Below are 57,671 nucleotides of genomic sequence, written 5' to 3' on the forward strand. Positions count from 1 at the left end.
CCTAGCCAACGGCCACGGGCCGGGCGCCAGCCGGATCAGCGCCCTGGGCACGAACAACACCGCGAGCGGTACCGTCACGGGCGGCAGCGGTGGCATAGGTAACGGTGTCGGCAGCGTGGGCGGCAACGGCCTGGACGGCAACCTCATCGCGGCCAGTAACAACCCCGGCGCCGAGTCGCACCTGGATAACCAAACAGTGCACGGCGGTAATGGCGGCAACGGCGGCAACGGCGTTGTGACAGGCACTGGCGGCAACGGCACCGAGGGTGACATCATCGCCGTCGACGGGCTGCTGATCGAAAACGTCCAGGGTACGAACGGCGCAAACAACCCGGCGTGAGCTCAGCGGCCGGTGTTGCCGATCAGCTCCACCGCACTGCCGTTCCACCGGAACTTCACCACGCTGCCGACCCCCAGCGCGTTCGGATACGTCAGCGCCACCGTGTCGCCCGTGCTCTGCGCGGCATCGATGCCGTTGAAGCCGTAGGTGTCCGGCACGCCCTGCGGGATGAAATTGCCGAGGTGGAACAACACCGCCCGGGTCGTCGGATTGTCGCCGTTGGTGTTGGCCTTGATGATCACCGCGGACAGTTGCGCGCACTGGTTGTAGTTGCCGGCCACCGGTTCGGGATTCCACGGCTGTTGGCTGCGCGGATCGCGCGGCAACTCGGAGACCACCCGCGCGATCGTGGGGGAAGCGAGGTTGACGGCGCACGGGTCGGCCGGAACGGCGCTACTGGATGGGGCCACTGAGGCGGTCGGCGGACTCGCCGGCGCACCCGAGGTGACCACCGCCGACGGCTTGGTCGCCTGCGGCGTCTTGGCGACGGTGGAGTCCCCCGATCCGCACCCGGCTAACGTGACGGTCATCGCCATAGCGGCGAGGGCTGCGGTACGACGGGCGAGCGACAACACACCGGGCACCGTACCGTCAGCCGCCCGGCGGGTGCCGCAGGCACGGCCGGACCCTCGACACGCTCTAGACTTCATCTTCTGATGGCAATCCCCGACAGCGCTCCCGCAGCGCCGCACGAGACCTTCGCCGACCTGCAGATTCATCCCGACGTCGTGCGGGCAATCGCCGCCGTCGGCTATGAGTCGCCGACGGCCATCCAGGCTGCGACCATCCCGGCTCTGATGGCGGGATCGGACGTCGTCGGCCTGGCACAGACCGGGACCGGAAAGACAGCGGCCTTCGCCTTGCCGATCCTGTCCAAGATCGATGTCGCCAGCAACGCCACCCAGGCGCTGGTCCTGGCACCCACCCGGGAACTGGCGCTGCAGGTGGCCGAGGCGTTCAGCCGGTACGGCGCGCAGCTGCCGCGACTCAACGTGCTGCCCATCTACGGCGGGGCGTCCTACGGTGTGCAGTTGGCGGGCCTGCGGCGGGGAGCCCAAGTCGTGGTCGGCACGCCCGGTCGGGTCATCGACCACCTGGAACGCGGCACGCTGGACCTGTCGCGGGTGGACTACCTGGTGCTCGACGAGGCCGACGAGATGCTGACCATGGGCTTCGCCGAGGAAGTCGACCGCATCCTTTCCGAAACCCCGGAATACAAGCAGGTGGCGCTGTTCTCAGCGACCATGCCGCCGGCGATCCGCAAGATCACCACCAAGTACCTGCACGATCCGCTGGAAGTCACCTCGAAGGCGAAAACGGCTACGGCAGAGAACATTTCGCAGCGCTACATCCAGGTGGCCGGGCCGCGCAAGATGGACGCGCTGACCCGCGTGCTGGAGGTCGAACCGTTCGAGGCGATGATCGTTTTCGTGCGCACCAAGCAGGCCACCGAAGAGGTGGCCGAAAGGCTGCGTGCCAGAGGGTTTTCCGCAGCCGCCATCAACGGTGACATTCCCCAGGCCGCCCGCGAGCGGACTATCGCCGCACTCAAAGACGGCAGCATCGACATTCTGGTGGCCACTGACGTCGCGGCCCGCGGCCTGGACGTCGAACGCATATCCCACGTGCTCAACTACGACATCCCGCACGACACCGAGTCCTACGTGCACCGCATCGGGCGCACTGGGCGGGCGGGCCGCTCGGGAGCGGCGCTGTTGTTCGTCTCGCCGCGGGAACGGCACCTGCTCAAGGCAATCGAGAAGGCCACCCGCCAATCACTGACCGAAGCCGAGCTGCCTACCGTGGAGGACGTCAACGCCCAACGGGTGGCGAAGTTCGCCGACTCGATCACCGACGCACTCGGCGGTCAGGGCATCGAGCTGTTCCGGCGGCTGGTCGAGGACTACGAACGCGAGCATGACGTCCCGATGGCCGACATCGCCGCGGCCTTGGCATTGCAGTCCCGCGACGGAGAGGCTTTCCTCCTGGCGCCGGACCCACCACCGCAGCGCCGCGACAAGCGGGACCGCGACGATAGTCGGGAACGTCCCGAAAAGCCCAGGCAGACAAGGTCATTCACCACCTATCGCGTCGATGTCGGCAAGCGGCACAAGATCGGCCCGGGCGCGATCGTCGGAGCTATCGCCAACGAGGGCGGCCTGCACCGCAGCGACTTCGGCCACATCGCGATCGGGCCGGACTTCTCACTGGTCGAACTACCGGTCAAGCTGCCCCGGGCGGTACTGAAAAAGCTGGAGAACACCCGCATCTCGGGTGTGCTGATCAATCTGCGACCCGACCGACGGGCACCGCGCAACGACGGCGCCAGACCACGTCGCAAGCACACCAAATGACGCTGTCCGAAGAGCAAGACGCCCAGGGCGGTCTCGAACAGGTCGCGCACGTCGATAGGGTCGCGTCGCTGACCGGTGTCCGTGCCGTCGCCGCCCTGCTGGTGGTCGGTACCCACGCCGCTTACACCACCGGCAAGTACACCCACGGCTACTGGGGTCTGGTCGGTTCCCGGATGGAGATCGGCGTTCCGATCTTCTTCGTGCTGTCCGGCTTTCTGCTGTTCCGGCCCTGGGTCAAGGCAGCCAAGACCGGCGGCCCGCCACCGTCACTGAGTCGCTATGCGCGACACCGGGTTCGGCGCATCATGCCGGCCTACGTGATCACGGTGTTGATCGCCTACGTGCTGTATCACTACCGGGAGGCCGGGCCCAACCCCGGGCACAGCTGGCTGGGATTGGTCCGCAACCTGACGCTGACCCAGATCTACACCGACGGCTACCTCGGCAAATACCTGCACCAGGGACTGACGCAGATGTGGAGTCTGGCGGTCGAGGCGTCGTTCTATGTGCTGCTGCCAGGGCTGGCCTACCTGCTGCTGGTGCTGATGTGCCGGCGGCGCTGGCAGCCCCGGCTACTGGTGGCGACCATCCTGGCGCTGACGCTGATCAGCCCGGGCTGGTTGGTGCTGGTACACACCGACCACCTGTTCCCCGACGGTGCCCGGCTGTGGCTGCCGACCTACCTGGCCTGGTTCTTGGGCGGCATGCTGCTGACCGTGCTGCAGGCGATGGGCGTGCGCGCCTACGCGGCGGTGGCCATACCGCTGGCGGTCGTCTGCTACTTCATCGTCTCTACGCCGATCGCCGGCGCGCCCACCACCTCGCCGGCTTCGCTGCCCGAGGCGTTGTGGAAGACGGTCTTCTACGCGGTGATCGCGACCCTGGCGGTGGCGCCGCTGGCCCTCGGGGACAAGGGCTGGTATTCGCGGTTGCTCGCCAGCCGGCCGATGGTGTGGCTGGGTGAAATCTCCTACGAGATCTTCCTGATCCATCTGGTGACGATGGAGTTCGCGATGGTCTACATCGTGCGAGCGCACGTGTACACCGGCCCGATGCTGTATCTGTTCGTCGCGACGGTGGTGGTGACGATTCCGTTGGCCTGGGGGCTGCACCGGTTGACCCGGGTCAAGAACTGATGTCCACGACGGATCGCACGACCTCGACCCATCCGCGCCTGACGCTGCTCGCGGTGTGTCTGGCGGTCTTCATGCTGTTGCTGGACATGACCATCGTGTCCGCGGCCCTCGCCAACATCCAGGCTGCTCTGGACGCCGAACTCAGCGGCCTGCAATGGGTGGTCGATGCGTATGCACTGCCGATGGCGGGGCTGCTGCTCACCTCCGCCACGTTGGGCGACCGGCTCGGACGGCGGCGTCTCTATGCCGTCGGAATGACAGTGTTCACGCTGGCTTCGGCAGGTTGCGCGCTGGCCGGCAGCATCGAGTCACTGAATTGGAGCCGGGCGTTGCAGGGGGCGGGCGGGGCACTGCTGCTGGGTGTGTCGTTGCCGATGGTGGCCGCGGCTTTCCCCGAACGGCGCAGCAGGGGCATCGCGATCGCGATCTACGGCGCGGTGATGGGTGCCGCTGCCGCGGTCGGACCGCTGCTCGGCGGCGCTCTCGTCGGTGCTTTCGGCTGGGAATCCATCTTCTTGATCAATGTGCCGATCGGGGTCCTCGCACTTGTCATCGCGTTGCGCTTCGTCCCGGAAACCCGTGCCGCACAATCCCGTCCGCTCGACTTGACCGGCACCGCGATCTTGTCGGCCGGTTTGTTCGCCGGCGTATACGTGTTGATCGAGGGCAATCATCGCGGCTGGACCGACACCCTGATCCTGACGCTGGGCGCGGTCTGTGTCGTGGGCTTGGTCGTGTTCTGCTGGTGGGAGTCCCGCGTCGAGGCGCCGATGCTCGACCTGAGTGTGGTCCGGCGCCCAGGCTTCGCCGGGGTGTCGATCGCGGCGTTCGCGGCCGCCGGGACGTTGATCGCGTCCACGAACTACCTGGCGCTGTATCTGATGAACACGTTGGGATACAGCCCCTTCCAGTCCGGTCTGCGGGCACTGCCGCTGACGGTTGCTTGTGTGCTGGGCGCACCGGTGGCCATGATGGCCGCCCGGTACGCGCCGGCCTGGTTGTCGATCCCCGGCGGGGTGGTCCTGATAGCGGCGGGACTGTGGCTGATGACCGGTGTCACCGAGAACACGCAGTGGACGCACTTCATCGCCGGGTCCATCGTCGCCGGCCTCGGCCTGGGTGGCCTGTTCGCGTTGACGTCGGACATCGCGCTGCAGTTCGTCCCGGTCGACGACGCCGGGATGGCCACCGGCGCGGTGAGCACGGTTCGGCAGATCGGCATCCTGGCCGGCGTCGCTGGTTTGGGGGCCTTGTTCAGCCGGCACGCGGCCGACGGTGCTTCCGCCGGGCTGGCCGGCTTGCCACTCGGTCCGGGGCCGACGCACACGCTCGTCGACCGGCTGTCCGCGGGCGCGGGTCTGCGTGTCCTGGACTACCTGCCCGGCGACCTGCGGCCCGTGCTGCCGGCGATCGCCCGGGTCGCCCGTCAGGCCAGCGCCGACGGCATGCAGGCCGCGCTGGTCGCAGCGGCCGTCGCAGCGACGGTATCCGCGGTCGCGGCGTTGGTTCTCGTTGCAGTTGGAGCGAATTCGCATTGCGAACCCGATGACCATTCTGTGTAGTTGGCCTGAGTTACTTATTTGCTCACCGGACATTTGAGTAACCTGGGCTCTACCATGCTTGGCGATTCAATGTTGATTCCCGCTGCCGACGGCGCGCGCTATAGCGTCATGATCTCCACCGATCCCGCCGACGTCGAAGCCGCCCAACGGCTGCGGTATCAGACCTTTGCCGAAGAGATGGGCGCCAGCCTGCCGCGCGCGGTTCGCGGCCCGCTGACCGGAGAGATGATCGACGTCGACCAGTTCGATCCCTACAGCGAGCACCTGCTGGCCAAGGACGAGGCGACCGGGCAGGTCGTCGGCTGCTATCGGCTGCTTCCGCCCGAAGGCGCGGCGGCCGCCGGGGGGATCTTCGCCGACACCATCTTCGACATCGGTGGTTTGAACGAGTTGCGTTCCAGTTTGGTCGAACTCGGCCGCGCCAGCGTACACGTCGAGCACCGCAACGGTGCGGTGATGGGACTGCTGTGGTCGGGGATCCTCAAGTACCAGGAGATAACCGGCCACGAATGGGGGATCGGCTGTCTGTCGGTGCGCATGGAAGGGGGCCTGCCGCGCGGCGCGTTGGTGCGGGGGGTGCGCGACGCGGCCTTCAAGATCCGTCCCGCGCCACCGCAATACCGGGTGACACCGCGGAATCCGGTTCAGGTCAACGGCTTGAGTCTTTCCGAACTACCCGACCCGGGACGGGTGCGTATCCCGCCGATGGTGCAAGGGTCGCTGCGGGTGGGCGGAATGATCTGCGGTGAACCGTCATACGATGCGGACTTCGACATGGCCGACTTCGTCGTCCTGATCAATCGGACGATGATGCATGAACGCTACCTCGAACGGTTGACACGTTCCTATGTCCACGCTTGACCGAACAGGCCTGCTCGGCATCGGGTTCGGGCCGTCGAACCTCGCTCTGGCGATCGCGCTGGCAGAGCGCGGTCTGGGCGCGGTGTTCGTGGACGCGCAGCCGAAGTTCGGTTGGCACCGCGGTATGTTGCTGCCGGGTGCGCGCATGCAGATCCCTTTCCTCAAAGACCTGGTGACGCTGCGAAACACCAAGAGCGAGTTCACTTTTCTGAACTATCTGAGCGAGCGCGATCGGCTCGTCGAGTTCATCGGCCGGCACACGATGTTCCCCAGCCGGATGGAGTTTCACGACTACCTGGAATGGGCCGCGGCCCGCGTCGGCGCGGAGGTCCGGTACGGGCAGCTCGTGGTCGGCGTCGACGCCGACCAGTCCGGTTTCGTGGTGCGGACCGAAGCTGGGTCGGTGCTGCACGCGCAGACCCTCGTCCTGGGCGCCGGACTGTCTCCGGTGCTGCCCGCCGGCACGGTGGAAACCGCTCGGCAGTGGCACAGTCATGCGCTGCTTCATCGACTGGCGACCGGCAATATGTTCACCCCACGACGATTCGCCGTCGTCGGCGCCGGGCAGAGCGCGGCCGAAGTCGCCGGCTACCTCCATCAGACCTATCCTCAGGCGCAGGTACATGCGGTGTTCGCCCGGTACGGATACAGCGTCGCCGACGACAATCCCTACGCCAACCGGATCTTCGATCCGGCCGCGGTCGACGACATCTACTACGCCGATCGACAGGTCCGGCAGCGACTGCTCGACTACCACCGGTCCACTAATTATTCAGCGGTCGATCTGGAGCTGACCGAAGAGCTGTATTCGCGCGAATACGCCGAACGGGTGGCCGGCAGGCGCCGGCTGTTCATCCACAACGCTTCGGAAGTCGTTGACGCGCAGGAACATTCCGACGGTGTGCGGGTGACGGTTGCCAACTTGATCGACCGGTCACAACTCATCTTGGACTGCGATGCGGTGATCTACGCGACGGGGTACGCGCCGTTGGACGTCCGGCGCTTTCTTGGCAAGCTGTCCGGCCACTACGAGTTCGACGCGGACGGGCTCGCGGTGGTCACCCGCGACTACCGCCTGGCGGCCAAGCCGGGGGCGCCCGGCGACATCTATCTCAACGGTGCGGTCGAGCACACCCACGGTCTGGCGTCGTCGTTGCTGTCCAATGTCGCAGTGCGGGCGGGAGATATCGTCGCGTCCGTTGCCGCGGTCGACGAACGGACACGAGGACCGCGGGTGGCGAGCTGACACCGAATCGGTTACCTGCGAGCCGAAATCGGTGTCACCACCGGGACCACGAACTCTTCGATCATCGCCCGTTCGTCGGCCTCGTCTTTGCCGGGGAACATCAGCAGCGAGATGATCACCCGCACCGCCCACCGGGCTCGGCGTTCGAGGGCGGCCGGTTCGTCGGGGTCCAGCGACTCGAGGAATCCGGACACCAGGCCGATGATTACGTCCGACTGGCCGGCCATCTCGCCGCCGATCGGCAGTCGGGTGGACCCGAACCACGCTGCCAGCGCCGGGTTTTCGCGAACCATGCGCAGCGTGGCGACGATGCTTCCGATCAGCCGTTCAGCCGGGTCTTCGACGCGCTCGATGAGTTGCAGGATCTCCCGGCCGAGGCGATGCGTCTCGCGGTGTACGTAGGCGCTGCGCAGCGTCTCCCGGCTGTCGAAGTAGCGGTATAACGTCGCACGCGAACACCCTGCGGCTTTGGCGATTTCGTTCATCCCGACGGTGGCCGCATCCTGCTCGGTGAACAGCCGTTCGGCGGCGTCGAGGATCCGGTCGGCGGCCGCCTCCGAGCGGTGTTCGGCCAGCCAGTCTCCGCGTGGCATCAGGTGTTGACCGTGATCGGAACCGACAGCGGACGCCGGACGTATCCGCCACCGGCCCAGACGATCGCGGATTCATCTACCTCGAACCTCGGGCACCGGCTCAGCAGTTCGTTCAGCGCCACCCGCGACTGCATCCGCGCGGCGGCAGCGCCCAGGCAGTGGTGTGCACCATGGCTGAACGTCAGGATGTTCCGGGGTCGACGGGTGACGTCGAGTTCTGCGGCGTCCTCGCCGTATTGGCGTTCGTCGCGGTTGGCCGACCCGTACACCAGCAGCACCCGCCGCCCGGCCGGAATGGTGGTGTCCTCGATCGTCACGTCGCGGGTGGTCGTGCGGGCCAGATTCTGGACCGGCGAGGTCAGCCGGAGCAGTTCGTCGACGGCATCGGGGATGAGGTCGGGATCGTCTGTCAGCAGGCGGCGCTGGTCGGGTCGCTGGTGCAGCAAAGGCATTGAGCCGCCGAGCATTCCGGTCACCGTGTCGTTCCCGCCGGTGACCATCGTGAACGTGAAACCCAGGATCGACAGCACCCCGGTGATGTCGCCGTCGGCTCCGATCCCGGCCGCCACCAGATGCGAGATGGTGTCGTCCCCGGGTTCGGCGCGGCGGCGTTCGATCAGCCCCGTGAAGTAGCCCATCATCGTGCCCACTGCGTCGCCGACCGTCTCCAGCGCGCTGACGATGCCACCCTCGGCCGTGTTGGCCGTGACGATGGCCTGCGTCCATCCGTCGAACTGAGCCCAGTCCTCTTCGGGCACACCGAGATAATGCGCGACGACCATCGAGGGCAGGGGCTTGAACAGCTCGGTGACGATGTCGCCGCCGCCGTTGGCGCGAATCTTCTCGATCCGCTCGACGACGAACTCGCGCACCTTGGGCTCGACGGCCTCGACCTGCCGTGGCGTGAACCCACGCGACACCAGTTTCCGAAACTGGGTGTGCACTGGCGGGTCCTGCATCACCATCGGCGGATTGTCCTGCAGCCCAATCATTTCCAGATCGCCATAGTTGACCGTGAGGCCCTGCGCTGAGGAGAACGTCCCGTGGTCCCGGGCGGCCGACCACACGTCGGCGTGCCGGGTCAGGACGTAGTAGTCGTGCTCGGGGTGCGCGGGCGGGACGACGTGGTGCACGGGGTCGTGGTCGCGCAGCGCCTTGTACATCGGCCAGCGGTTCGGCCACGTCTCGGGCGTGGCCAGCTCGAACTTGGCGGGAGCTTCGTGAGACACAACTGCGGTCATGTCTTATTGATACGACAGCAATCCCCAATGTGTCAACCGTCCTGGCGGCCGAGCAGACGCAGAATCGCACGATCGACGCCGCTCCCGTGCGATTCTGCGTCTGCTCGCGGTAGAAGCCAGAGCTCAGATCCCGCTTCCGGGGTTCAGAATGCCCAGCGGGTCCAGCGCTTGCTTGATCCGCCGGTTCAGGTCCATCACGTCGGGTCCCAGATAGTCGGCCAGCCAGGGCCGCTTCAACCGACCGACCCCATGTTCGCCGGTGATGGTGCCGCCCAGGCCGACGGCCAGGTCCATGATCTCGCCGTAGGCCACCTGGGCGCGTTCGGCCATCGCAGCATCGGCGGGGTCGAACACCAGCAACGGGTGGGTATTGCCGTCCCCGGCGTGCGCGATCACCGAGATCATCAGGTCGCGCTCCTCGGCGATGCGCGCAATCCCGGTGACCAGTGAGCCCAGCGCGGGCAGCGGCACCCCCACGTCTTCCAGCAACAGCGAACCCTTGGCTTCGACCGCCGGGATGGCGAACCGCCGGGCCGCGATGAACGCCTCGCCCTCTTCCGGGTCGTCGGTCGAAAACACTTCGGTCGCTTCGTTTTCGGCGAACACCGCGGCCATCAGCTCGGCGTCCTCGCTGCCCGCGCGCCCGCGCTCGTCGGACCCGGCCACCAGCATCGCGGCGGCCGAGCGGTCCAGGTCCATTCGCAAGGTGTCCTCGACGGCGTTGATCGCCACCGAATCCATGAACTCCAGCATCGACGGGCGCAACCGCGCGCTGACCCCCAGCACGGCCTCGACGGCCGCCTCCACCGACGCGAAGTTGGCCACCACGACACTGGAGGTGTTAGGAGCGGGCAACAGCCGCAGCGTCACTTCGGTGACCACGCCCAGCGTTCCCTCGCTGCCCACGAATAGCTTCGTAAGTGACAGTCCGGCAACGTCTTTCAAGCGCGGGCCGCCGAGTCGCACCGCGGTGCCGTCGGCCAGCACCACCTGCATGCCCAGCACGTAGTCGCTGGTGACGCCGTACTTCACACAGCACAGTCCGCCGGCGTTGGTGGCGATGTTGCCGCCGATGCTGCAGATCTCGTACGACGACGGATCCGGCGGATACCACAGACCGTGTTCGGCGACCGCCTTCTTCACCTCGGCATTGAACAAACCCGGTTGGCAGACCACGGTCCGGGTCACGGGGTCGACGGTGATGTCGCGCATCTTCTCCGTCGACAGCACGATCCCGTTGTCCACCGCGGTCGCCCCGCCGGACAGGCCGCTGCCGGCGCCCCGCGTCACTACCGGAACCCGATGCGCCGCGGCCCACCGCAGCACGGTCTGCACCTGTTCGGTGGTCCGGGGCCGGACCACGGCCAGCGGCTTGCCCGCCGACGGATCCAGCGCACGGTCCTGCCGGTATCCCTCGGTCACCGAGGGATCGACCACAACCATCCCGTCGGGGAGTTCGCCGATCAGGCCATCCAGCACGTCCACCGGGCCGATCCTACGTCGCGGCTTCGACGGCGAACTCCGGCGCGCGGTCCAGCTCCCGCAACGACGGCAGCCTGGTGCAGATCAAGCCGGCGAGCAGGATCGGCAGCGCCAAAGCCAGAAAGGCCACATGCAGTCCCGCGAAATCGGTCAACGGACCGGCCAGCAGCAGGCCCAGCGGACCGGCGGCGTAGGCCAGCGACGTCATCACCCCGACCACCCGGCCGCGCATGTGTGACGGCGCGCGGGTCTGCACCACGTAGGCATAGATCGGCTGGATCGGCCCGTACACCAAGCCGACCAGCGCCACCAACGCCAGGATCACCGGCAGCGGCGGCAGCAGCGCGATCACCGCCGCCGCGACACCGAGGGATAGCACCGCGGTCAGCATGATCACCCGGCGCGACATCCGCTTGGCCAGTCCCACATATCCCAGCGCGCCCACCAGGCCGCCCAGCGAGAGCGCCATCAACACGCTGCCGAGCTGGCCCGGCTGGTTGCGGTCGCTGAAGTACTTCGGGAACAGCACGCTTTCCATCGGCAGGTACAGCGCCGTGACGGTCAGGTCGATCAGGGCGAGGGTGCGCAGCACCCGCAAACTCCACACGAACCGCAGCCCGTCGGCGATCCCCGACCGCAGCCCCTGCGGCCGGGTGGTGCGCAGCGGTTTGCCGGCGCCTTCCAGCCGCAGCACCGAGATCGCCAGGATGGACATCGCGAACGCCGCGGCGGTGATCCACATCGTGGCGATTCCGCCGACCGTCGCGATCATCAGCCCGCCGATGCCCGGGCCCACCATGAACGCCAGGTTGAGGATCGCCTCGTAGACGCTGTTGACCCGGTCCAGCGACCACCCGGCCCGGGCGGCCGCTTCGGGCAGCATGGACTGCCTGGCGGTGATCCCAGCCGGGTCGAAGGCGGCTGCACATGCCCCCAGGGCGGCCAGCACCCAGACGTTCACCGCCTCGGCGCCGAACGCCCACGCCACCACCGGCACCGCTGCCACCGCGGCCCCGGACAGCAAGTCGGCCACCATCGACACCGGCCGGCGACCGAAGTAGTCCACCGCGGTACCCGCGACCAGCGTGGAGAACAGCAGCGGCAGCGTCGTCGCGCCGGCCACGATCGAGGCCTGCCCCGCGCTGCCCTGGCGCTGCAACACCAGCCACGGAAACGCCACGATCGAAATGCCGTCGCCCGCACACGCCATCAGCGTGGCGAAAAGGACCAGCAATGCCGGGCTCTTGTTGCTCAAAGGCTTTTTGCCGTTCATGGGATATCGCGGCTGAATCTAACCGCAAACCCCAGTCCGGACCACTGAATTTCCGGCCGCCGACACCGGGCAGGATGTAGCTGTGCTCCGTCATCCCCGTACCGGCCAGGCGTTCGACTCGCCCGTCGTGCCCGGGTCCGGCTGGCCGGGCGATCAGGCGACACCGCAGACGCCGGTGGCCACCGACGCGGCCCGGGTCGCCACGCTGGCGAGTGCGGCAACCTCCCTCACCGAGCTGGACGCCGCCAGCAGCGTGTGCCGGGCCTGTCCCCGGCTGGTCACCTGGCGTGAGGATGTCGCCGTGGTCAAACGGCGGTCGTTCGCCGACCAGCCGTACTGGGGCCGTCCGGTGCCGGGGTGGGGTTCGGAGCGGCCGCGGCTGCTGATCGTGGGCCTGGCGCCAGCCGCGAACGGCGCCAACCGGACCGGCCGCATGTTCACCGGCGACCGGTCCGGCGATCAGCTGTACGCGGCCCTGCACCGCGCCGGGCTGGTGAACCAACCGACCAGTGTGGATGCCGCGGACGGGTTGCGGGCCAAGCAGATTCGTCTCGTCGCGCCGGTGCGGTGCGCGCCGCCGGCCAACGCGCCGACGCCGGCCGAGCGCGACACCTGCGCGCCGTGGCTGCAGGCCGAGTGGCGGTTGGTCGCCACCCACGTCCGGGTGCTGGTCGCGCTCGGCGGCTTCGCCTGGCAGATCGCCCTGGCTATGACGGGCGCAACCGGCAAACCCAAACCGAAGTTCGGCCACCGCGTCGTCGCCGAGCTGCCGTCCGACAAGCGCCTTCTCGGCTGCTACCACCCGAGCCAGCAGAACATGTTCACCGGTAGGTTGACTCCGGCAATGCTCGACGACGTCTTCGCTGACGCAAAGAAGCTGGCAGGGATCAAGTAATGGTGGAATCGGTGCTGGTCTCCGGGGCCAGCGTAGCGGGACTCACCGCGGCGTATTGGCTTGAGCGCAACGGCTATTCGGTCACTGTGGTCGAGCGCTACCCGGGACTGCGGCCGGGTGGTCAGGCAATCGATGTGCGCGGCCCCGCGCTGGAGGTCTTGGACCGGATGGGGTTGCGGGCTCCCGCTGAGGAGCTTAAAACGCGTATCCGGGGATCGTCGGTGGTCGACCGCGACGGCAACGAGTTGTCCCGCGACACCGAATCGACGCCGACGGGCGGGCCGATCAACAATCCAGACATCGAACTGCTGCGCGACGATCTGGTCGGATTGCTTTACGACGAAACGAAATTGAAGACCGAGTTCCTGTTCGACGACAGCATCGTCACGTTGGAGAATCTCGGCCCGGCCGTGGAAGTCACCTTCGAACAGGCGGATCCGCGCAGCTTCGATCTGGTGATCGGGGCTGACGGCCTGCATTCCAATGTGCGCAGGCTGGTCTTCGGGCCCGAGGAGCGGTTCATCAAGAGGCTGGGAACGTTCGCCGCGATCTTCACGGTGCCCAATTTTCTGGACCTGGACTACTGGCAGATGTGGCACTACGGCGACACCAGCATGGCCGGCGTCTACAGCGCGCGCAACAACTCCGAGGCCCGTGCCATGCTCGGATTCATGGACTCCGAACTGCGAATCGACTACCGCGACACCGAAGCTCAGTTCGCCGAACTGGAACGGCGGATGGCCGACGACGGCTGGGTCCGGCCGCAGCTGCTGCAGATGATGCGGTCCGCGCCGGATTTCTATTTCGACGAGATGGCGCAGATCGTGATGGATCACTGGTCGATCGGACGGGTGGCGCTGGTGGGTGACGCCGCGCACTGCGCGTCGCCGTTGTCCGGTCAGGGGACCAGCCTCGCGCTGCTGGGCGCCACCGTCCTGGCCGGTGAACTCAAACTGGGCCGCGTGGACCATGGCCTCGGATTTGCCAACTACTTCAAGCGTTTTCACGCCTACACCGAGCGCACCCAGTTCCTGGCCACCGACAGCATCCCGGGTGGCGCGCCGATCTCGCAGGAGCAGTTCGAACTGATCGTGAACTCGATCACCCTGATGAACTACTGACCCCTGCCGAGCAGACGCAAAAGCCCCGATTTCGTGCCGAAATCAGGGGCTTTTGCGTCTGCTCGCCACACCCCGCCACACCCCCGGCACCCCCGCCACACCCCGGGCCACGGGCCGGGAAGCTTCCGGCGCCCGAACGCGTTGCACCCAGCGTGCGTCTTTCCGTTCTCGATCTCGTTCCGGTGCGTACCGACCAGTCCACCGGCAACGCGCTGGCGGCCACCGTCAAGCTGGCGCAGACCGCCGACCGGTTGGGCTTCACCCGCTACTGGGTCGCCGAACACCACAACATGCCCTCGGTGGGCGCTACCAGCCCGCCGGTGCTGCTGGCCTACCTCGCCGCGCAGACCCAGCAACTGCGGCTGGGCTCGGGCGGGGTGATGCTGCCCAATCACGCGCCGCTGGCCGTCGCCGAACAGTTCGCGCTGCTGGAGGCCGCCGCGCCGGGCCGCATCGACCTCGGCATCGGCCGCGCCCCCGGCTCCGACCCCGTCACCTCCTACATGCTGCGCGGCAGCAACGACGAACGTGACATCCAGAACTTCCCGCAGTACCTCGACGACGTGGCCGCGCTGATGAGCTCCCGCGGTGTGCGGGTGCCGCTGCGATCCGGGGATTACACGCTCAAAGCGACGCCGGCGGCAACCAGCGAACCACGGCTGTGGCTGCTGGGCTCGTCGATGTATTCCGCGCGGCTGGCAGCCGCCAAGGGGTTGCCGTACGTGTTCGCTCATCACTTCTCCGGTCAGGGCACCGAAGAGGCGCTGGCCTACTACCGCTCGCATTTCCGGCCCAGTGACCTTGTCCAAGAGCCCGTGACGTTCCTGACGGTGAATGCGGTGGTGGCCGAAACACGGGATGAGGCAACGGCTTTGATGTTGCCCAACCTGCAGATGATGGCCCGGTTGCGGACCGGCCAGCCACTGGGTCCGGTGCAACTGGTCGAAGAGGCGCGCCAAGCCGAGCTGACGTCGCCGCAGCAGCGCATTGTCGACAGTGGGCTGCGACGGGCCGTGGTCGGCGCTCCCGCCGAGGCCGCCGACCAGCTGCGCGCACTGGCCGAACAATTCGACGTCGACGAGGTGATGGTGCACCCGGTCGCCTCGGCGCATCGCGGCACCGACCCCGACACCGCGCCCGCCCGGGTCGCGACGCTGGAACTGCTGGCCAAGGAGCTTTTCTAGTCGGGCACGCCCGCTTGCGGATTGGCCGCGGCGGGGTTGGCGACGTGGGTGCTTATCCACTCCTGCAGGTCGGCTGCCGGCAACGGCGGACTGTGCACGAACCCCTGGGTGATGGTGCACCCGTACTGCCGCAGCGCGCGCAACGTCGCCTCGTCCTCGACTCCCTCGGCAACGAGGTCGGCGCCCAGGCTTTCGGCCAGCGCGACCGTGGATCGCACGATGGCCACCGACCGCGGGTCCTGGGCAAGCCGCGCCACGAACACCCGGTCCAGCTTGAGTTCGTCGACCGAAACATCTTGCAGCCGCGCCAGTGACGACCATCCGGTGCCGTAGTCGTCCAACGAGATGCGAACGCCCAATTGCTGCAACGCCGCGACGGTGCTGCGTGAACGCGCCGAGTCGACCAGCGTGCTCTCGGTGATCTCGATGATCAGCGCGTCGGCCGGCAGGCCATGGGTGTGCAGCAGTCGCTCGATGGTGCCGACGAGGTCGAGGTCGAGCAGATTCGTCGTGGACAGGTTCACCGCCACGGTCAGCGACAACCCTTGCTCGCGCCAGGAGCGGACCTGTTGGAGGGCGAGGTTGACGGTGAGGTTGGCGACCTTGCGCATCAGGCCGGCCCGTTCGGCGGCGGGCAGGAACTCCTCCGGTAGCAGCAGTCCGCGACTGGGATGGTGCCAGCGCAACAGCGCCTCGACACTGTGCACGCTGCCGTCGTCCGCGTTGATCTTGGGTTGGTAGTGGCAGGTCAACTCGGAGCCGTCGATCAGCGCGGCGCGCAGTTCCTCGATCAGGTTGGGGTCGTTCTCGCGATAGAACTCGAAAGCCGCGTCGTACACCGCGATCTTGCCCCTGGCCGACATCGCGTGCGGCAGTGCCATTTCGGCGCGGTTGAGCAACTCCTGCGGATGGTCGCAGTGGTCGGGATAGAGCGCGATGGCGATGCGGGCATCCACCTGCACGGTCATCGGATCCAGCTTGAACGGCTCAGTCAACGCTTCCAGCAAACGGCCCGCCTGGGCGCGTGCGGCGATCAGGTCGGCGCCCTCGGCAAGCAGGATCGCGAATTGGTCGTCGCCGGCGCGGGTGAGCAGGTCTTCGCGACGGACGTTGTGGGACAGTCGATTCGCGATCTGGCACAGCAACTCGTCGACGAAGTGGGGACCGACGGAGTCGGTGATCTCCTGGAATTCGTGCAGTTGCAGCAACAGCAGGGCGCGACGAGCCGGAGCCTTGGTGGCCGGCTGGGGTCCGAGCACGATCGCCGGCGGCGCGAAGGTGGGCACCTCGGTCAGCACCGTGGCCAGCGACCGGCGGTTGGGCAGCGTGGTCAATTCGTCGGTCATGGCCTGTTTGTGGTTCTCGGCCATGATGCTGACTTCGCGGAACGTCACCGAGAATCGGGCCGCCACCGCGATCAGACTCAACGCTGCCAGCACCTGAGCCGCGCGAGTCTCCGGACCCACCGCGGTGACGGCGAGCGCGACGACGGTGCATGCCACCGGGGCCGCGTAAGAGCCGAGTCCACGCCTTGGCATCGGCGGCGCCGACGACCAGGCGGCCCAACTGGCCAGCGCAATCAACAGCGACGACGCAGGCCAGCCCGCGTCGAGCAGCGTGCCGACCCGGTAACCGCTGCCGGATGTCTCGAAAAGGTAGGCGGTGTCGGCGACCGCGATCAGCACGAACCCCGCCACCAGCAATCCCCAGCGAAACTCGTGTCGCCACCCCAGTATCGGCAGCATTCCGGCGGCCAGCGCCAGCAGGACGAGGTCAGACCACGGGTAGATCAACCCCACCAGCACGGTGGCCGGCGCTCGGGTAGCGGCCGCATGAATGGGTCCTGCCATCAAGCCGGCGGCCACCGCGGCCATGGCCAACCCGCACACCAGGGAGTCGAGTCGGATCGAGGCGGGCACCCGCTTCAAGCGCGACCGCATCAGCAGCAACAGGCCGATGTAGGCGAACGGATAGAACGCCAGATAGGCCGGGTCGGCGATCGACGGGGACTGACCATCCGGGACCCAGCGTGCGTAGATCACGTCACCCAGCGCCGAGCTGAGCATGCCGATCGCGATGAGCGACCAGGCGGCCCGGTCGGCGGTGACGCGATAGGCACGGATGGCGATGAGGATCGCGGCGAACGCGTTCAAGGCCGGGTACAGAACGTCGGCAAAGAAGGGCGTGTGATCGGCGCGCGGGTCGGGCCAGCACGAGGCCGCGAACACGATGACGCCAATTGCCAACGCCACGAACGACATTCGGATGTAGGTCGGTGGCCACCGCACGCTGGACGGTAGGTCGTGCGAACCGTCGGGCCTCGGCTTGGTCGCAGCAACGAGCGGTTGGATGGTGCGCGTCAGTGCCGTCGCGCCGGCGGAGCCGCCCGTTGGGCCGAACGCGCTCGGCGCCCCCCGCGGCAGCCGGCCGTCCTGGAGACCTTCCAGGCCGTTGTCGAACGCCGAGATCGCCGTGTCGGCGAGTTCGGGCAACGCGTAGGGCAGCGGCAGGTCCGGTACGAAGCTGCGAATGCATTGGCCGCCTTCGCGTTTGGCGGCATACATGGCCAAGTCGGCATGGCGCAGCAGTTCGTCGACGGTGACGTTCGACTCGGGGGCGGCCGCGGTGAAACCGATGCTGGGACGCACGGCCAGCGGAACGCCGTCGATCACGATCGCCGCATTGAAAGCTTCCAGGACTCGTTGGGCGACCGCGTGCGACTCCGCGATCGGACCCTCGACGAGTACGGCGAATTCGTCACCGCCCAGGCGGGCTACGGTGCCCGTCTGCCCCAGTACGGTGGTCAGCCGTCCGGCGACCCGGACCAACAGTTCGTCGCCGGCCGGATGGCCCAGGGCGTCGTTCACCGACTTGAAGTTGTCCAGATCCAGGCACATCACCGCGATCGGCGCAGCGTCCTGACGACGACGGGCGATGGCCAGTTCCAACGTGTGCAGGAAGTTGGCGCGGTTGGCGAGTCCGGTCAGACTGTCCCGGAATGCTTCTTGGGACACCTCGACCAGCAGGCCCTGGTTTTCCATCAGCACCAGCAACTGGCGTATCAGCACCGTCGCGACCAGGATTCCGAGCGCGGCCAGCAGCGGCCCGTGCCGCATCATGTGCAACGCGTGGCCCAGCCCCACCGCGGCCGCCAGCAGCAACGGGAGGTAGGGCAACCACAGGCGCACCCGCGAGGTGATCTCGTCCCGGGCGGTGTCGGTGGCGGCTTCGTGCATGCTCACCAGTCCCGCCAGCGCGGCAAGGCCCAAGCCCGCCACTCGGCTCACGTCGACCAGGTCGCCGGTGTGGTAGCTGCCCACGCCGGTCTGGAACAACACCAGCAGGTCGGTCAGGCCGATCGTCGCGATGCCGCCGGCCAGCAGGGTCATGCTGCGCCGCCCGCCGGGGCGTCCGCGTGACAACACCAGAATCGCCATCGTCATGAGCGCGACGTCGGCGAAAACGTGGACCACCGTGGTGGGTCGCGAACTGCTGCGCGTACGCAGCAAGTCGTCCAGGACGAACACCCACGCGGCGACGAAAAGCGAAGTCGCCACGATGATTCCGTCGAGCACGAGCCGCCAGAAATTGTGGCCCGCGGGGTTGAACAGCAGCAGCAAGGCGGTCAAGACGCCGATCGGGTAGAGCAGCAGCACGAACTCCGCCGCGGCCGGATGACTGGCGTGGTCGAGTTCGGGACGCACGTCCAGAACCGCCCAGATGACCTCGCCGACCGCCCAGCCGCTTAGCGCCACCATCATCGCCAGCCAGCCGAACTTGCGCCGCCCGATCGCGTGCCGAGTCGCCTGGGCAGCGCACACGGTTGCGAACGCGATGCACACGAAGGTGACGACCTGGACCACCGGCCGGGTCGCATCTGCACCCTGCCAGCCGCTGAGCGAGGCGATCACGACCAGGAGTCCGGCGACGCCGTAACCGCCGAGGATGGCACAGCTGACGCCCATGGTCAGTCCGGAGAGCGGGCACATCCGTCCCGTCCAGCGCATCATTCCCAGCTCCAGCTCGCACGCGCGCGCATGCAGGCGAAGCGCGCATCCACAGGATAAACCGCCGCACCTACTCCGGCTGTACTACCGGTCTGTTTTAGCGCGAAATCACCGTCTCCGAGTATGAAACGGCGATTTACTGATCCGCCTCGATCTGTAACACTGCGTCGCGCAGGATGCGTCCGGTCGCTTCCCGGTCCGGATCGCGGCGCAACACCATCCCTTTGACCAGCGACAGCTTGTCGCCGCTGCGGCGGGGCAACACGTGCAGGTGAATGTGCAGGACGGTCTGAAAAGCCGCGCGCCCGTCGTTGATCGCGATGTTGGTGGCGTCGGCCAGTTCGGTCGCTTTGGCCGCCTGCGCGATGCGCTGGCCCATCCTGACCATCCCGGCCAGCGTCTCCGGCGGGGTGTCGGCCAGGTCCGCGCTGTGTTTCTTGGGAATGACCAAGGTGTGGCCACGGCTGAACGGCCGGATGTCGAGGATCGCCAGCAAGTCGTCGTCTTCGCAGATCCGGATGGCCGGAGCTTGGCCGGCCACGATCGCACAGAACACGCAGGACATGCCGTCACCGTACTGGGTGCGAAGAGGCCAGCGATACGCTGCGGCTGTGGACCCCAGCGATCTCGCTTTTGCCGGTGCCGCCGAGCAGTCCCGCATGCTGGCCGACGGCGAAATCACGGCGCCGGAACTCCTCGAGGTCTACCTCGAGCGCATCGAGCGGCTGGACAGCGAACTGCGCAGCTACCGGGTGGTCCGCTACGACGCCGCCCGCGCGGAAGCCGAGAACGCTCAGCGGCGCCTCGACGCCGGGGAGCGCCGACCGCTGCTCGGCGTGCCGATCGCGATCAAGGACGACGTCGACGTCGCCGGCGAGGTCACCACCTACGGCAGCGGCGCGCACGGCCCGGCGGTGACCGATGACGCCGAGGTGGTTCGCCGGCTGCGGGCGGCGGGCGCGGTGATCATCGGCAAGACCGCGGTGCCGGAGCTGATGATCATGCCGTTCACCGAGTCGCTGACATTCGGGGCGACGCGCAATCCGTGGAACCCGCGACGCACGCCGGGCGGCAGCAGTGGGGGCAGCGCGGCGGCGGTCGCGGCCGGGCTGGCCGCGGTGGCGTTGGGATCTGACGGTGGCGGATCCATTCGCATCCCGGCCACCTGGTGCGGCCTGTTCGGGCTCAAACCGCAACGCGAGCGGATCTCGCTGGAGCCGCATGACGACGCCTGGTGGGGACTGAGCGTCAACGGTCCGATCACACGCTCGGTGCTGGACGCGGCGCTGGTCCTGGACGCGACGACGACGGTGCCCGGACCCGAAGCCGAATTCGTCGCCGCGGCGCAGCGCCGGCCCGGGCCGTTGCGAATTGCGTTGAGCACCAAGGTGCCTACGCCGATGCCGGTCCGGGTGGGTAGGGCGCAGTTGACCGCGGTCGAACAGGCCGGTGCCTTACTGCGCGACCTGGGCCATGACGTGATCGTCCGGGATCCGCACTATCCGGCGTCGCTGTACGCCAACTACCTGCCCCGGATGTTGCGCGGCATCAGTGACGACGCGGATGCTCAGACCCATCCCGAGCGACTGGAGCCGCGAACGCGCAACATCGCGCGGCTGGGTTCGTTCTTCTCCGACCGGCGGATGGCCGCGTTGCGCGAGGCCGAGATCGGGTTGAACGGTCGGATCCAGGCGATCTTCGAAGACGTCGATGTCGTCGTCACCCCGGGTACCGCGGCGGGCCCGTCACGCATCGGCGCCTACCGACGCCGCGGCGGGGTGTCTACGTTGCTGCTGGTCGGACAGCGGGTGCCGTTTCAGCAGGTGTGGAATCTGACCGGTCAGCCTGCCGCCGTCGTGCCCTGGGACTTCGACGACGAGGGCTTGCCGATGTCGGTGCAGTTGGTCGGGCGGCCCTTCGACGAGGCAACGCTGTTGTCGTTGTCGGCGCAGATCGAAGCGGCGCGGCCGTGGGCGCAACGACGACCGCCGGTGTCATGACGGGTCGATCACCCGCCAGGCGGGCGGTTTCACGCCCGGTTTGACCGCGTGGGCCGGGCTGGATCGCAGACCTTCGTTATACGTTGGCCCCATGGCCGACCCGGTGGACGATGACCTGCTCGCCGGGTTGGAGGGCGCGCAGCGCGCGGAGCGGGCCGAGTTGATCGAATGGTTGCTCGAGCAGGACATCAGCGCCGAGGAGATCCGGTCGACCACCCCGCCGCTGTTGCTGGCCAGCCGGCACCTAATCGGCGACGACGGCACCTACGTGTCCAGCCGGGAGGTCAGCGAAAGCCACGGCATCGATCTCGAACTGCTGCAACGCGTCCAACGCGCCATCGGCCTGGCCCGGGTGGACGACCCGGACGCCGTCGTGCACATGCGAGCCGACGTCGAGGCCGCCGCCTCCGCGCAGCGATTCATCGAATTCGGGTTACCGCCCGATCAAGTGGTAGCCGTGGTGCGCGTACTCGCCGAAGGTCTGTCGCACGCCGCCGAGGTGATGCGCTACACCGCGCTGTCGGCCATCATGCGTCCCGGGCTCAGCGAAGTGCAGATCGCAATGGCTTCCAAGGCGCTGATCAGCCAGATCGCGCCGCTGCTCGGACCGATGATCGAAGACATGCTGTTCATGCAGTTGCGGCACATGATGGAGACCGAAGCCGTCAACGCAGGGGAGCGGGCCGCCGGTCAGCCGCTGCCAGGCGCGCGTTCGGTCACCGTCGCCTTTGCCGACCTGGTCGGGTTCACCAAGCTGGGGGAGGTGGTCTCGGCCGAGGAGCTGGGCCACCTCGCCGGAAGGCTGGCCGAACGGGCGCGCGATCTGACCGCTCCGCCCGTGCGATTCATCAAGACGATCGGCGACGCGGTGATGCTGGTCTGCCCCGAGCCGGCGCCGCTGCTGAGCACCATGCTGGAGCTGGTCGAGATCATCGACACCGACGACGAATTTCCGCGCCTGCGCGCCGGGGCGGCCGCCGGTATGGCGGTGAGCCGGGCCGGCGACTGGTTCGGCAGTCCCGTCAACACCGCAAGCCGCGTCACCGGGGCTGCGCGGCCAGGTACGGTCCTGGTCGCCGAGTCGGTGCGCGACGCGCTGGCAGCCACGTCCGATGAGGTGGGGTTCGAGTGGTCTTTTGCCGGGGCGCGACGCCTCAAGGGCATCAAGAACGAGACAAAGCTGTATCGGGTTCGGCGAACGTCATAACGCATTGGGCAGGCCCGGCGTGACTCTGGGGGCGTGCTGACTCCGTCTTACGCGGGTCGGCCGCGGCCGGGATTTCCCCTCTTCCGGCTCTTGCGATTCGGTCACTTCCGGGCCTGCTTCGGTATCAAAAATACAACTGCAAATGCCTGATAGCAACGGTTTTCGCCGGTCCAGCGTCGGCTATGGCCGGTGCGGTTGAGTTCGCCCGCGGCGAAACCGGCTGGCGTAACGGTGCAAAGGTGTAATCATGTAATCATGAATCTTCATCATCATGGGCGGCGGCACGGTCGCCCCGGCGGCTGGCAACAGGCCGACCAACCCGACGCCACCGGTGCGGCCGAATGGTTCGCCGGGCGCGTCCCCGAGACCTGGTTCGACGGGGATCCCTCGGTGGTGGTCGACCGAGAGGAAATCACGGTGGTCGGAAAGCTCGCCGGAGTCGACGAGAGCGCCGCGCGGGCCGAAGGCCGCGCTTCGCGGTTCCGCGAAGAGACCCGCTCGGAACGAATGGCCATCGCCGAGGAGGCCCAGGCCCGCTACGGGCGCAAGGTGTCGTGGGGCGTGGAGGTGAACGGTGAACGAAAGCTGTTCACCCACATCGCCGTTCCGGTCATGACGCGCCTTCGGCAACCCGAACGCCAGGTGCTCGACACCCTGGTCGATGCCGGCGTGGCACGCTCTCGTGCCGACGCCCTGGCATGGTCGGTCAGACTGGTCGGCGAGCACACCGAGGAATGGTTGGCCAAGCTGCGCTCGGCCATGTCGGCCGTCGACGATCTCCGTGCGCAGGGACCAGACCTGCGCTGATACGTTCCCGGCTTACTTCTCTTTCTCGACCTTCGCGACGATCCTGTCGGTGATCTCGCCGCCCTGGTCGGTGATCCGGAAGCCGCAGGCGTTCACGTCGACGATCACATTGTTCTCCACGGCCATCGCGCGCTGGCATTCCCAGCCGTTGGCGCCCTCCTGGGTGTTGAGCACCGTGATCTTGGGCACGGCGCCCAGCACGTCGGCGAAGGTCCACCGGTAGGTCTTGCCTTTGTTGGTGACCGTGACTGTCTTGTCTGCGCACGCCTTCCACTTGGTCAGCTGCGCCTGCAGGATCGAGCGCGCCTTGTCGGCGGTCGGAAACGCGATCACAGCCTGGTTGACCCAGTGGTCGTTGTTGTCACCCGGTTCGGACAGGATCAGCCCGTTGAGTCCCGTGTAGCCGGATCCGGCGTAGACCGGCCCCTGGCTGGTGTACATCGCACCCTGGCAGTCAGGGTCGGACAGGGTCACCGCTGAGCTGTCCATCGTGGTGATCGCCTTACCCGGTTGCATGGTCGAAGAACTCATTATCGAGTTGATCTCCGAAGAGCTCAGCAACAGAGAACTCAGCCGTTCTTCGGAGATGGGCGGTTTCGGCTTGGGCTTTGACGAATCCGGGATGACCAAGATGATCAGGCCGACGACCAGGACGACCAGCACGATCGCGGCGGCCGCCACGATGGGCCACGGGTTGCGCTTGCGGGGTGCCGGCGGGTGCTGCCCCTGGTGCCAGCCGGGGACGGGGCCGGAGGGGACGGGGCCGGAGGGGACGGGGCCGGAGGGGACGGGGCCGGCGGGGACGGGGCCGGAGGGTTGCTGCGGTATCGGCGTGCTCGGTGGACCACCGGACCAGCCGCCGCCCTGGTAGTGCTGAGGTTTCTGCAACGACGGGGTCGGCGCGGAGATCGGGCCGCTCGCCGGTGTCCACCCGGGCGAGGCCGGTCGCTGCTGCGGTATCGGCCCCGACGGGCCGGAACCGCCTGCGTATTGCGGGTTCGGCGGCTGTGGGCGGGGCCCCGGCGGCGGGGTGGTCGGGGGTGGGGTCGACCGCGGCGGCGGGGTCTTGGGCGGGGACCCCACGGCACCGGCCGGCATGGTCGGGGGGACCACAGTCGGGGGACCGGGCAGGGTGGCTTCCTGGCTGCGGCGCACGATCTTGTCGGCGTGGTCCTGGTCGGGGTTGCTGAGCGCTTCGTGGGCGGCCAGTGCCAGGTCGCCGGCGCTGGCGTAGCGGTCCTCGGGCCTCTTGGCCATCCCGCGCGCGATGACGGCGTCGAAGGCTTTCGGGATACCCGCGCGAATGGTGCTGACCTGCGGGATCGGATCCATCAGGTGCGCGGTGACCAGCATGCCGGCGCTGTCGGCACGATATGGCGCACCACCGGTCAGGCATTCGAACAGCACGCAGGCCAGCGCGTAGATGTCGGCGCGGTAGGTGACCTCGTCGTTGGAGAAGCGTTCGGGCGCCATGTATTTCCAGGTGCCCACCGCGGTGCCCAGTTGGGTGAGTTTTTCGTCGGTGGTGGCACTGGCGATGCCGAAGTCCACCAGGTAGGCGAAGTCGTCGCGGGTGACCAGCACGTTGGGCGGCTTAATGTCGCGGTGCATGACTCCCGCGGCGTGTGCGGCATCGAGCGCCGAGGCGATCTGGGTGATGATGGCCACCGCGCGCGGCGGGGTCAGCGGTCCGAAGCGCTTGAGGATGTTGTCCAGGTCGGTGCCCTCGATCATGCGCATCTCGAGGTACATCTGGCCGTCGATCTCGCCGTAGTCGTGGATGGGCACCACGTGGGGTTCTTGTAATCGGCCGGCGATGCGCGCCTCGCGTTTCATCCGCTCGCGAAAGATCGGATCCTTGCTGAACTCCGCGGTCATCAACTTGACGGCGACGGTCCACTCTTTGACGGTGTGTTCGGCCTCGTAGACCTCACCCATCCCGCCTTTGCCCAGCAACCGCTTGAGGCGGTAGGGCCCGAACATCGAACCCACCCGTGAGCCCTGCGCGTCGCTCATCGCTGATCCTCCCAATCAAGCCCAATGCCGCCGACACTATCAACAACTCTCAGGCGAAACGCCAAACAAATTCCCTTGGGACGCGACTGTCGTCTTCTCAGCCGTCGGCGGGGTTCCATTCGTGCTCAAGCACATCTGACTCACTTGCGGGTGCGACGCTGCGGGCCCAGACGGCGCAGCCGCCATGCTGTGCAGGTCACCAACACCACCGCCTGCACGGCGCATACCGCCGCGGCGATCGACCAGCTGCTGACGCTGTAAGTCCACAACGGATCCCGGTCGCCGCCGACGGTGCGGCGCAGGTCGTTCAGATCCACCGTGGCCGCGGCCATCGCGTAGGCCCACCGCGACGGTGACAGCCAGGACAGCTGTTCCAGCAAGACGTGGTCCTTGACCGCGAACATGCCGCCGCACAGCACCAATTGGGCCATCACCACCAGCACCAGCAGCGGCATACCACGGTCGGCGTGTCCGATCAGCGCCGATATCAGCAGACCCAGCATCATCGACACAACCGTCACGGCCAGCACCGCGACCGCCACTTCCAGTCGCGGCCACGGCAAGACCACCGACTGGTCCGGCGGCGGCAGCAGAGCGACCCCGCACAACCCCAGCAGCAGACCCTGCGTGCCGGTTATCGCACCGAGGACAGTGAGTTTGGAAGCCAGGTAGGCGCCGGCGGACAGGCCGATGCCGTGCTCGCGCCGATAAATCGCTTCTTCCTTGACGATTTCGCGGATCGAGGAGCCACAACCCATCAGCGCGCCGCCGATGATCAGCAACACCAGAAGCTGGCCGGGTTGAGAGGACGACTTCTCGATTGCTTTGGTCAGTGACAGTCCGGCGCCGCCGGGGACGGCATAGGCGAACAGGCTGAGCAGCACCGGCAGGGCGAGCAGGAAGAGGGCGTACTGGCGGTCGGCGGTGATCACCGCCAAGTAGCGGCGGCACAGGATGGCGAATTGCGCCACCGGGTTCTGTTGCGCCCTGGGTTTGCCGGTACTGACGGCGGGGGCACCGGGTTGCTCGGGAGTTTGGGGAGCGGAGGCGCCGTACAGCGGCGACTTTCGGTAGCGGGCGGTCCAATCGGTGTCTTTGTCGTTTTCCAGCAGGATGAACAGGTCGGTGAAGTCGGTGCAGTCGAAGTAGGCCAGCGCTTGCTGGGGCGGGCCGAAATAGGCCAGACGGCCGCCGGGCGCCAGCACCAGCAGCCGGTCGCACATGTTCAGGTGCGCGATGTTGTGGGTGACCACCACCACTGACTGTCCGTCGTCGGCCAGCGTGCGCAGGGTTTGCATGACCGATTTCTCGTAGCCCGGATCCAGCCCGGAGGTGGGTTCGTCCAGGAACAGCAGCGACGGTTTGGTCAGCAGTTCCAGGGCCACGCTGGTGCGTTTGCGTTGGCCGCCCGAGAGGCTGTCAATGCGTTGGTCGGCGTGGCTCGTCAAACCCAGTTCGGCCAGCACCTCGTCGATACGGTCCTGACGTTCCCGGGCGTCGACATCCTGCGGAAAGCGCAGCCGCGCAGCGTAATCCAGCGCGCGGCGCACGGTCAGCGCGGTGTGCAGGATGTCGTCCTGGGGGACGAAACCGATGCGGTGGCGCAGCTCTTCGTAGTTGTCGTACAGGTCGCGGCCGTTGTACCGAACGGTGCCGCCGGTGGCGGGACGAAATCCGGTCAGCGCCCCGAGCAGAGTGGATTTTCCCGCCCCCGATGGTCCGACCACGGCCAGCAGGCTGCGTTGCGGCAGCACGAAGCTGACATCGTCGAGCAGGATTCGGTTCTTGGTGGCCACACGCAGGTTGACTGCTTCGTAGCAGATGTCGCCGGTGTCGACGTATTCGACGAGGCGGTCGCCGGACAGCCGCAGCCGTTGGTGGCCGATGCCGACGATGTCGTCGGGTCCGATGACCGCGCGGGTGATGCGGTTGCCGTTGACGTAGGTGCCGTTGGCGCTGTGGCTGTCGACCAGCTCCCATTGGCTACCCGAACGGCGTAGCTGGGCGTGGCGCCGCGAGACCAGCAAGTCGTGCAGCACGACGGTGTTGTCCGGAGCGCGCCCGATGGTGACCGCGACCTGATCGATGGCGTGCACGGCCGTCGGCGTGCGCTCGGTCGACGTGCCCGACGGCTGCGGCGCTGGCGGAACCGGGGTCACGGTGCTGGTGGCATCTTCGATCCGTGACCCGTCGCCGGCAGAACCCGGCGGCCGGCTCATATGTCAGCCCGTTCCGATCAGCCGTACTTGGCCCACCAGTTGTGCAGGTCCTCCAGAGTGGCCGGGTCCCCGAACACGTCGCTGAGCATGAGCTTGCTCTCGTTGCTCCAGATCAGGTTGGGGTGGTTCTTGTACGTGCCGCACGCGATCATCCCGGCGGTCACCGACGGATCCCGGTCGTAGTGCCAGCCATCCGGAGAGGGTCCCTCACCTGGGCAGTTGGCCAACTGCACCGCGGAGACGTCGTCATTGAAAGCCTGCTTGAGCGCGTCCACGGTCGGGAACAGCCCGTAGATCGCCCGGCTCGGACCGCCGGAGTTGCTGTTCTGCCCACAGTCGACCATCGCCACCGTGCCGGTCCATACGCTGTTCGGCTTGGGCGTGGTCGCTTTGCAGACCCCGGACGGGTAGCCGGGTGGCAGCATCGAGAGCAGCTTGGCCTGCGGGGTATTGGTCGCGGACGACGGTTGGCTGATGGAGGTGGACTGGGCTGCGGAGCTGGATGTCAGCGACGTCGTGGTGTCATCAGCCTTTCGGGTGTCGTCGGAACCCAAGGCCATCCAGAGGCCGACAGCGGCGAGGACCAGGACGACGACCAGGGCGGCGGCGCCGGCCACGTACGGCCAGGGGCTGCGCTTCTTGCCCGGTGGCGGACCGCCTTGATTCCAGGGGGTTGGTCCACTCGGAGGGGGTGTGCCGCCGGTGCCGCCCCAGCCTCCGCTCTGGAAATACGCCGGGGTGGGGGTGGGACCGCTCGGACCCGAAATGGGACCGCTCGGCGCCTGGCTGGGGCCGACGCCCGGGGTCCAGCTCGGCCCACTGGCGACCGGCTGACCCTGCGGTTCGCTGTAGCCGGGCGGCGGTTGATACTGCGCCGGGGCACCCGGCGGCGGGCTGCCGGTGAGGGCTTGCGGAGCCGAAACCGCGGCGGTGCCCGGCAGCGTGGATTCCCGGCTCTTGCGCAGGATGTTCTCGGCGTGGTCCTGGTCGGGGTCGCTGAGCGCGTCGTGGGCGGCACGGGCGAAGTCGCCGGCGCTGGCGTAGCGGTCCTCGGGCCTCTTGGCCATCCCGCGCGCAATGACGGCGTCGAAGGCTTTCGGGATACCCGCCCGCGCGGCGCTGACCTGCGGGATCGGGTCCATCAGGTGGGCCGTCACCAACGTGGTCGCGCTGTCGGCGCGATACGGCGGGGCGCCGGTCATGCATTCGAACAGCACGCAGGCCAGCGCGTAGATGTCGGCGCGGTAGGTGACCTCGTCGTTGGAGAAGCGTTCGGGCGCCATGTATTTCCAGGTGCCCACCGCGGTGCCCAGTTGGGTGAGTTTCTCGTCGGTGGTGGCACTGGCGATGCCGAAGTCCACCAGGTAGGCGAAGTCGTCGCGGGTGACCAGCACGTTGGGCGGCTTGACGTCACGGTGCATGACGCCCGCGGCGTGCGCGGCATCGAGTGCCGAGGCGATCTGGGTGATGATGGCCACCGCGCGCGGCGGGGTCAGCGGGCCGAAGCGCTTGAGGATGTTGTCCAGGTCGGTGCCCTCGATCATGCGCATCTCGAGGTACATCTGCCCGTCGATCTCGCCGTAGTCGTGGATGGGCACCACGTGCGGTTCCTGCAGGCGGCCGGCGATGCGCGCCTCGCGCTTCATCCGTTCGCGAAAGACCGGGTCCTTGCTGAACTCGGCCGTCATCAACTTGACGGCGACAGTCCACTCTTTGACGGTGTGTTCGGCCTCGTAGACCTCACCCATCCCGCCTTTGCCCAGCAACCGCTTGAGGTGGTAGGGCCCGAACATCGAACCCACCCGCGAGTCTGGTGCCTCGCTCATCGCTGATCCTCCTCAGAAAGCCCGAATCCCGCCGACACTACCAACAGCTTCCAGGTATCGCATCGAGCGCGAACACCGAGTCCAGCAGCCGTGAGCCCGGGCGTTGCCGACCAGCAGACCGACGGGATCGTCGCAGCAACGACACGCCTGGCCGCCCGGGTAGTCCTTTGTCGACAACGCTTGCCAATCCCGTTGCCCGCCAGCGTAATTCGCAACTTTGCAAGATCGTCAGGCCTGCGTGTGCGCGGCGATCCGGAAGGTGAATTCGTGATCGCAGATCCGGATGTGGTCGCCGTCGCCGATCGTCGCAGCGACGCGGATCCGTTGGTGGCGCACATGTACTCCGTTGGAGGACCGCAGATCGTTGATGATGAAGTTGGTGCCGGTGTCGACGATGACCGCGTGGTGACGGCTGACGTTCGCGCTGTCCAGCACGATGTCGTTGTCGCTGAGCCGACCGATCCGGGTTGCCGCGGAGCGCAGTTGGTAATCGTGACCGGTGGCGGTGTCGTGCAGGTACGCCAAGACCTTCTGCCCGGCGGCCAGTGTGCGTTGGTCGAGCGCCGTGACGGTCGCCGCGGCAGTGACTTTGGCGTTCTTCTTCGTGTCGAGGGACTCCTGGCGCAGGATCCGCTCGTTGAGCGCACGCAGGGTCGGACCCGGGTCGATCCCCAGGTCGTCGGCCAGTGTCGTCTTCACCCGCCGGTAGGCGTTCAACGCGTCGGATTGACGGTCGGTCAGGTAGTAGGCGGTGATCAACTGTGCCCACAGAGGTTCCCGGTAGGGGTGCTCGACAGTCAGCGCCTCGAGCTCGGCGATCACACCGGAGGCTCGTCCGCAGGCGATCTCGGCTTCGGCCTTGGCGGTGTGCGCCAGGATCTTGTCCTCGACCAGGGCAGTGGCGAAGGAGTCGACGAATTGGAAGTCCCGCAGGTCGTCGAGCACCGGCCCGCGCCATTCACTCAACGCCGCCGACAGGTGCCGGCTGGCCTCTTCGAACCGGCTGCCCGCCGCGGCGTGCACACCCGCAGTCTTCTCGGCGATGAACCGCCCGAGATCGCAGGTGTTCTCCGGGATGGTCAGCCGGTACCCCGGCGGGGCGGCCGCCAACACCACCCGGGGGTCCACACCGGCGCCGCTGACCAGCTTGCGCAGATTCGACACGTAGGAGTGGATGCTGGCCCGCGCGCCCGACGGCGGCCACTCTTCCCAGAGTGCGGTGATCAGCGCATCGACCCCGACGGGCCGGTTGCGGTTGATGACCAGCGTGGCCAGCACCGCGCGCTGCTTGGGAGTGCCCAACGGGATCAATGTGCCGTCGATCTTCATCTCCAGCGGTCCGAGCACACCGAACTCGAGACTTTTGTCCACCATCGCGCTACCAGCCATTCCGGGTCCTCCGCGGCATTCCGGTGCCTTCCGAAAAGCAAGGTGCCGATTCGGCGCCCTTCCTGATCATTTTGTCTCGGCCTTCGTGGATCGTTTCACTGGGTCCTGTCATTGTGGGGCATTTCGCGGCGAAGTTCGCGCATCCAGCCGCACCCGTTTTCTGCGGATGCGACCGGGCAGGCCGGCCATGCCGGGTCACCGGAGTAGCCGAAATGCCGGTTCTGGCAAGACGATCATTTGCCTTCCCCTCGAATCCTGCTGACCGCTAACGAGATTCGTCTGGTGCGGGCCGAATGGACGGCTTCGACCGCGTGTGCTGCTGAAAAGTGCTGGCATTCAACACCGGCGAGGGTTATCACAGCGCCGTCGCAACACAAATCCGTGCATTCCGGTGACTTTGCGCATCACGTCGGTTGCCGCTTTGAGCATAGGTCCTGCAGAGCCAGCGCCGCCCGGGACAGTCAACAGCCGAACCCGGTTCTTCGGCAAGCGTTCGACGCTCAGGCTCGCGTCATCTCGTAGTAGGCGCCCCGGCGCGCCAGCAGTTCGGCATGGCTACCTTTTTCGACGACCCGACCCGCCTCGACGACGACGATCTGGTCGGCGTCTCGAATTGTCGAAAGACGATGGGCGATAATGAAACTCGTCCGGTCGCGGCGAAGTTCGCGGGTCGCAGAGGCGATCAGCACTTCGGTCCGGGTGTCGACCGAACTGGTCGCTTCGTCCAGGATCAACAGCTGAGGGCGGGCGAGAAAAGCGCGGGCGATCGTGATGAGCTGTTTCTCGCCGACGCTGATGTTGCCGCCGTCGCCGCTGATCCGGGTCTGGTATCCGGCGGGCAGCGTGTGGACGAACCGGTCGACGTAGGCCGCCTTGGCGGCCGCGACCACTTCGTCCGGGCCGGCCTCCGGGCGGCCGTAGGCGATGTTCTCCTCGATCGTGCCGTCGAACAGCCAGGTGTCCTGCAGCACCATGCCGATACGCGAGCGCAGCGCCTGCCTGTCCAGTGCGGCGATGTCGACTCCGTCGAGCAGGATGCGGCCGAACTCGACGTCATAGAACCGCATCAACAGGTTCACCAACGTGGTCTTGCCGGCGCCGGTCGGTCCGACGATGGCCACCGTGCTGCCCGGCTCGGCGACCAGCGACAGGTCGTGGATCACCGGGTGCCCGGGGTGGTAGGCGAAGCTCACGTGCTGGAACTCGACCTTGCCGCGGCGGTCGGGCGCGACGGGCGAAATCGGCTGGCGGTCCTGACTTTCTTCGGGTTCGTCGAGCAGGTCGAAGACGCGTTCGGCGCTGGCCACGCCGGACTGCAGGGTGTTGTACATCGCCGCGACCTGACCGATCGGGTTGTTGAACTGCCGGACGTACTGGATGAATGCCTGGATGCTGCCGAGCGTGATCTGCCCGGTGGCCACCTGCAGGCCGCCCACCACGGCCACCGCGACGTAGCCGAGGTTGCCGATGAATCCCGTTGCCGGTCCGACCAGGCCGGAGAAGAACTGGGCACCGAAGCTGGCCTGGTAGACGTCGTCGTTGAGGCGACGAAACTGTTCCCGCGCGGCCGCCTGGTGTCCGAACGTCTTGACCACCGTGAAGCCGCTGTAGGTCTCTTCGATGTGCGCGTTGAGCCGACCGGTGCTGGTCCAATGAGCCAGGAAGAGCCGCCGGGAACGACGGGTGACGGCCCGCGTCGCCAGCAGCGAGAGGGGGACCGTGAGCACGGTGATCACCGCCAACAGCGGTGAGATCCACAGCATCATGGCGAACACGCCCACCACCGTCAGGACTGATGTCGCCAGTTGGCTGATAGTCATCGACAGCGACGACTGCATGTTGTCGATGTCGTTGGTCACCCGGCTCAGCAGTTCGCCGCGTTGTTGCCGGTCGAAGTAGGACAACGGCAGCCGGTGCATCTTGTCCTCGACATCCGCACGCAAGCTGGTGATGGTCTTCTGCACGGTGCTGTTCAACAGTCGCGCCTGGCCCCAAATCAGCGCGGCGGCAATCACATACAGCACCAGAGCCAGCGCCAAAGTCCGCAGCACCGCACCGAAGTCCACGCCGGTGCCCGGAACCACGTTCATGCCCGACAGCAGGTCGGCGAAGGCGTCGTCACCGCGGGCGCGGGCAGCGGAAATCGCTTGCGCTTTGCTGGTGCCGGCCGGCAGACCGCGGCCGATCACGCCGTTGAACAGCAGGTCGGTGGCGTGGCCGAGGATGCGCGGAACCGCGACTCCGACGGCGGTGCCGGCGACACCCAGCACGACGACGGCAATGCTGAGTCGACGATGCGGGGACAGTCGCCGGATCAGTCGCCCCGCCGATCCCCAGAAGTCCCGGGACCGCATGTTGGGCGGGGCGGGGGCGGCACCACGCGGGCGGGCGTTCATCGGCGCTGTCATTGCGCCCTCCCGGCTTCGGCGCCCACCGCCTGGGATGCGGCGAACTCGGCGTAGGTGGGACAGTCGGCCAGCAGCGACTCGTGGTCTCCGGTGCCGATAATCCTGCCGTTGTCGACGACGATTACCTTGTCGGCCTGGGCAGCCGTCGAAATCCGTTGTGTGACAACGATCATCGTGGCAGCGGCCGCCTCTTCGCGTAGCGCGGCCCGGACGCGGGCATCGGTGTGCACGTCGAGCGCGGAGAACGCGTCATCGAACAGGTAGATGGCCGGGCGGCGGATGACAGCGCGCGCGATCGCCAGTCGTTGGCGCTGCCCGCCGGAGAAGTTCATCCCGCCTTGCGCCACGCGCATCTGCAACCCGTACGGTCGCACGAAGTCCTCGGCGGCAGCGATGCGCAGTGCCTCCCACATTTCCTCGTCGCCCACTGCCTGTCCTGGAGCCGCGCCGTAACGCAGGTTGTCGGCGACGGTGCCGGTGAACAGGAAGCCGCGCTGCGGTACCAGGCCGACCGCCGACCAGAGTCGCTCGGTCTGATAGTCGCGGACGTCGATCTCGTCAATGAGCACCGCACCGTCGGTGGCGTCGTAGAGCCGGCAGATCAGCGACACCAATGTCGACTTGCCCGAGCCGGTGCTGCCCACAATCGCGGTGCTGGTGCCGGGCTGTGCGGTCAACGAAATATTCTGCAGCACCGGGCAATCGGCTCCCGGATAGCTGAAGGTGACGCCGTCCAGGCGTATCGCGCCGGTGATCCCCTGCGGCGGGAACACGGGATGCTGGGGGTCGCGGACCGCAGGTGCGCTGGACAGCACCTCGGTGATGCGCTCGGCGCACACCGACGCGCGCGGCAACACGACCAGCGTCATGGTCGCCATCAGGACCGCCATCAGGATCTGGGCGAAGTACGACAGGAAGGCGATCAGCGACCCGACCTGCATCTGGCCCTGGTCGATGCGCAAACCGCCGAACCAGATCAGCGCGACGCTGGACAGGTTGATGGTCAGCGTGGTCACGGGCAGCATCAGCGCTTGCCAATTCCCTGCGCCCAGAGCGGCATTGGATAACGCCCGGTTGGCCCGCGCGAACTTCTCGCGCTCATATTGTTCGCGGGTGAACGCCCGGACCACCCGGACGCCGGACAGCTGGTCGCGCAGCACCCGGTTGACGCCGTCGATCAGGCGCTGCATGTTGCGGAACAGCGGCAGCATGTGGGAGATGATCCAGTAATTGGCCGTCGCCATGACCGGCACGCTGACCAGCAGCAGCCAGGTCAGCGCGGCCTCCTGGTGAATGGCCATGACGACACCGCCGACGCACATGATCGGCGCGGTGACCAGGACGGTAGCCGCCGTCTGGACCAGGAACACGATCTGCCGGACATCGTTGGTGCTTCGGGTCAACAACGTCGCCGCACCGAAGCGGGCCGTCTCGTGCTCGGAGAAGGTGATGACGTGTTCGAACATCGCCGCGCGCAGGTCACGGCCGAACCCGGTCCCGGTCCGGGAGCCGAAGTAGGTGGCTCCCACCGCGCACAGCACCTGCAGCCCGGTGACCATCAGCATCAGCACGCCCAACCGGACGATGGTGGCCGTGTCACCTCGGGCGACGCCGTCGTCGACGATCGCCGCGTTGAGCGTCGGAAGGTACAGCGATGCCAGGGTGCTGATCGACTGCAGCGCCATCAACACCGCGACCAGCCGACGATAAGGCCGGATGTACTGGCGCAGCAGTGCCAGGAGCATGGGGTAACTGTCGCACACCCGCCGGGTGCGGGTACCGCTGTCGCCGGTAAGTCCGAAATGCCTGCTCAGATGGCGTGTCGGTGGTTGACCTACGGGGCTGCGGCTACAGTGCATCGTGTGGAGCGGCAGCAGGTAGGTAGCGGTGCGGCGTAATTTGGCGACGCGACTCGTGGCGGGCTTAGCCGCGATCGCGTTCATTCTCGGTGTTGCGGGGTGTTCGGATTCCGGAGATAACAAGCCGGGTGCGACGATTTCCTCGACGCCGGGCAAGAACGACGGCAAGCACGGGCCGTTCTTCCCGCAATGCGGCGGTGTCACTGACGAAACGGTGACTCAGCAGACCCGGATCACCGGGTTGATCAACACCGCCAAGAACTCGGTGGGATGTCAGTGGCTGGCCGGCGGCGGGATCTCGGGCCCGCACTTCTCTTTCTCCTGGTATCGCGGCAGCCCGATCGGGCGCGAACGCAAGACCGAGGAACTCTCGCGTGCCAGTGTCGAGGACATCAACATCAACGGTCACAGCGGCTTCATCGCCGTCGGCAACGAGCCCAGTCTGGGTGACTCGCTGTGTGAGGTCGGCATCCAGTTCCAGGACGACTTCATCGAATGGTCGATCAGCTTCAGCCAGAAGCCGTTCCCGCCGCCCTGCGACATCGCCAAGGAACTGACCCGGCAGTCGATTGCGAACTCCAAATGAGTAGGTGGATGCGTTTCGGCGCGGCGTTGCTGGCCGTGCTGGCGGTGCTGACGGGTTGTTCCCGGTCCGTCGACGGGACGGCGGTCAAGGCGGGCGGGGCCGGTGTCCCGCGCAATGACAACTCCGAGAAGCAGTACCCAAACCTGCTCAAGGAATGTGAGGTGCTGACCACCGACATTCTGGCCAAGACCGTCGGCGCCGATCCGCTGGACATTCAGAGCACGTTCGTCGGCGCGATCTGCCGGTGGCAGGCCGCCAATCCGGCCGGCCTGATCGACATCACCCGGTTCTGGTTCGAGCAGGGCAGCTTGAGCAACGAACGCAAGGTCGCCGAGGGGCTCAAGTACCAGATCGAGACCCGCTCCATCCAGGGCATCGATTCCATCGTGATGCGGCCGAACGATCCCAACGGCGCCTGCGGTGTCGCCAGCGACGCGGCGGGAGTGGTCGGCTGGTGGGTCAACCCGCAGGCACCCGGCATCGACGCATGCGGGCAGGCGATCAAGCTGATGGAACTGACACTGGCGACGAACGCCTAACGCGGCACATGGAATTCGACTAGCGCGGCATTCCCGGGTTCCAGCTCTGCCCACCGTTCGGGGACGCGCAGCACGGTGATCCCCGACGTCGGGTATTTCTCCGAAATGCGTTCCGCCGCCTGGATATTGTTGTCGCCGTCGTGAAGGATCAGCGCCACCGACGAGATCGTCGGCTCGTGTCCGACGACGAGCAGGGTGCTGACATCGGCCTCGTCGACTTTGTTCACCTCCTCTATCAGCGTTCCCGGGGTCGCGCCGTACAACTGAGCTACATAGTTGACCCCGGCCTCAATTCCGGTGCACGTCAACGTTTCCCGGGCACGGGTAGCGGTTGAACAGAGCACCCTGTCGATGGTGGGCAGGTTGGCGCGCAACCAGTCGCCACCCAGCGCTGCCTCGCGCCGGCCCCGCGGCGCCAATGGCCGGTCATGGTCGGCCACTCCGCTGGGGTAGTCCGACTTGGCATGCCGCATCAGCACGAGAGTGAGCTGCCGTCCTGTCACCGGACACACGTTAGCCACCAGATCAGCGCCGGCGCTACGGGTCTTCGTCGTCTTCGGGTATCAGCAGTTTCTCGGGGTGGTGGAAAGTGTTGATCCAACGCCTCAGCGAAACCCATACACTCCGGAGTCGTCAGTGGCTCGGCGCTCAACGACACCACCCGCGAGACCGCGTCCCGCAGCGCATCGAACGCCGCCGTCCAATCCTCACGGGTATTCGAAAACATGTTCGAATGATATCGCCGGGCACCGACGCGTCGTCGACCGTGAAGCGAAAATGTGGATAAACGTCGAACTCTGGATAACTGGGTCGGATCGGGCGTCATCCATGGACTCCCGCTCAGACCTGCCGGTCGACTTCCCCGGACTTGTCGGAGCTCCGACCTACACTCGCGGTGCCTTGGAAATCACGGTTCCGGAAGGGGGTCCCCGACATGCGGTTCCTGCACACTGCCGACTGGCAATTGGGCATGACGCGACACTTCCTGGCCGGCGATGCCCAGCCTCGTTATTCGGCGGCTCGCCGTGATGCGGTGGCGGGGCTCGGCGCGCTGGCCGTCGAAGTGGGTGCGGAGTTCGTCGTCGTAGCCGGCGACGTCTTCGAACACAACCAACTGGCACCGCAGGTGATCGGCCAGTCCTTGGAAGCCATGCGCGCCATCAAGATTCCGGTCTATCTGCTGCCCGGCAACCACGACCCGCTGGACGCATCGTCGGTCTACACCGGTCCGCTGTTCACCGCCGAATGCCCGGACAACGTCAAGGTGCTCGACCGGGCTGGCATTCACCAAGTCCGGCCGGGACTGGAGATCGTCGCGGCCCCGTGGAGCTCCAAAGTGCCTACCACCGACCTCGTCGCTGAGGTGCTCGACGGTCTGCCCGCCGGCGACGCCACCCGCGTGCTGGTCGCGCACGGCGGTGTCGACATTCTCGACCCGGACCGCGACAAGCCGTCGCTGATCCGCCTGGCAGGCGTCGAAAAGGCGTTGTCCGACAGCACGATTCACTATGTCGCCCTTGGCGACAAGCATTCACGCACCGAGGTCGGCCGCAGCGGCCGCGTCTGGTACTCGGGTTCGCCGGAGGTCACCAACTACGACGACGTCGAGCCCGACCCCGGTCATGTGCTCGTCGTCGACATCGGCGAAACCGACCCGCGGCGTCCGGTAAGTGTCCAGGCCCGTCGCGTCGGCCGGTGGCGGTTCATCACGCTGCACCGCCAGGTCGACAACAGCCGCGACATCGCGGACCTCGACCTGAACCTGGACCTGATGACCGACAAGGAACGCACTGTGGTGCGAGTGGCGCTCACCGGCTCATTGACGGTCACCGACCGCGCGAAACTCGATGCCAGCCTGGACCGGTACTCCCGGCTATTTGCCTGGCTGCATCCCTGGGAGAGTCACACCGACCTCGCGGTCGTGCCCGCGGACGGCGAGTTCGCCGACCTGGGCATCGGCGGCTTCGCGGCCGCCGCGGTCGACGAGCTGATCGCAACGGCTCGGGCAGGCGATTCGGACACGGCGCTGGATGCCCAGGCCGCCTTGGCGCTGCTGCTGCGCCTCGCCGACCGGGGTGCCGCATGAAACTGCACCGGTTGGTCATGAACAACTACCGCGGCGTCGCGCACCGCGAGATCGGGTTTCCCGACCACGGCGTGGTGGTCGTCCACGGCGCCAACGAAATCGGCAAGTCGTCGATGATCGAAGCGCTGGACCTCCTGCTGGAATCCAAGGACCGCTCGACGAAGAAAGACGTCAAGCAGGTCAAGCCGACCAACGCCGACGTCGGCTCCGAAGTCACGGCCGAGATCAGCAGCGGCCCTTATCGTTTCGTCTACCGCAAGCGGTTCCACAAGAAACCGGAGACGGAGTTGACGGTGCTGGCGCCGCGGCGCGAGCAACTGACCGGTGACGACGCGCACGACCGGGTTCGGGCGATGCTGGCCGAGACGGTGGACACCGAATTGTGGCGTGCCCAGCGGGTGTTGCAGGCGACCTCGACGGCGGCAGTCGAGCTGTCCGGCTGCGATGCGCTGTCGAGGGCGCTCGACATCGCTGCCGGTGACAGCGCGGCGCTTTCGGGCACCGAGCCGCTGCTCGTCGAGCGCATCGATGACGAGTGTGCGCGCTATTTCACCGCCACCGGGCGCGCCACCGGGCAGTGGGCTGCCGCGGTCAAGCGATTGGACGAAGCAAAAGTCGTTGTGGCTGAGTGTGTGTCGGCCATGGCCGAGGTCGACGAACGGGTGCGGTGCCACGCCGAGCTGACCGGGCAAGTGGCGGAATTGTCGCGGCAGTGCGAGGCCGCCGCGCCCCGCCTTGCCGGCGCGCAAGCCGCCGCGGATCGCGTTACCGCACTGGCCGACCAGGTCAAGGAAGCCAAACTGGTCGCGGCCGCCGCCGTCGCAACCAGTGCCACATCGTTGGCCGCGCACGCGGGCCGGCTGGCGTTGGTCGCCGAAATCGAAAGCCGCACAGCAGCTGTCGCTGCCGTAAGTGCTGAAGCGCAACAAGCCGCGGCCGCGATGGCGACGGCGTCCGCCGCAGCAGCTGAGCTGGAAGCCGCCGCCGACGCCGCGGCTCAGACCCTCACGGCAGCGCAAGATCGCGCCAAAGCCGCACAAAGTCACCTCGACCGCATCGCCGAACGCGAAGAGGCCGAGCGGCTGCGCGGGCGACTCGCCCGGATCGACGACGCCTACGGTCAACTCGAGAGCATCGACCAGGAATTGTCCGCGATCGTGCTCACCGACGAACTCCTGCAACGAATCGACACCGCGGCCGCCGCCGTGGATCGCGCCGGCTGCCAGCTGGAGTTGATCTCCGCGGTCGTGGAGTTCACTGCCCAATCCGACATCGAGCTGACCGTCGGCGCCGAACGGGTTTCGCTGACCTCGGGTCAGAGCTGGTCGATCACCGCCACCCAGTCCACCGACATAGAGGTCCCCGGCGTGCTGACGGCGCGGGTCATTCCGGGTGCCACCGCGCTCGATATTCAGGCGGAATATGATGCCGCGCAACGGAATCTGGCTGATGCGTTGCAAGCGGTCGGTGCCGCTGATGTGCCTGCGGCCCGTGCGCTCGACCAACGCCGTCGCGAACTACACGGTAGCCGCGACCGGCTGACCGCAACGCTGACCGGACTGTGCGGCGACGAGCAAGCCGAGACGCTTCGTGCCCGGCTGGCGCAGCTGCAAGCCGGGCAACCCACGCAGTCCGATCTGTTCGCCATCGACACCGTGACCGCCAGGACCGAACGCGACGAAGCCGATGCGGCCCGGGCGACAGCCCAGGCTGATTGCGACGCCCGGCGGCAGGCCGCTGCCAGCGCCGCCCGTCAATGCGCCGAAATAACCGCTCACACAACGAATTTGCAGAAGAACACGGCGACACAACGCACCGAACTCGACGCGGTGACCGCCCGGCTCGCCGGAGACCGGGCCGGGGTCAGCGACGAGGTGCTCGCCTCGGTGGCCGACAGCGAGCGTCGGGCGGCGCAAGCCGCCGAGCTGCGTGTGACCGAACTCGATCAGGCACTCGCCGCCGCGGCGCCCGACGCGATTGCCGCCGAACTGGCCGAGGCGACGGATGCATCGCGCACCCTGCGCAAGCGTCACGAGGACGCGGTCGCCGCGCTGGAGAAGATCGGCATCGAACTCGCGGTGCTGCGCAGCGAGGGACGGAAAGGCAAGCTCGACGCCGCCGAGACCGAACTCGAGCACGCGACCAGCGAGCATGCCCGAATCGGCGAGCGGGCAAGGGCCGCGCAGCTGCTGCGGTCGGTGATGTCCAGACACCGTGACACCACCCGCCTGCGTTACGTCGAGCCCTATCGCAACGAACTGCAGCGGCTGGGACGCCCGGTTTTCGGACCCACCTTCGAAGTCGAGGTGGACAGCGACCTGTGCATCCTGAGCCGCACCCTGGACGGCGTCACCGTGCCCTACGAGTCGCTCTCGGGCGGAGCCAAGGAACAGCTCGGCATTCTGGCGCGCTTGGCGGGTGCGGCTCTGGTCGCCAAGGAGGACTGCGTTCCCGTGGTGATCGACGACGCGCTCGGGTTCACCGACCCGGACCGGTTGGCGAAGATGAGCCAGGTATTCGACACCGTTGGGGCGCACGCGCAGGTGATCGTGTTGACGTGCAGTCCCACCAGGTACGACGGCGTCACCGGCGCGAATCGCATCGATCTCAATGTGTAGTGCCGAGCCCGCCCGAAGCCTAAACTCAGCCCAAAACGGGGATGCACAATGGACATTTCGCGGGACATTTCGCGCGACTACGTAGTGATCGGTACCGGCTCAGCCGGCGCTGTCCTGATCGACCGACTCAGTGCCGATCCGGGCACCGAAGTGGCGGCGCTGGAAGCCGGCCCCGGCAACACCAACAGGTTCATCGGAATCCCGGCTGCATTCTCCAAGCTGTTCCGCACCGAGGTCGACTGGGATTACCTCACCGAGCCGCAGCCCGAACTCGACGGACGCCAGATCTATTGGCCGCGAGGCAAAGTGCTCGGCGGTTGCTCGTCGATGAACGCCATGATGTGGGTGCGTGGTTTCGGCGCCGACTACGACGAGTGGGGCAGGCTGGCTGACCCGCAGTGGTCGGCGACAGAGATCCTCGAGTATTACCGCCGCATCGAGAACGTCAGCGCGGCGTGGCACTTCGTCAGCGGCGACGACAGCGGAGTCACCGGCCCGCTGCACATCTCCCGTCAGCGCAGCCCCCGGCCGTTGACCGCGACCTGGCTGGCCGCCACCCGGGAATGCGGCTACCCGGCTGTGCAGCCCAATTCCATTGCCCCCGAGGGTTTTTGCGAGACAGTTGTCACGCAGCACCGCGGTGCCCGGTACAGCACGGCAGACGCCTACCTGACCCCGGCGCTGAGCCGCAAGAACCTCACCCTGCTCACCGAGGCCACCGCGACGCGGATCCTCTTCGAGGGCAACCGGGCAGTCGGGGTGGAATATCAGCGCGGCGGCCACACGTCGGTGGTGCACGCCCGCAAAGAGGTGGTGCTCTGCGGTGGCGCCGTCAACAGCCCCCAGCTACTGATGCTCTCCGGCATCGGCGACCGGGACCACCTCGCCGAGCACGGCATCGAAACCCTCCATCACGCGCCGGAAGTGGGGCAGAACCTGCTCGACCACCTGGTGACGCCGGTGGGCTTCGACGTCGACGACGGCAGCCTGTTCGCCGCCGAAAAGCCCAGGCAGCTGATCAGCTACCTGCTGCGGCGGCGCGGCATGCTCACCTCCAACGTCGGCGAAGCCTACGGATTCGTGCGCAGCCGGCCCGACCTCGACCTGCCGGACCTGGAGTTGATCTTCGCGCCGGCGCCCTTCTATGACGAGGCGCTGCAGCCCGCGGCGGGGCACGGCGTGGTGTTCGGGCCCATCCTGGTCGCCCCGGAAAGCCGCGGACAGATCACGTTGCGATCGGCCGACCCGCACGACAAACCGATCATCGACCCCCGGTATCTGTCCGATCCCGGCGGCGTGGACCGTGCTGCGATGATGACGGGCCTGCGGATCTGCGCCGAGATCGCGCAAGCCCCGTCATTGCGCGATGTGCTCGGATCCGTCGTGCGACCACGCAACTGCACCGAGCTCAACGAAGAGACGTTCGAGACGGCGCTCAACCAGTGTTCGCATACCCTGTACCACCCGATGGGCACCTGCCGGATGGGCAGCGACGAGGCCAGCGTCGTCGATCCGCAGCTGCGGGTCCGCGGGGTCGACGGGCTGCGCGTCGCCGACGCGTCGGTGATGCCCAGTACGATCCGCGGACACACGCACGCGCCGTCGGTGCTGATCGGAGAAAAGGCCGCGGACCTGATCCGCGGGTGACCAGAGCCCTTGAGACAATGTGCGCATGGTCGAACAAAGCCTCTGGATGCAGAAGGTTGCGGCCGATCCGGGGCATTCACACTGGTACGTCGAGCGTTTCCGGACGATGGCGCGCGCCGGCGAGGATCTGCACGGTGAGGCGCGCTTAGTCGATGCGATCGCGCCCCGGGGCGCCCACATTCTCGATGCCGGATGCGGTCCCGGCCGGTTGGGCGGGTATCTGGCGGCAGTGGGCCACCAGGTCGTGGGTGTCGATGCCGACCCGGTGCTCATCGAAGCAGCCGAACAGGACCACCCGGGGCCCCGCTGGCTCGTCGGCGATCTCGCCGAGCTCGACCTCCCCGCCCGCGGCATCAGCGCGCCGTTCGACGTGATCGTCTCGGCCGGCAACGTCATGACCTTCCTCGCCCCCAGCACCCGCATCCAGGTGCTGCGCCGACTGCATGCCCACTTGGCCAGCGACGGCCGATTAGCGGTCGGCTTCGGCGCCGGCCGAGGCTATGAGTTCGCCGACTTCCTCGACCACGCAACAGCCGCCGGGTTGGCGCCCGATCTGCTGCTGTCCACGTGGGATCTGCGGCCGTTCGACGAGGACTCCGATTTCCTCGTTGCGGTCCTGCGGATCAGCGCATGAAACCTATTGCGGTGTAATCGAGATCGGCCAGCCCCCGTGCGCCGAAGTTGGCCAGATCGCTGCGGACGGCGATGGTGCCGACGGACTGGATCAGCGGCAGGCTGAACCCCTCTGCCCAGACGAGGCGATCGACCTCGTTGGCCAAGGCCCGGGCCTTGACCGGATCGAGTTCGCCGAGTGTTTGTTCGATGACGTCGTCGATCTGCGGGCTGCCGATCTTGCCGAAATTGCTTTCCCCGTAGGAGGCATAAATCTGGGTCAACCCGGACAGCGGGAACGCGTCGCCTTGCCAGCCGAACAGTGCGATGTCGAACGCGCCGACGTTGACGTAGTTGCTGAAAAAATTACTTCCCGACCGGGATTGAAGCTCGAGCTTGACGCCGATCTCGGCCAGGCTGTGCTGGGCGGTCTGCGTGAACACCTTGGCGTTGGGCGTCTCGTAGAACAGCAATCGGACGGTGAGTTGACGCCCGTCCTTCTCTCGAAACTTCCCGTTCAGCTTCCATCCCAGCGCGTCCAGCTCTCGCCGAGCCTGTTCTGGATTGTAGGGAAAGCTGTTGTCCTGGTAGCCCTCTTGCCCGGCGACGAAGATGTGGTTGTTCAGTGGTACCGGATCAGCCGTCAAGCCGTTTAATGCGACTTTGGCGATAGTCTTGCGGTCGATCCCCCTGCAGATGGCCAGGCGCAGTGCCGGATCGGACAGGATCGAACCCTTGGCGCCGTTCATGGTGAAGTGCGTCCAGCTCGGTGCGGGGGCCCGCCGGATCGAGACGCCTCTGGTGTGCTCGGCGATGACGAGTTGGTCGAGCGAGCCTGTTCCGGTGGCGTCGATCGTGTTGTTCTGCAGCGCCGGCAATCGGGCCATGTCGTCGAGCACCAAGTAGGTGATCGAATCTAGGCGCGGTTGACGACCCCACCATCTAGGGTTGCGCGTCAACGTGATTCGCTGCTTGGCCCGGTCCAGCCCGGTCAACATGAACGGGCCGGCGGATAAACCGGGTCTGTCGAGCCAGCCAGTGTTGAACGCTTCAGGAGTACCGGTCACGCTGGCGGGCAACAGCATTCCGTTGCCGGCGAACATGCCCTCCCATTCGGCGTAGGGCTTGGCGAAGGTCATGACGGCCTGCCGGTCGTCGACACCGCGGGTCACCGAGGCCACCCGCTCGGCGCCCCCGGTCGACGCGATCTGAAAGGCTTTGTCGGCACCGCTTACGGCGTGAATCTGACTGGCGATGTCCTGCCAGGTGATCGGACTGCCGTCGGACCAGACCGCCTTGGGGTTGATGGTATAGGTGACCACCTGCGGATTGGTCCCGGTGAGCTCGACGCTGGTGAAGTAGTCGGTGTTGACCGTTCTGGACCCGTCCGGCCTGATGATGAACGCGCTAGGCAGGGTGGCCTTGAGCATGTTTGCGGTTTCGGCGCTGTTGCCGTCGATGTGCAAGATGTTGAAGTTGGGCGGCAAGTCGCTGAGGGAAAGCCGCAAATTGCCCCCATCGCGCAGTGTCGCAGGGTTGCGCGGGTTGATGTCGCTGTTCGTGCCCAGCCCGGCGTTTCCGGCAACCGGAGGTGTGGTCTGGGTCGGCGCGGAACAACCAGAAAGCAACAAAGCGCTGATGAGCGCTGCGCTGCACAGGCGGTGCACCACTGCCCTACGCATGATCTGGCTCCGGCTGAGGTACGGCACTCAGCAGCCGACGCGTGTACTCGTGTTGTGGATTGCCGAACACCTGCTGACTGTCACCCTGCTCGACCACCGCACCGCGAAACATCACCAACACCTGGTGGGCCAGGTGCTTGACCACGGAAAGATCATGAGAGACAAACAAATACGACAAGCCGAACTCGTCTTGTAGGTCCAGCAACAGATTGATGATGCCGGCCTGAATGGAGACATCGAGGGCGGAGACCGGTTCGTCCAGAGCAAGGATCTTGGGCTGCAGGGCCAGCGCCCGTGCGACGCCGATACGTTGCCGTTGCCCGCCAGAGAACTCGGCGGGGTAACGGTCGGCGTCGGCGCGGCGCAGTCCCACGATGTCGAGCAACTCCGCGACGCGGGCCGTGGTGTCGCTTTCGGTAAACCCGTTGGCCAGCAACGGTTCGGCGATCAGATCGGACACGGGCAGACGGGGGTCCAGCGACGCCGCCGGGTCCTGGAACACCAACTGGATGTCCCGTCGCAGCGCCCGTCGACTGCCTGTGGTCAGAGTCGCGACGTCGGCACCCAGCACCTCGATCGAACCAGATTGCGGCGCAACGAGTTCCAGGACCTGATACAACGTGGTGGACTTGCCCGACCCGGATTCGCCGACAATGCCCAACGTGCGGCCTTGCGGCAACTCGAAGCTCACCCCGTCCACTGCCCGGACCTCGCCCACCTTGCGCCGCAGCAACACACCCTTGGTCAACGGATAGGTCTTGACCAGATTGCGCACGCGCACCACGACGCTCGCGTCGTCGGGTACCACGTCGCCGCGTCCGGTGTCGACGCCGTAGATCTCGGCGGCACTGCGTCCGATCACTTGATCGGTGCGAATGCACGCGGCCCGGTGACCGGGGCCGACCTCGATCAATTCCGGCTCCGCGGCGCGGCATTCGTCGATGGCCAGCGGGCAGCGCGGTGCGAATGGACATCCCGGATCCAGGCCCGACAACGAAGGGGGCGCACCGGGTATGGGGACCAGTCGGGTACCTTGGGCGGCATCCAGGCGCGGGACAGACCCCAAAAGTCCAATGGTGTAAGGCATTTGACGGTCTCGGTAGAGATCACCCACCGATGCTGACTCGACGACCCGCCCGGCGTACATCACCAGCGCCCGGTCGGCGAATTCGGCCACTACGCCGAGGTCGTGGGTGATGATCAGCACTCCGGCCCCGGTGACGTCGCGGGCCTTCTTGAGCACCTCGAGGATCTGTGCCTGCACGGTGACATCGAGGGCGGTGGTGGGTTCGTCGCAGATCAACAGGTCGGGATCGTTGGCGATCGCGATGGCGATCACCACGCGTTGGCGTTCGCCGCCGGACAACTCGTGCGGGAAAGCCCGGGCCCGTTGCTCCGGCTGGGTGATGCCCACCAGCTCGAGGAGCTCCACCGCCCGCACCCGCGCGGCCTTCTTGCCGACGTCGGGTTGATGAACCCGGATCGCCTCGGCGATCTGATCGCCGACGGTGTAGACCGGGGTCAGCGCGGACATCGGGTCCTGGAACACCGTGCCGATGGATTTGCCGCGGTACTTCGACATCGCGGTGTCGTCGAGCCCGAGCAGTTCGGTGCCCTGCAACCGCACTGAGCCTCCTACCTCGGCGTACTCAGGCAGTAGGCCCGCCACCGCCATCGCCGCCGCGGACTTACCGGAGCCCGACTCTCCCACCATGGCGACTACTTCACCGGAGTTGACGTGGTAGCTGATGCCGCGTACCGCGCTGACCGGTTTCGTGTCGGTAGGGAAGGTGACGGACAAACCGGAAATCTCGAGCAGCGGCCTCATGCGCCACCACGCCGCAGAGTTCTGGCGCCCGGATCGAACGCGTCCCGCAACGCGTCGCCGCTGAGGTTGGCGCACAACACAATCAGCACCAGCACCCCAGCCGGAAACAGGAAGACCCAGGGAAATGTGGTCGCGGACTGGGTACTGTCTGCGATCAGGGTGCCAAGCGACACGTCCGGTGGCTGGACGCCGAACCCGAGGAAACTCAATCCCGTCTCAGCGAGGATGGCGGTTCCGACGTTGAGGGTGGCGTCGATGATCAGAATCGAAGCCACGTTGGGTAGCACGTGGCCGACGATGATACGGCGGCTGGAGACTCCCATATATCTTGCCGCTCGGATGAATTCGCGTTCTCGCAGGCTCATGGTCAGCCCGCGCACCATGCGAGAGCTGACCATCCAGCCGAAGCCGGCCAGCAGCACCACCAGCGTGATGATGTTCGCGGAGCTCCTGGTTCGCGGCGAGATGATGGCAATCAGATAGAAAGACGGCACCACCAGCATCAGGTCCACCACAAACATCAGCGCCGCGTCGCGCCATCCCCCGAAATATCCCGAGATGGCCCCGACGGTCGCGGCGATACCGGTCGAGATCACCGCGACGCAGACACCGATCAGCATCGACTTCTGCATACCGCGCAGAATCTGGGCAAGCAGATCCTGGCCTATCGCATTGGTGCCCAACCAGTGCCGCGTATTCGGCGGCTGTAGCAACGCATCAAAGTCGAGATCCTGATACGAGTAGGGGAGCACCGGGGGCAATGCATAGCAGCCGACGAACAGCATGACCAGGATTACCAGCGCCACCACCCCGGAGCGGTTACGCAGAAACCGCCGCAGTACCAGAGTGCGACGTGAGGTGAACTGCGTCGGTGTCGCCTGGTTGATGACGGTCATGACACTCGTACCCTCGGGTCGAGCGCAGCGTAGAAGATGTCAGACAGCAGGCCTGCCAGCAATGTTGCGATGGCGGTGAATAGCGATATGGTCACCGCGATGTTGGTGTCCTGAGTAGAAACGGCGCGGATGAACCATTCGCCCATGCCGTGCCAGCCGTAAATCTTCTCGACGAAGACGGCGCCCGTGACCAGGCCGGCAACGCTGTAGGCAAACAGCGTGGCCATGGGTATCAGTGCGGTGCGCAGGCCATGCTTGACCAGCGCGCGACCTCGGGTCAGCCCTTTGGCGCGCGCGGTACGGATGAAATCCTGGCCGAGTACATCGAGCATGGCGTTGCGTTGGTAGCGGCTATAGCCAGACGCACTGAGCAGCACCAGGGTGAGCGTGGGCAACACCAGATGCTTCAACCGGTCGGCTACGGCCGCCCAGCTCCCGTCGTCCACCCCCGGCGACGTCTCCCCGGTGTAGTCGAAGAGTTGGATGCTCAGCGCCCAGTTGACTCGCAGCGCGGCGATGATCAACAGCGTGGCGAGGACGAACGACGTCGTGCTCAGCGTGACGAATGCCCATATGGTCACGACCCGGTCGCTGAGTCGGTACTGGCGGATGGCGCCCCAGGCGCCCAGCGCTACGCCCAGCAGCGTGCCGATCACCGAACCGATGACCACCAACCGCAGGGTGACTCCGACGCGGCGCCACAGTTCGGTGCCCACGGGTTGGCCGGTGACGGTTTTGCCGAAATCACCCTGCACAGCGTGGGAAACCCAGTTCGCATAGCGAATCGGAAAAGGCTGGTCCAAGCCCAGATCGTGCGCTTTGGCGTCGATGATCGCCTGCGGCGGGCGGGGATTGCGCTGCAGCAGGCTGTCCAACGGTGAAAACGCAAGTGAGGCCACGCTGTAGGTCAGGAAGGAAGACAGCGCCAACAGCACTATGTACTTGAGCAACCGACGCAAGAGAAATCGCGTCATGCCCGACCCTGTTGCCGCATTGGGACAGGGTAACGATCCAGCCCGTCGAGCACGCTCGGACATTCCGATCCAGCTGATCCACACCGGTGTAATCCGGCGGTCCGATTGTTAAGATCCAGCGCGGCAGCGATCGACGCAGCAAACCCGAGGAGACTTGCGTGACGGTTACCGACGACTATCTGGCCAACAACGCCAACTACGCGAGCGACTTCAACGGTCCCTTGCCGCTGCCGCCGAGCAAACACGTCGCGGTGCTGGCTTGCATGGATGCGCGCATCGACGTGTATCGCGTGTTGGGCATCAACGAGGGCGAGTCGCACGTCATCCGCAACGCCGGCGGCGTGGTCACCGACGACGCGATCCGCTCGCTGGCCATCAGTCAACGGTTGCTCGGCACCGAGGAGATCATCCTGATCCACCACACCGACTGCGGCATGCTCACCTTCACCGACGACGACTTCAAGCGCAGCATCCAGGAGGAGAGCGGTGTCAAGCCGCCGTGGGCGGCCGAGGCGTTCTCGGATCTGGCCGAGGATGTCCGGCAGTCGTTGCGCCGCATCGAGAACAGCCCGTTCGTCACCAAGCACACGTCGCTGCGCGGGTTCATCTTCGACGTCGCGACCGGCAAGCTCGAAGAGGTCACCCTCTAGCGCGAGCAGACGCAAAAGCCCCCGTTTCGTCCCGAAACGAGGGGCTTTTGCGTCTGCTCGCCCCAAGAAACGCGCCAGAAACGCGCCATTGACACCCACCGGCCGAGCCTGGTTCTATGTAATGACCATAAATATGGTCAATCCAACCAACTTTGCCAGAAATGAAAGCCGATGACGACTGACCTGTCTGCCGGTCCTGCTGCCGGCCAGTACGAGCTGAGCCATCTGCGCTCGCTGGAGGCCGAGGCGATCCACATCATTCGCGAGGTCGCCGCCGAGTTCGAGCGGCCGGTGCTGCTGTTCTCCGGCGGCAAGGACTCGATCGTGATGCTGCACTTGGCGCTCAAGGCGTTTCGTCCCGGGCGGTTGCCGTTCCCGGTGATGCACGTCGACACCGGACACAACTTCGACGAGGTCCTCACCACCCGCGACGAGTTGGTGCAGGAGTCCGGCGTGCGCCTGGTGGTGGCCTCGGTGCAGGAGGACATCGACGCCGGGCGCGTCGTCGAGACCATCCCGTCGCGCAATCCGCTGCAGACCGTGACGCTGCTGCGGGCCATCGGCGAGAACAAGTTCGACGCCGCGTTCGGGGGCGCCCGCCGCGACGAGGAGAAGGCACGCGCCAAGGAGCGGGTGTTCAGCTTCCGCGACGAGTTCGGCCAGTGGGACCCCAAGGATCAGCGGCCCGAACTGTGGAACCTCTACAACGGACGGCATCACAAGGGCGAGCACATCCGGGTGTTCCCGCTGTCCAACTGGACCGAGTTCGACATCTGGTCCTACATCGGCGCCGAGCGGGTCAAGCTGCCGTCGATCTATTTTGCCCACCGCCGCAAGGTTTTTGAGCGCGACGGCATGCTGCTGGCGGTGCACCGGCACCTGCAGCCGCGAGCCGACGAGCGAGTGTTCGAGGCATGGGTGCGGTTTCGCACCGTCGGCGACGTCACCTGCACCGGCTGCGTGCTGTCCGAGGCCCGCACGGTCTCGGAAGTCATCGCCGAGACTGCGGTGTCCCGACTCACCGAGCGGGGCGCAACCCGCGCCGACGACCGGATCTCCGAAGCCGGTATGGAAGACCGGAAACGGCAGGGGTACTTCTGATGACCACCCTCCTACGGCTGGCGACCGCCGGTTCAGTCGACGACGGCAAGTCCACCCTGATCGGGCGTCTGCTGTATGACTCCAAGGCTGTCATGGAGGACCAGTGGGCGGCCGTCGAGCAGACCTCGAAGGACCGCGGCCACGACTACACCGACCTGGCGCTGGTCACCGACGGCCTGCGGGCCGAGCGCGAGCAGGGCATCACCATCGATGTGGCCTACCGCTATTTCGCCACTCCCAAGCGGAAATTCATCATCGCCGACACGCCGGGCCACATTCAGTACACCCGCAACATGGTGACCGGTGCGTCCACCGCGCAGCTGGTGATCGTGCTGGTCGACGCGCGCCACGGTCTGTTGGAACAGTCCCGGCGCCACGCCTTCCTGGCGTCGCTGCTGGGCATCCAGCACATCGTGCTCGCGGTCAACAAAATGGACCTGATCGACTGGGACCAAGAGAAGTTCGAGGCCATTCGCGACGAGTTCCACGCCTTCGCCGCACGCCTGGACGTGCAGGACGTCGCGACCATCCCGATGTCGGCCCTGCACGGCGACAATGTGGTGACGAAGTCGGACAAGACACCGTGGTATGAGGGGCCGGCGCTGCTCTCGCACCTGGAAGAGGTGTTCATCGCCGGCGACCGCAACCTGGTGGACGTTCGCTTCCCGGTCCAGTACGTCATCCGCCCGCACACCCACGAGCACCAGGACCACCGCAGTTATGCGGGCACTGTGGCCAGTGGGGTGATGCGTCCCGGCGACGAGGTCGTCGTCCTGCCGATCGGCAAGACCACCCGGATCACTGCTATCGACGGCCCCAACGGGCCTGTCGCAGAAGCCTTTCCGCCGATGGCGGTGTCGGTGAGCCTGGCCGACGACATCGACATCTCCCGCGGGGACATGATCGCCCGCACCAACAACCAACCCAGGGTCGCCCAACAGTTCGACGCCACCGTGTGCTGGATGGCAGACACGTCGGCGCTCGAACCGGGCCGCGACTACGTCATCAAGCACACCACCCGCACCACCCGCGCCCGCGTGACCGCGCTGGACTATCGGCTCGACGTCAACACCTTGCACCGCGACAAGACGGCAATAGCGTTGAAGCTCAACGAACTTGGCCGTATCACGGTGCGTACCCAGGTTCCGCTGCTGCTGGACGAATACTCCCGCAACGCCAGCACTGGTTCGTTCATCCTGATCGATCCCGACACCAACGGGACGGTCGCTGCCGGCATGGTGCTGCGTGACGTCGCGGCGCAGCAGGCCAGCCCGAACACGGTGCGGCACAAGTCACTGGTCACCGCCGCGGATCGGGCGATCCAGGGCCGGACGGTGTGGCTCACCGGACTCTCAGGAGCCGGTAAGTCGTCGGTGGCAATGTTGGTCGAGCAGCGGCTGCTCGAAAAGGGTGTTCCCGCATACGTTCTCGATGGCGACAACCTGCGCCACGGCCTGAACGCCGATCTGGGTTTCTCCATGTTCGATCGAGCGGAGAACCTGCGTCGGCTGGCGCACGTGGCCACGCTGCTGGCCGACTCCGGCCAGATCGTGCTGGTGCCGGCCATCAGCCCGCTGGCCGAACACCGTGAGATGGCACGGAAGGTCCACGCCGACGCGGGATTTCAGTTCTTCGAGGTGTTCTGCGACACCCCCCTGCAGGAGTGTGAGCGACGTGACCCCAAGGGGTTGTACAAGAAGGCCCGCGCCGGCGAGATCACCCATTTCACCGGCATCGACAGTCCGTATCAACGGCCGAAGAACCCCGATCTGCGGCTGAGCGCCGATCGCAGCATCGAGGAACAGGCGCAGAGCGTGATCGACATGCTCGAGTTGGGCGCCTAGTCACCCCGGGACACGGCGAGTGGCACAATCGGTAAACCATGCGGATGTCGGCCAAAGCGGAGTACGCCGTGCGGGCGATGGTGCAGCTCGCCACGGTCCCGGTCGGCACCCTGGTCAAGACCGAAGATCTGGCCCAGGCCCAAGGCATCCCGTCGCAGTTCCTGGTCGACATCCTGACCAACCTGCGCACCGATCGTCTGGTCCGAAGCCAACGGGGTCGCGACGGCGGCTACGAGTTGGCCCGACCCGGCACCGAGATCAGCATCGCCGACGTCTTGCGCTGCATCGACGGCCCGCTGGCCAGCGTCCGCGACATCGGGCTCGGTGACCTGCCCTACTCCGGGCCGACGGTCGCGCTGACCGACGTGTGGCGGGCGCTGCGCGCCAGCATGCGCTCGGTGCTCGAAGAGACGACGATCGCCGACGTCGCCACGGCAACCCTGCCCGATCATGTGGCAAAGATGGCCGACGATTACCGGGACCAGGAGAGCCACCGGCACGGTGCGACGCGGGACTAGCCGGAGCCGTAGGGCCGGGTGAGGATCTCCAGCGCGTGCCCGTCCGGGTCCTTGAAATAGACTCCGCGACCGCCGTCGCGGGTGTTGATCTGACCGGGCCGACCTGCGCCAGGATCGGCCCAGTGCGGGAGCCCGCGCGAGGTGATCTTGCCGTAGATCGTGTCGAATTCCTCTTCGGAGACCAGGAACGCATAATGCTGCGGCCGGATCTCGTCGCTGTCGGCAACATCGGCGTAGTCCAGGGAGGCGCCGTGTTCGAGCGTGACGACCAGGAACGGACCGTACGGCGTCGGGCTGGGCAGGTCGAACAACTCGGTCAGGAACTCGGCGGACTTGCGCTTGTCCCGGGCCGCGACGATGGTGTGGTTGAAACTGATTGGCATCTTTCCTCCCGCGCGAGCGGGCACCGCTGTACGCCAGCATGCCCTGACCCCACCCTACTTCGGCGCGGTCAGCTCCAGCGCAATGTTGTCCGGGTCCCGGAACTCCAGGATGTAGGACGGACCGATGTCCTTGATCGGCTCGTGTGCGATCCCCAGCTCGTCCAGATGCGCTGCCGCAGAATCCAATTCGTCTTTGCTGCCCAACCGGAACGCGATGTGATCCAGACCGGTGCGATCTTCGTGGAACTCATCGGTGCCCACCGGTCGCAACCCCAGCAACCCGCCGCCCAGGTCGTAGATGACGCCACCGAACAGGAAGCCGAGTCGCGCGCGGGTGGCTTCGTCGGCGTTCTCCGGTATTTCGATGAGTACCGGCCAGCCGAACACGCTCTCGTAGAACTGCCGGGACCGCTCGATGTCGGTGACGGTCAGCCGGACATGCGCAATCGACGTGCTGCTTAAGGCCATCCGCCCCATGCTGCCAGAATCATCGTGTGCAAGTAGGTATGACCATGCCGGTGATGGAGCCCGACCTCGATGCGACCGTGCTCAAAGATTGGGCAACAAGCATCGACGAGGGCCCGTTCTCCTCGTTGTGCTGGGGCGAGCGGATCGCCTTCGACAACCCCGACAGCCTGACCCTGCTCGGCGCGGTGTCGGCCTGGACCGAGCGGGTGCGGCTGGTGACGACGGTGATCGTGCCGCAGCTGCACGACCCGGTGATGTTGGCCAAAGCGCTGGCGACCGGTGACGTGCTCAGCGGCGGTCGCTTGACGGTAGGCATCGGGGTGGGCGGACGCCACGAGGACTACAACGCCGTCGGCGCCGACGTCAAGACGCAGACCATGCGGGGGATGGCCGAGAGGGTGGCGGTCATGAAGCGCGTGTGGGCTGGTGAGAAGACCACCGACTCGGTGCGCCCGGTGGGGCCGTTGCCGGTGCAGCAGGGCGGTCCGCGCCTGATGGTCGGCACCATCGGACCCAAGACCGTCCGCAGCGCCGCAACCTGGGCCGACGGGCTCGCCGGGACCACCCTGGACCTCGACGTCGCCAGACAGGACGAGCTTTTCGACGTGGCCCGCGACGCCTGGGCCGAGGCCGGTAAACCCAAACCGCATCTGGCGACCTCGTTCTGGTTCGCCTTCGGCGACCCGGAGGAGGCCCGCGCGCAGGTGCATCGTCATTTGCGCCGTTACATGAACTGGATACCTGCGGAGTTCGTCGACGCCATGGCGCCGACGACCGGCTGGGCCGGCACTGAAGACGAGCTGGTCGCGGTACTACGCAGGTTCGCGGACATCGGCACCGACGAGGTGCATCTGATCCCCACCAGCTCGAACATCGAGCAACTGCGACGGGCGGCCGACGTCGCAGCGGCCTTCTGAACTATCCCGCCTCCGACAGCATGTCGGACTCCATGGCCTGCCCTTTCCGTAGCGCCGTCAGCAGCTCCCGGTACGGCCCGACGAGATAGACGGTGTCCCCGCCCTGCAACCGGGCGTCGCGGCGCGGATGCAGTTTCACCTGGCCGTCGGGCTCGGTGATCGCGATGACGCGGGTCTGGGTGGACAGTTCGTGCATCGGGACGCCGTCGAGTTCGCTGCCCGCCGACACGTGCATCCCGCCGACCATGAACGAACGCTGCCCGACCGAGAATGTCCCGAGCACATGCAAACCCATGGCGGCGCCGATGAACCACGGCGCGGCCAGATCGACGGTCGAGCGTACGGTTTCGAAGCCGAATCGCTGCGCCACCGCAGACCCCAGCGAGCGGTCGTAGACCCGCAGCACCAGCGGGACATGTGGTCGTTCGACTCCCGATTCGGAACGGACGCTGAGCATCTCGCGCAAGACGATACCGATCTCGATGTTGACCATGTCGTCCTTCGTCAGCACCGCCACCGCACGGGCCTGCTCGATGTTGGCGGACTCCAAGGTCTGGCGCAGGGTGGCGTCTCCGAAGATCACCGGCACGTCGAGTTCGGCCGCGGTCGACAGGAAGCGGTTGTTCTCGTCGCGTTCGATGACCGCCACGTCGTATCCGGCGGTGGTGAGGTCGCTGGCCACCCGGATGCCGAACGAGCCGAGCCCGACGACGATGACGTGGTTGCTCAGGTACCGGACCTTGCGCGGGCCGGCCGAACTGAGCAGGCGGCGGGTGATCATCAGCTCGGCGAGGAACGCGACCAGCACCGCGGTGGTGATCACGCCGGCGAACATCAGCAAGATGCTGAACAGCCGCAGCCAGGTGGGTTGGTTGATGAAGCTGAAATCACCGTAGCCCACGGTCGCGACGGTCTCGGTGCTGAAGTACAGCGCGTCGACCCACGTCATTCCGGGTGGAAGCCGGTAGGTGTAGCGCAGCAGGACCGTCGATCCGACCAACAGCACCACTAACGCCCATAGCGAGCGGTAGAACATCGGGTTCACGTCGTTGCGCAGGGCACGTGCGGTATCGGCGACCTGACGCCATCGCGACCGTCGGGTCCGCCGGGGCGGGGGATACGGGACCGTGATGCCGCGGGCGGCCAGCTCGTCGGCGCTGCCGATCATCGCCGTACAGTCGCCGGCGTGCACGGCTTGATCCCGTCCCGGGCATGCCACCACCTCGCCCGGGTCGGGTGACGCCTTGCCGTGGATCACCGCCACCGGTGCCAGGTCGCCGTAGATCTCCCGCAGGGTCGCGTCGCGTGGGGCCTCAGCCGCCGAGACGACGAACTCCATGCCGGCCGCCTCGAAGGCATGCGCGGTGTGCCCCAGACAGGCTTCGACTACCGAGGGCGCCGCGAGATCGGCGACGTCCAGAATGGCGCCCGGTCCGTTGTCGGCCGCCACCGCTTCGCGGAGCACGTCGTTGGCAAGTCGCGCCACGACCCGCACGCCGGGGTTGATCGTCCTTGCCAGCAAAGCGATTTCGAGGTTGTGTGCGTCGTCGCTGCCGGCGCAGACGATCGCTTCGGCGTCGTCGAGCATGGTGCTGCCCAAGTCGTGATCGTCGAGCATGACGACGTTCGCACCGACTTTGTTGAGCTCTTCGATGATGGTCAGGGCCAGTGCATTGTCACCGCTGACGATGATGTGTCGCGCCGTGTCCCGGCCAGTCCGCAAGTCGTCCGGCATCGACACCCACCCTCTGGTAACTGGAGCGTTCGCCGGCTGAACGTGACAACCGGCCACCGTGCCAGTCTGAGCCGTCCGAACGTGCTTCTGGGCGAGATGATATGACCGTTGTGCCTGCCCCGGAAGACCGGCAACCGGATCGTCATCCGACGGGTGACCAATCTCGATGTGCCGCAACCGGAGTCGAGTAAAGGGATTGCGGCCCGTCGCTTGTCCCGATTCAGGGACCGCGGCGATACTGGGCGAGTGCCTTACATCGAGTCTGTCGCTTCCCGTGAGATCTACCGCAACTCGTGGATGGTGTTACGCGAAGACGAGATCCGCCGCCCCGACGGCAGCCCCGGCATCTACGCCGTGGTGGACAAGCCGACCTATGCGCTCGTAATACCGTACGACGGAACGCGTTTGCGGCTGGTGGAGCAGTTCCGGTACCCCCTCGGTGCACGGCGCTGGGAGTTTCCGCAGGGAACCGCTCCCGGGCTTGCTGACCTCGACCCAGCCGCCCTGGCAGAGCGGGAGCTGCGCGAGGAGACCGGTTTGCGCGCAGCCTCTTTCGAGGTGCTGGGTCAGCTCGACGTCGCGCCCGGTATGAGCAGTCAACGCGGCTGGGTGTTTCTGGCCACCGGGATATCCGAAGGAGAAGCCGAGCGCGAGCACGAAGAACAGGACATGCGCAGTGCCTGGTTCCCGCGGCCCGACGTCGAGGGCATGATCCGCGACGGCGTCATCGCCGACGCTCAGTCGATCGCCGCCTACGGACTGTTTCTGTTGCGGGGTCGATGACGCGCCGATACCTCGTTGCGTCGTGCATGCGCCAGCATCGACACGGTGCGTCTGGGATCAGCATTGGCAATGCTCGCCGTTGCCGCGATGCTCGGTGCTCCTGCGGCGCATTCCGCGACGCCGTCGTGGACGGGAAAGTACTCCCTGGTGCGATATGCGGTCGAAAAACACGGCACCAGCGTCGCCGCAAGTCAGGCCGAGCCGACCTTCAGCGCCGACTATCTCTTCTCGACGGCGTGCTCGGCCACCACCTGTGTGGCCACCGCCAACGACGGGCCCACCCCCAACAATCCGACGATCACCGTGCCCTCGCATTACACCTGGGACGGAGCGAGATGGGTCGAGCGATTCGACTTCCAGTGGGATTGCTATATGGGAGAAGGGGTTTCCAAAATTTGGGCGCCCGCGAAGTCGTGGGCCTACTACACACCGCAACCGGACGGGTCGTTGCGCGGCACCTGGCACACCGACATCCTGAACGGCCCGTGCCGGGGCAGCGTGGAGATGCCGGTTGCGGCGTTCCGGGCGAAAACCTGAGCGCAACAAGACAATGCGGGGATCCGAAGATCCCCGCATTGTGATTGGTCGTGCTCAGGTGGTGGTGACGTACTGCGGGCAGTAGGCATTGGCGGCGTCGACGGCGAAGGTGTTGGCGCCGCTGTTGCTCAGACCGGTGCGCTGCGCGACGTTGGCGATGACCTGCTTGCTCGGCTTTCCGGCGTTGAGTTCGCTGCAGACGGTGTGTGCTTCGCTGATGGCGCGCGCGACACTCGGCGCT

44 protein-coding genes and 3 pseudogenes (1 of these 47 running past the window's edge) are annotated in these 57,671 nt (G+C 66.6%); 25 read left to right on the plus strand and 22 right to left on the minus strand.

The window, feature by feature from the left end; genetic code table 11:
* Positions 1–340 (plus strand): annotated as a pseudogene (locus tag AC5Y46_RS10200) (hypothetical protein); the annotation flags it as partial.
* Positions 341–342: 2 nt separating this feature from the next.
* On the opposite strand, the gene AC5Y46_RS10205 reads toward AC5Y46_RS10200, so the two are convergent.
* Positions 343–924, minus strand: a complete 582-nt coding sequence (locus tag AC5Y46_RS10205) for an LppP/LprE family lipoprotein (RefSeq protein ID WP_499941170.1) — start codon at positions 922–924, stop codon at positions 343–345.
* Positions 925–996: 72 nt separating this feature from the next.
* On the opposite strand from AC5Y46_RS10205, the gene AC5Y46_RS10210 reads away from it, so the two are divergent.
* The 5 genes from AC5Y46_RS10210 to AC5Y46_RS10230 are packed head-to-tail and all read left to right on the plus strand — an operon-like array spanning position 997 to position 7,499.
* The gene (locus AC5Y46_RS10210) at positions 997–2,694 is read left to right on the plus strand and encodes a DEAD/DEAH box helicase (RefSeq protein ID WP_499941168.1); all 1,698 of its coding nucleotides are present in this window, start codon (positions 997–999) and stop codon (positions 2,692–2,694) included.
* Positions 2,691–3,830 carry an acyltransferase family protein gene (locus AC5Y46_RS10215; protein WP_499990936.1) on the plus strand — a complete coding sequence of 380 codons (1,140 nt, stop codon included), beginning with the start codon at positions 2,691–2,693 and terminating at the stop codon, positions 3,828–3,830. The genes AC5Y46_RS10210 and AC5Y46_RS10215 overlap by 4 nt, the downstream gene beginning before the upstream one ends.
* A complete protein-coding gene (locus tag AC5Y46_RS10220; protein ID WP_499990937.1) occupies positions 3,830–5,392 on the plus strand; it encodes a DHA2 family efflux MFS transporter permease subunit in 1,563 nt (520 codons plus the stop codon). Before AC5Y46_RS10215 ends, AC5Y46_RS10220 begins: the two co-directional genes overlap by 1 nt.
* 54 nt (positions 5,393–5,446) lie before the next feature.
* Positions 5,447–6,253 carry a GNAT family N-acetyltransferase gene (locus AC5Y46_RS10225; protein WP_499990938.1) on the plus strand — a complete coding sequence of 269 codons (807 nt, stop codon included), beginning with the start codon at positions 5,447–5,449 and terminating at the stop codon, positions 6,251–6,253.
* Positions 6,240–7,499 (plus strand): lysine N(6)-hydroxylase/L-ornithine N(5)-oxygenase family protein, encoded by a 1,260-nt coding sequence (locus tag AC5Y46_RS10230; RefSeq protein WP_499941163.1) that lies wholly within the window; start codon positions 6,240–6,242, stop codon positions 7,497–7,499. Before AC5Y46_RS10225 ends, AC5Y46_RS10230 begins: the two co-directional genes overlap by 14 nt.
* 11 nt (positions 7,500–7,510) lie before the next feature.
* Here AC5Y46_RS10230 and AC5Y46_RS10235 read toward each other — a convergent pair whose 3' ends face one another.
* The 4 genes and pseudogenes from AC5Y46_RS10235 to tap form a co-directional block, all read right to left on the minus strand.
* Entirely contained in the window at positions 7,511–8,092 is a 582-nt protein-coding gene (locus tag AC5Y46_RS10235; protein WP_499941162.1) for a TetR/AcrR family transcriptional regulator, read from the minus strand.
* Positions 8,092–9,333 (minus strand): cytochrome P450, encoded by a 1,242-nt coding sequence (locus AC5Y46_RS10240; RefSeq protein ID WP_499941160.1) that lies wholly within the window; start codon positions 9,331–9,333, stop codon positions 8,092–8,094. The genes AC5Y46_RS10235 and AC5Y46_RS10240 overlap by 1 nt, the downstream gene beginning before the upstream one ends.
* Before the next feature lie 123 nt (positions 9,334–9,456).
* On the minus strand, positions 9,457–10,776 hold the full coding sequence (locus tag AC5Y46_RS10245) for an FAD-binding oxidoreductase (protein WP_499941408.1): 1,320 nt from the start codon (positions 10,774–10,776) through the stop codon (positions 9,457–9,459).
* Positions 10,777–10,796: 20 nt separating this feature from the next.
* A pseudogene (gene tap, locus AC5Y46_RS10250) lies at positions 10,797–12,088 on the minus strand (multidrug efflux MFS transporter Tap).
* An 82-nt stretch (positions 12,089–12,170) separates the two neighbouring features.
* Between tap and AC5Y46_RS10255 the strand changes: the two are divergent.
* The 3 genes from AC5Y46_RS10255 (at position 12,171) to AC5Y46_RS10265 (ending at position 15,288) form a co-directional block, all read left to right on the plus strand.
* Positions 12,171–12,983 carry a uracil-DNA glycosylase gene (locus tag AC5Y46_RS10255; protein WP_499941158.1) on the plus strand — a complete coding sequence of 271 codons (813 nt, stop codon included), beginning with the start codon at positions 12,171–12,173 and terminating at the stop codon, positions 12,981–12,983.
* Positions 12,984–12,985: 2 nt separating this feature from the next.
* The gene (locus AC5Y46_RS10260; RefSeq protein WP_499941406.1) at positions 12,986–14,104 is read left to right on the plus strand and encodes an FAD-binding protein; all 1,119 of its coding nucleotides are present in this window, start codon (positions 12,986–12,988) and stop codon (positions 14,102–14,104) included.
* A 152-nt stretch (positions 14,105–14,256) separates the two neighbouring features.
* Positions 14,257–15,288 carry an LLM class flavin-dependent oxidoreductase gene (locus tag AC5Y46_RS10265; RefSeq protein ID WP_499941157.1) on the plus strand — a complete coding sequence of 344 codons (1,032 nt, stop codon included), beginning with the start codon at positions 14,257–14,259 and terminating at the stop codon, positions 15,286–15,288.
* On the opposite strand, the gene AC5Y46_RS10270 is transcribed toward AC5Y46_RS10265, so the two are convergent.
* Both AC5Y46_RS10270 and AC5Y46_RS10275 read right to left on the minus strand, forming a co-directional pair.
* Positions 15,285–19,277, minus strand: a complete 3,993-nt coding sequence (locus AC5Y46_RS10270) for a diguanylate cyclase domain-containing protein (protein ID WP_499941404.1) — start codon at positions 19,275–19,277, stop codon at positions 15,285–15,287. The genes AC5Y46_RS10265 and AC5Y46_RS10270 overlap by 4 nt on opposite strands.
* Positions 19,278–19,431: 154 nt before the next feature.
* Positions 19,432–19,860, minus strand: a complete 429-nt coding sequence (locus AC5Y46_RS10275) for an HIT family protein (RefSeq protein ID WP_499941155.1) — start codon at positions 19,858–19,860, stop codon at positions 19,432–19,434.
* Positions 19,861–19,906: 46 nt separating this feature from the next.
* On the opposite strand from AC5Y46_RS10275, the gene AC5Y46_RS10280 reads away from it, so the two are divergent.
* The 3 genes from AC5Y46_RS10280 (at position 19,907) to abmR (ending at position 23,309) form a co-directional block, all read left to right on the plus strand.
* Entirely contained in the window at positions 19,907–21,295 is a 1,389-nt protein-coding gene (locus AC5Y46_RS10280; protein ID WP_499941153.1) for an amidase, read from the plus strand.
* 91 nt (positions 21,296–21,386) lie between these two features.
* On the plus strand, positions 21,387–22,502 hold the full coding sequence (locus AC5Y46_RS10285; protein ID WP_499941151.1) for an adenylate/guanylate cyclase domain-containing protein: 1,116 nt from the start codon (positions 21,387–21,389) through the stop codon (positions 22,500–22,502).
* A gap of 255 nt (positions 22,503–22,757) precedes the next feature.
* Entirely contained in the window at positions 22,758–23,309 is a 552-nt protein-coding gene (abmR, locus tag AC5Y46_RS10290; RefSeq protein WP_499941150.1) for an ATP-binding transcription factor AbmR, read from the plus strand.
* 12 nt (positions 23,310–23,321) lie between these two features.
* Here abmR and AC5Y46_RS10295 read toward each other — a convergent pair whose 3' ends face one another.
* The 6 genes from AC5Y46_RS10295 to AC5Y46_RS10320 form a co-directional block, all read right to left on the minus strand.
* Positions 23,322–25,325: a serine/threonine-protein kinase PknH/PknJ gene (locus AC5Y46_RS10295; RefSeq protein WP_499941149.1), complete on the minus strand. Its 2,004-nt coding sequence runs from the start codon at positions 25,323–25,325 to the stop codon at positions 23,322–23,324.
* A gap of 140 nt (positions 25,326–25,465) precedes the next feature.
* Positions 25,466–27,544, minus strand: a complete 2,079-nt coding sequence (locus AC5Y46_RS10300) for an ATP-binding cassette domain-containing protein (protein ID WP_499941147.1) — start codon at positions 27,542–27,544, stop codon at positions 25,466–25,468.
* Between the two features lie 17 nt (positions 27,545–27,561).
* The gene (locus tag AC5Y46_RS10305; RefSeq protein ID WP_499941145.1) at positions 27,562–29,370 is read right to left on the minus strand and encodes a serine/threonine-protein kinase; all 1,809 of its coding nucleotides are present in this window, start codon (positions 29,368–29,370) and stop codon (positions 27,562–27,564) included.
* A 228-nt stretch (positions 29,371–29,598) separates the two neighbouring features.
* The gene (embR, locus tag AC5Y46_RS10310; protein ID WP_499941144.1) at positions 29,599–30,759 is read right to left on the minus strand and encodes an ATPase/transcriptional regulator EmbR; all 1,161 of its coding nucleotides are present in this window, start codon (positions 30,757–30,759) and stop codon (positions 29,599–29,601) included.
* Between the two features lie 500 nt (positions 30,760–31,259).
* Positions 31,260–33,167: an ABC transporter ATP-binding protein gene (locus tag AC5Y46_RS10315; protein ID WP_499941143.1), complete on the minus strand. Its 1,908-nt coding sequence runs from the start codon at positions 33,165–33,167 to the stop codon at positions 31,260–31,262.
* Complete coding sequence (locus AC5Y46_RS10320) at positions 33,164–34,912, minus strand: ABC transporter ATP-binding protein (protein ID WP_499941141.1); 1,749 nt, start codon at positions 34,910–34,912, stop codon at positions 33,164–33,166. The genes AC5Y46_RS10315 and AC5Y46_RS10320 overlap by 4 nt, the downstream gene beginning before the upstream one ends.
* Before the next feature lie 154 nt (positions 34,913–35,066).
* On the opposite strand from AC5Y46_RS10320, the gene AC5Y46_RS10325 reads away from it, so the two are divergent.
* Positions 35,067–35,612, plus strand: a complete 546-nt coding sequence (locus AC5Y46_RS10325) for a DUF3558 domain-containing protein (RefSeq protein WP_499941139.1) — start codon at positions 35,067–35,069, stop codon at positions 35,610–35,612.
* Positions 35,609–36,151, plus strand: coding sequence for a DUF3558 domain-containing protein (locus tag AC5Y46_RS10330; RefSeq protein ID WP_499990946.1), 543 nt, complete (start codon positions 35,609–35,611; stop codon positions 36,149–36,151). The genes AC5Y46_RS10325 and AC5Y46_RS10330 overlap by 4 nt, the downstream gene beginning before the upstream one ends.
* Here the strand turns inward: AC5Y46_RS10330 and AC5Y46_RS10335 are convergent.
* Positions 36,148–36,654, minus strand: coding sequence for a SixA phosphatase family protein (locus AC5Y46_RS10335; RefSeq protein WP_499941135.1), 507 nt, complete (start codon positions 36,652–36,654; stop codon positions 36,148–36,150). The two genes, AC5Y46_RS10330 and AC5Y46_RS10335, sit on opposite strands and share 4 nt — an antisense overlap.
* A gap of 431 nt (positions 36,655–37,085) precedes the next feature.
* Between AC5Y46_RS10335 and AC5Y46_RS10340 the strand changes: the two genes are divergently transcribed.
* Genes AC5Y46_RS10340 through AC5Y46_RS10355 form a run of 4 tightly spaced genes read left to right on the plus strand, consistent with a single transcriptional unit; the run spans position 37,086 to position 43,136 of the window.
* Positions 37,086–38,237 carry a metallophosphoesterase family protein gene (locus AC5Y46_RS10340; RefSeq protein ID WP_499941133.1) on the plus strand — a complete coding sequence of 384 codons (1,152 nt, stop codon included), beginning with the start codon at positions 37,086–37,088 and terminating at the stop codon, positions 38,235–38,237.
* Positions 38,234–40,855, plus strand: a complete 2,622-nt coding sequence (locus tag AC5Y46_RS10345; protein ID WP_499941131.1) for an AAA family ATPase — start codon at positions 38,234–38,236, stop codon at positions 40,853–40,855. Before AC5Y46_RS10340 ends, AC5Y46_RS10345 begins: the two co-directional genes overlap by 4 nt.
* 48 nt (positions 40,856–40,903) lie before the next feature.
* Positions 40,904–42,502 (plus strand): GMC family oxidoreductase, encoded by a 1,599-nt coding sequence (locus AC5Y46_RS10350; RefSeq protein WP_499941129.1) that lies wholly within the window; start codon positions 40,904–40,906, stop codon positions 42,500–42,502.
* A gap of 25 nt (positions 42,503–42,527) precedes the next feature.
* Positions 42,528–43,136: a class I SAM-dependent methyltransferase gene (locus AC5Y46_RS10355; protein ID WP_499941127.1), complete on the plus strand. Its 609-nt coding sequence runs from the start codon at positions 42,528–42,530 to the stop codon at positions 43,134–43,136.
* On the opposite strand, the gene AC5Y46_RS10360 is transcribed toward AC5Y46_RS10355, so the two are convergent.
* The 4 genes from AC5Y46_RS10360 to AC5Y46_RS10375 are packed head-to-tail and all read right to left on the minus strand — an operon-like array spanning position 43,126 to position 48,494.
* Positions 43,126–44,796, minus strand: a complete 1,671-nt coding sequence (locus AC5Y46_RS10360; protein WP_499941126.1) for an ABC transporter family substrate-binding protein — start codon at positions 44,794–44,796, stop codon at positions 43,126–43,128. The two genes, AC5Y46_RS10355 and AC5Y46_RS10360, sit on opposite strands and share 11 nt — an antisense overlap.
* Positions 44,789–46,624: an ABC transporter ATP-binding protein gene (locus AC5Y46_RS10365; RefSeq protein ID WP_499941125.1), complete on the minus strand. Its 1,836-nt coding sequence runs from the start codon at positions 46,622–46,624 to the stop codon at positions 44,789–44,791. Before AC5Y46_RS10365 ends, AC5Y46_RS10360 begins: the two co-directional genes overlap by 8 nt.
* The gene (locus tag AC5Y46_RS10370) at positions 46,621–47,520 is read right to left on the minus strand and encodes an ABC transporter permease (RefSeq protein WP_499941123.1); all 900 of its coding nucleotides are present in this window, start codon (positions 47,518–47,520) and stop codon (positions 46,621–46,623) included. The genes AC5Y46_RS10365 and AC5Y46_RS10370 overlap by 4 nt, the downstream gene beginning before the upstream one ends.
* Positions 47,517–48,494, minus strand: a complete 978-nt coding sequence (locus AC5Y46_RS10375; RefSeq protein ID WP_499941402.1) for an ABC transporter permease — start codon at positions 48,492–48,494, stop codon at positions 47,517–47,519. The genes AC5Y46_RS10370 and AC5Y46_RS10375 overlap by 4 nt, the downstream gene beginning before the upstream one ends.
* Before the next feature lie 158 nt (positions 48,495–48,652).
* Between AC5Y46_RS10375 and AC5Y46_RS10380 the strand changes: the two genes are divergently transcribed.
* The 4 genes and pseudogenes from AC5Y46_RS10380 (at position 48,653) to AC5Y46_RS10395 (ending at position 52,607) form a co-directional block, all read left to right on the plus strand.
* Complete coding sequence (locus AC5Y46_RS10380) at positions 48,653–49,144, plus strand: beta-class carbonic anhydrase (RefSeq protein WP_499941121.1); 492 nt, start codon at positions 48,653–48,655, stop codon at positions 49,142–49,144.
* A 121-nt stretch (positions 49,145–49,265) separates the two neighbouring features.
* A pseudogene (gene cysD / locus AC5Y46_RS10385) lies at positions 49,266–50,245 on the plus strand (sulfate adenylyltransferase subunit CysD).
* Positions 50,245–52,089, plus strand: a complete 1,845-nt coding sequence (gene cysC / locus AC5Y46_RS10390) for an adenylyl-sulfate kinase (RefSeq protein ID WP_499941119.1) — start codon at positions 50,245–50,247, stop codon at positions 52,087–52,089. The pseudogene cysD and the gene cysC overlap by 1 nt, the downstream one beginning before the upstream one ends.
* Before the next feature lie 38 nt (positions 52,090–52,127).
* Positions 52,128–52,607, plus strand: a complete 480-nt coding sequence (locus tag AC5Y46_RS10395) for an Rrf2 family transcriptional regulator (RefSeq protein WP_499941117.1) — start codon at positions 52,128–52,130, stop codon at positions 52,605–52,607.
* Here AC5Y46_RS10395 and AC5Y46_RS10400 read toward each other — a convergent pair.
* Together AC5Y46_RS10400 and AC5Y46_RS10405 are read right to left on the minus strand one after the other, a co-directional pair.
* A complete protein-coding gene (locus AC5Y46_RS10400) occupies positions 52,604–52,990 on the minus strand; it encodes a VOC family protein (protein WP_499941116.1) in 387 nt (128 codons plus the stop codon). The genes AC5Y46_RS10395 and AC5Y46_RS10400 overlap by 4 nt on opposite strands.
* Before the next feature lie 54 nt (positions 52,991–53,044).
* Positions 53,045–53,458, minus strand: a complete 414-nt coding sequence (locus AC5Y46_RS10405) for a VOC family protein (RefSeq protein WP_499941115.1) — start codon at positions 53,456–53,458, stop codon at positions 53,045–53,047.
* Positions 53,459–53,496: 38 nt separating this feature from the next.
* Here AC5Y46_RS10405 and AC5Y46_RS10410 point away from each other — a divergent pair, with 38 nt between their 5' ends.
* Entirely contained in the window at positions 53,497–54,375 is an 879-nt protein-coding gene (locus AC5Y46_RS10410; protein WP_499941401.1) for an LLM class flavin-dependent oxidoreductase, read from the plus strand.
* Position 54,376: 1 nt separating this feature from the next.
* On the opposite strand, the gene AC5Y46_RS10415 is transcribed toward AC5Y46_RS10410, so the two are convergent.
* Positions 54,377–56,110, minus strand: coding sequence for an NAD-binding protein (locus tag AC5Y46_RS10415; RefSeq protein WP_499941113.1), 1,734 nt, complete (start codon positions 56,108–56,110; stop codon positions 54,377–54,379).
* A 246-nt stretch (positions 56,111–56,356) separates the two neighbouring features.
* On the opposite strand from AC5Y46_RS10415, the gene AC5Y46_RS10420 reads away from it, so the two are divergent.
* Positions 56,357–56,893: an NUDIX domain-containing protein gene (locus tag AC5Y46_RS10420; protein WP_499941111.1), complete on the plus strand. Its 537-nt coding sequence runs from the start codon at positions 56,357–56,359 to the stop codon at positions 56,891–56,893.
* Between the two features lie 69 nt (positions 56,894–56,962).
* Positions 56,963–57,430, plus strand: coding sequence for an Rv2253 family sensor-like surface protein (locus AC5Y46_RS10425; protein ID WP_499941399.1), 468 nt, complete (start codon positions 56,963–56,965; stop codon positions 57,428–57,430).
* Between the two features lie 54 nt (positions 57,431–57,484).
* Here the strand turns inward: AC5Y46_RS10425 and AC5Y46_RS10430 are convergent, their stop codons facing one another.
* On the minus strand, positions 57,485–57,671 hold the 3' portion of the coding sequence (locus AC5Y46_RS10430) for a DUF732 domain-containing protein (RefSeq protein WP_499941109.1). 149 nt of this gene lie beyond the right edge of the window; only the last 187 of its 336 coding nucleotides appear in the window; its start codon lies off the right edge, out of view; the stop codon is at positions 57,485–57,487.

The sequence above is a fragment of the Mycobacterium sp. NGS59 genome (assembly GCF_059812345.1).

Excerpts from the sequence above, each read along its gene's own strand:
- AC5Y46_RS10210 (WP_499941168.1), top strand. The coding sequence starts at position 997 with ATGGCAATCCCCGACAGCGCTCCCGCAGCGCCGCACGAGACCTTCGCC.
- AC5Y46_RS10215 (WP_499990936.1), top strand. The coding sequence starts at position 2,691 with ATGACGCTGTCCGAAGAGCAAGACGCCCAGGGCGGTCTCGAACAGGTC.
- AC5Y46_RS10220 (WP_499990937.1), top strand. The coding sequence starts at position 3,830 with ATGTCCACGACGGATCGCACGACCTCGACCCATCCGCGCCTGACGCTG.
- AC5Y46_RS10225 (WP_499990938.1), top strand. The coding sequence starts at position 5,447 with ATGCTTGGCGATTCAATGTTGATTCCCGCTGCCGACGGCGCGCGCTAT.
- AC5Y46_RS10230 (WP_499941163.1), top strand. The coding sequence starts at position 6,240 with ATGTCCACGCTTGACCGAACAGGCCTGCTCGGCATCGGGTTCGGGCCG.
- AC5Y46_RS10235 (WP_499941162.1), bottom strand. The coding sequence starts at position 8,092 with ATGCCACGCGGAGACTGGCTGGCCGAACACCGCTCGGAGGCGGCCGCC.
- AC5Y46_RS10240 (WP_499941160.1), bottom strand. The coding sequence starts at position 9,333 with ATGACCGCAGTTGTGTCTCACGAAGCTCCCGCCAAGTTCGAGCTGGCC.
- AC5Y46_RS10245 (WP_499941408.1), bottom strand. The coding sequence starts at position 10,776 with ATGGTTGTGGTCGATCCCTCGGTGACCGAGGGATACCGGCAGGACCGT.
- AC5Y46_RS10270 (WP_499941404.1), bottom strand. The coding sequence starts at position 19,277 with ATGTGCCCGCTCTCCGGACTGACCATGGGCGTCAGCTGTGCCATCCTC.
- AC5Y46_RS10275 (WP_499941155.1), bottom strand. The coding sequence starts at position 19,860 with ATGTCCTGCGTGTTCTGTGCGATCGTGGCCGGCCAAGCTCCGGCCATC.
- AC5Y46_RS10285 (WP_499941151.1), top strand. The coding sequence starts at position 21,387 with ATGGCCGACCCGGTGGACGATGACCTGCTCGCCGGGTTGGAGGGCGCG.
- abmR (WP_499941150.1), top strand. The coding sequence starts at position 22,758 with ATGAATCTTCATCATCATGGGCGGCGGCACGGTCGCCCCGGCGGCTGG.
- AC5Y46_RS10295 (WP_499941149.1), bottom strand. The coding sequence starts at position 25,325 with ATGAGCGACGCGCAGGGCTCACGGGTGGGTTCGATGTTCGGGCCCTAC.
- AC5Y46_RS10300 (WP_499941147.1), bottom strand. The coding sequence starts at position 27,544 with ATGAGCCGGCCGCCGGGTTCTGCCGGCGACGGGTCACGGATCGAAGAT.
- AC5Y46_RS10305 (WP_499941145.1), bottom strand. The coding sequence starts at position 29,370 with ATGAGCGAGGCACCAGACTCGCGGGTGGGTTCGATGTTCGGGCCCTAC.
- embR (WP_499941144.1), bottom strand. The coding sequence starts at position 30,759 with ATGGCTGGTAGCGCGATGGTGGACAAAAGTCTCGAGTTCGGTGTGCTC.
- AC5Y46_RS10315 (WP_499941143.1), bottom strand. The coding sequence starts at position 33,167 with ATGACAGCGCCGATGAACGCCCGCCCGCGTGGTGCCGCCCCCGCCCCG.
- AC5Y46_RS10320 (WP_499941141.1), bottom strand. The coding sequence starts at position 34,912 with ATGCTCCTGGCACTGCTGCGCCAGTACATCCGGCCTTATCGTCGGCTG.
- AC5Y46_RS10330 (WP_499990946.1), top strand. The coding sequence starts at position 35,609 with ATGAGTAGGTGGATGCGTTTCGGCGCGGCGTTGCTGGCCGTGCTGGCG.
- AC5Y46_RS10340 (WP_499941133.1), top strand. The coding sequence starts at position 37,086 with ATGCGGTTCCTGCACACTGCCGACTGGCAATTGGGCATGACGCGACAC.
- AC5Y46_RS10345 (WP_499941131.1), top strand. The coding sequence starts at position 38,234 with ATGAAACTGCACCGGTTGGTCATGAACAACTACCGCGGCGTCGCGCAC.
- AC5Y46_RS10350 (WP_499941129.1), top strand. The coding sequence starts at position 40,904 with ATGGACATTTCGCGGGACATTTCGCGCGACTACGTAGTGATCGGTACC.
- AC5Y46_RS10355 (WP_499941127.1), top strand. The coding sequence starts at position 42,528 with ATGGTCGAACAAAGCCTCTGGATGCAGAAGGTTGCGGCCGATCCGGGG.
- AC5Y46_RS10360 (WP_499941126.1), bottom strand. The coding sequence starts at position 44,796 with ATGCGTAGGGCAGTGGTGCACCGCCTGTGCAGCGCAGCGCTCATCAGC.
- AC5Y46_RS10365 (WP_499941125.1), bottom strand. The coding sequence starts at position 46,624 with ATGAGGCCGCTGCTCGAGATTTCCGGTTTGTCCGTCACCTTCCCTACC.
- AC5Y46_RS10370 (WP_499941123.1), bottom strand. The coding sequence starts at position 47,520 with ATGACCGTCATCAACCAGGCGACACCGACGCAGTTCACCTCACGTCGC.
- AC5Y46_RS10375 (WP_499941402.1), bottom strand. The coding sequence starts at position 48,494 with ATGACGCGATTTCTCTTGCGTCGGTTGCTCAAGTACATAGTGCTGTTG.
- cysC (WP_499941119.1), top strand. The coding sequence starts at position 50,245 with ATGACCACCCTCCTACGGCTGGCGACCGCCGGTTCAGTCGACGACGGC.
- AC5Y46_RS10395 (WP_499941117.1), top strand. The coding sequence starts at position 52,128 with ATGCGGATGTCGGCCAAAGCGGAGTACGCCGTGCGGGCGATGGTGCAG.
- AC5Y46_RS10400 (WP_499941116.1), bottom strand. The coding sequence starts at position 52,990 with ATGCCAATCAGTTTCAACCACACCATCGTCGCGGCCCGGGACAAGCGC.
- AC5Y46_RS10405 (WP_499941115.1), bottom strand. The coding sequence starts at position 53,458 with ATGGCCTTAAGCAGCACGTCGATTGCGCATGTCCGGCTGACCGTCACC.
- AC5Y46_RS10410 (WP_499941401.1), top strand. The coding sequence starts at position 53,497 with ATGACCATGCCGGTGATGGAGCCCGACCTCGATGCGACCGTGCTCAAA.
- AC5Y46_RS10415 (WP_499941113.1), bottom strand. The coding sequence starts at position 56,110 with ATGCCGGACGACTTGCGGACTGGCCGGGACACGGCGCGACACATCATC.
- AC5Y46_RS10425 (WP_499941399.1), top strand. The coding sequence starts at position 56,963 with ATGCTCGCCGTTGCCGCGATGCTCGGTGCTCCTGCGGCGCATTCCGCG.